The sequence below is a fragment of the Pseudoalteromonas sp. NZS37 genome, assembly GCF_015864265.1.
GTDB lineage: Bacteria > Pseudomonadota > Gammaproteobacteria > Enterobacterales > Alteromonadaceae > Pseudoalteromonas > Pseudoalteromonas arctica.
The window spans coordinates 1-57,671 of record NZ_JADYXL010000015.1; the positions used below are offsets into that span (position 1 = coordinate 1).

Here is a 57,671-nt window from a genome sequence, read left to right on the forward strand (position 1 = left end):
CAATTAAAAAGTTTTATGTCTTTCGACAGCTCAATGAATTCTGAATTTATTTTAATATCTTTCGATATTGAATTGACTGTGCCGAATAATTACCGAAATAACTATTCTGTTGGTCACTCAGCTTTCAATTGAGACTCTAAATTTGTTTGCCTCGCTACCTAAGTAGGTTGGCTGTTAGAACTCAATCTGTACGAGTGCCCACACAGATGATTGCTTTATATTGTTAAAGAACGTTTTGAGTCGCTTTAGCGTCTCAAGGGATGCGAATAATACACCCTTTATTTTTCGAGTCAACACTTAGTTTTAAACTTTCTTTNTAATACACCCTTTATTTTTTGAGTCAACACTTAGTTTTAAACTTTCTTTTGGAAGATTTAAAACCGAAGTTTTACTTAACTCTCCGAGTAGTTCGTGCCTCGCTATGCGTTGGCGTTTCCTGTCTCAGTGGGGTCGCATTATAGGGAGATTCGAGCGGGGGTCAATGTTTTATTTCAGCTTTTTGACAATTAAATGAATTTAGTATGAAAGCTATACAAATAAAGGGCTGCAGGATACTTTTAGTTTAAAAAACACTCATAATTTATGTATCAATTGATGATGTATTAGTAAGGTTTAAACTAAGCTGTATGTTAAACAAACAACACACAGCTTTATTTAAAATTAAAGATTTATTTAGATGCTATTTCCCATACGGCAATAGAGCCTGATATTTCATTTCCAACAATTAAGAGTGGATTTCCTGTTGCACTTTGCTCTGCTGAAACGAATACCATTCCTTCAGGTGCCAAATCGCCTGTAATATTCGCTCCTTTAATTAAGCCTCTATTATAGAAGTAGTCTTCAAATTGCACATTGTATGGATTAGTAATGTCGTAAGCCATAATACCGCCCATACGTTCTAATCCAACAAAAGCAAATGTACGATCGTCAATTTTACCAATAGTCAGCGCTTCAGGCTCTGCGCCTTTATCATCTGAACGTGAGTCACCTTTGTTTTCATCTTCATTATTATTAAATGATTCACCATGCACAGATGCTGTTATACGTGCTATATCGTCACCTGAATCAAAAACCACCAGCCCATTGCTATCCCAAATAGTAAAAGAACGTGCGCCATAGCCGTAAAGCGATTCGTATTGTCCGTCGTTATTGGTATCGCCTTTTATTGTTGTTACTTTTAAGCGACCAATATCATCATCGTCATTATTTAAGTAATCAAAATTAGCAGCAAGCGTTAAGTCTTCAACGCGGCTTTCATCTATATAAGCTAAGCAGCCATCGTCTTTATCGTAATCAAGTCCGCCCTTTGCTGTGCAGTCTGCTTCATCAGCTGTATCAAAAAAGTATTCTCTTGCGTCGCCTTCATTGGCAGTGACTATAAAGTTTGCGCCTTTCCAACTAAAGCTTGAGATAGTATCGGGCTGGTACATACCATAAAGCCCTGAGTATGATTTTAAATTAACACCGCCATCTTTATCTGAGGCGTCTAGTTGTAAGCTTGACCAATCTTTAAAGCCTAAGCCTTTTAACTCAAGGCTGTTGTCTTGTAGGTTAACAATTGCAAGTGCATTGTTTTCTTGAATAGATATATAGGCGTATTTGTTATCTTTAGAAATGCTAACGTACTCGGGCTCTAAATCCATAGCTACTGTGGTATTTATTAGGTTACCGTTAATAGTACGACCATTTGGGTTTGCAAAAACTCCCCCTTGCGCTTCTAGTTCGGTTTGTTTGTTGTTATAGGCTTTAAAATCAATATTTATTGCTGTATCGGCTATTACATTATTTGTTATATCGATAATACTAATAGAACCTTCAGGATCTACGCTGTAGTCGCCACTTGGTTCACCTTCGTTAGCAACCACTGCCTTTGCACCATCATGGGTGAACGTCACCATGTCTGGTAAAAATCCGACTGTAACATTTTTAATAAATACAGGTGAGTCGCCGCTTATATCGTAAAAAGCAATTTGACCTGCATCACCCGTGCTTTCAGCAGCCATTGCCACTGCAAGTAGATTGTTATTTTCATCAATAGCAATGCTGTTTGCATCGCCTTGGGTAAACTCGTTTAAAGGCAACGTAATAACGGATGTTAAATTTGTGCCGTTTATAACCCCTTCGTTATCTTTAACGAGTGCGGCAGTATCAAAGGTGTCGGCGGGTAAAATATTAACAACAGCGTCATCACCTGAACTGTTAATAGCGTAAATCCATTTTTTAGATGCTTGATATGCAACTATTTCAGCTGCACCTTCTGGGCTTTGTGCATTTAATACTCCTCTTCCTACAAGGTTAATATTTAATGCTGAATTGGCATTTATACCATTTAACCCATTAGTCCCACCTGTGCCTTGTTCTCCCTGTAATCCTTGAGAGCCGTTTTGACCATCGTCACCATCAAGTGAGCAACCAGTAAGAACAGATATAAGTGACAGCGCAATAATTGATTTTTTAAACATGTGATTTTCCTTAGTATTGTATTTGCTAAATATCAACACACAGGCATGACAAGATTATGGCAGTTTTAATACAGCCCCTTAGCCTAAGTAATTAGCTTATACGCTAGCGGAGTTATTAAAATTAAAGCGGCCGTATAACCAAGAATTTTTACAGTAGGGGAATAATCTCGTTTAATTGCAACCCCTAGCAAAGGTCTAAGTACATCAATACGTGTAATACCCCATGTAATAACACCGCAAAAAGACCAAGTCCCTGTAATAATGATGAATGGTTCAGCAACAGGCCCTAAACTTAAAGGCTGTAGTAAAAAACACAAAATAATCAAAATGCTTTGATGCAATAAATAAAAGGGAAACACCCATACATTGAGCTGTTTTAAATAGTAAGTATTAAAATTTAAAAATCGGTGAGCGAACGCGAGTACAAAAAATACACCTACAACACGTTGAATATTGTAGCTAGCGCTTAAAATAAAATGAGGAAGAGTAAATACCTTCTGATAACTTAATATTATAAGTACAAACAAAACCGAAAAACTCAAAGCTAGTAATACCAAGTTTTTATTTAAGCAGTTCCAAAAGTAAGTGTTTTTGGCAAGTATGTATCCTGCGAGTAGCAGTATTAAGCCGTTAGTCTCTCTGATTGAATCGCCAGTTAAGTAATGGCTTGTAAATAGTACGGCAATAGTGAGCAAGGTAATTAAAAGCCCAAATGACATACCCCCCTTAACAAATGTTTTTAAAGGCGCAATAAAGGGCAAGCGTGCAAAAAGAGTTAAAACAATAATGATCAGCATAAATTGCCACAACGAACGCAAATACCATAAGTGATTTACATCCACATTCGGCCACACTCCAGACTGATAATTAATAAAAAGCGTATTGTTCGTCTCTATAAAAGCTAAATAAAATTGCCAATAGCTAATATCAATAACACCTTGCTGTGACATTTCTGCAAACAGCTGTAAAGGCACTATTAACCATAACCCCACCAGCAAGGGTAATAGTAAAAAAATAGAGCGGTATAAGGTGAAATGTAACCAAGACTTAAAGCTGCGTACTTTATCAATCATAAAACGCAGTGCTACGCCCGATATAAACCAAATGAGCAACATGCGCCAAGGTGAAAACACCAACATTAAATATTCAACATACTGTGATGTATAATTACTTTTAAAATGAAATCCCCAGTTTTCGCTATACAACATGCCAATGTGATAAAAAATTAGCGACGCAAATGCGATTACCCTAAGCCAATCAAGATAATATTTACGCGAATTAACTAATGAAGGTTGTTGTACTTGAGTGCTCATGCTTTTACTACTTTATGTATGTTATGCGTTATTCATACCTAAAGCTCTCGCTAAAACTATCTATAAGTGCTTATATTACAAGCAATAGTGATAAAAGGTGGTATACAGGGATAAGCGTGCCACGTCAGCAATAAGCATATATTTATGAACCTACAGCACTTTCAACGTTTTCAAAGCATTTACGCATCATTATTACTGTGTGCTTACGTATTAATTAATAATACAGTAAACGCTACAACCCAAATAATGGAAGCCCAAAGAGAAGGGGCTTTAACTTTTTTAATGTGGGAGCCATTTGTTTGGGAGTATTCAAGTGCCTTGAGTACTTTGCTTATATTCCCTATTTTAATTTGGTTTTTAAGACACTTATCTTTTAATTGGCAAAATATTACGGCCTCATTAGGTATGTACTTTGGTGTCTCTATTATATTTAGCGTGTTACACGTTGGTATTATGGTAGGGGTTCGTAAATTCATATATTTGTTGAATGATGGGTCTTACAACTTTGGACTTAGCTGGTTTGAGCTTATTTATGAATACCAGAAAGACGCTATAAGCTTTGTGTTTTTCATCGTACTTATCAAAGTATATCAATATGTGGTGCAGCAGTTACTAGGTGAAGCCTCTTCAATTGAAGAAAGTGAGCAGCAAACAACATCGACCATAAACCGCCTATTAGTTAAAAAGCTCGGAAAAGAATTCATTATAAAAATAGAGGATGTTGATTGGCTTGAATCATCGGGTAATTATGTAAACCTACATATAGGCTCACGTATATATCCGTTAAGGGCAACGCTTACAGCATTAAGTAAACAACTTGAAGTGCAGGGGTTTTGTAGAATTCACCGCAGCCATGGCGTAAAACTCGATAAAGTGGAGTCTATTACACCACTACCCAGTGGCGACAGTGAAATAAAATTAACTACAGGTAAAGTACTTAACTTGTCTAGACGCTATAAAGAGCAATTTAAACTTCAGCTAAAATAAAAAAGGCTACCTAAGTAGCCTCTATTGTTATTTTTTAACTGGGCGTTTCCAACCCGTTAAATTACGCTGTTTAGAGCGTGCTATTGCTAATTGGTCATCTTCAACGGTACTGGTGATCACAGAGCCTGCACCAATTGTTGCAGTTGCACCTATATTTACTGGGGCAACGAGTGATGAATTAGAACCAATAAAGGCATTATCGCCAATAATAGTTTTTGCTTTGTTAACACCATCGTAGTTACAGGTAATAGTGCCAGCGCCAATATTCACTTTTTCGCCAATTTCAGCATCACCTAAATAACTTAAGTGGTTGGCTTTAGAGCCTTTACCTAGTCGGGTTTTTTTCATCTCAACAAAGTTACCAATGTGTGAGTCTTCTTCCATTACAGCGCCTGGGCGAAGGCGAGCATAAGGACCAAGCGTACACTTATCTGCAACTGTGGCATCTTCAATCAGCGTATTAGCTTTAATAATAACGTTATCGCCAATGCTACAATTTTTAAGGACACAGTTAGGACCTATCTGTACATTGTTACCAAGCGTGACTGTGCCTTCAAAAATAACGTTTACGTCGATAAGTACATCTTCACCGGTGGTAACTGTTCCTCGCACATCAATACGCGCAGGATCAGCAAGTGTTGCGCCATTTAACATTAGCTCTTGCGCTTGCCATGCTTGGTAAGCACGCTCTAAGCCTGCAAGTTGTACGCGGTTATTTGCGCCCTCAACTTCCATTGCATGGTCTGGCTGAGCTGAAGTGATTTCTACGCCTTCACTGTGAGCCATTGCAACGATATCTGTTAAGTAGTACTCGCCTTGTGCATTATTGTTAGATAAGTTACCTAACCATGCTTTTAATAGCTTACCGTTAACAGCCATAATGCCTGTATTTACTTCGTTAATAAGTAACTGCTCTGGGCTTGAATCTTTTTGCTCAACAATACCGACTAACTTACCTCCGGCACGAAGCATTCGACCATAGCCATTTGGGTTTACCAAATTTACCGTTAATACAGCTAAACCATTTTTAGGTGTTGCGGCTAATAAACGCTCTAGTGTTGATTGTTTTGTTAGTGGTACATCACCGTATAAAATTAATACCGTGTCTTCATCATTAACATGAGAGTTGGCTTGCGCTACTGCGTGGCCAGTACCAAGTTGTTCAGCTTGAAGTACCCAATTTACATTGTTATCGGCAAGTTGTTGTTGTAATAGTTCGCCGCCGTGTCCGTAAACTAGGTTTGTAGTCGTTGCACCTAATGCCATCGCATTATCAATAACGTGCTGTACCATTGGTTTACCTGCAACTTTGTGCAAAACTTTAGGTAGAGCAGAGCGCATACGAGTACCTTTACCCGCAGCAAGAATAATAGTTGTTAGAGCCATTAAAACAATTTCCTTTTTTCGTTGTTTTAGCTAAATAAGTCTTATGTTCGATCAGAAGATTACGTAAATCACTTCTTGTGCAGATACTCAGTAGGTTAGTTTATTAGTACTGAATCTTGACTGAAAAAACACACTTAATTGAATGGCGTTATTGTAGCGAGGATTCCTGCAGGATATAAGTGTAAAAGTGTAGATAATAATCGGACTAAGGTATTTAGTGTAAATACAAAAGTAACAGGCACAAAAAAGCCCACTTATAGTGGGCTTTTTACAAACCGGATAGGCTTACTTGTGACGTAATTGCTGAATTACGCGTAACTGAGCAACTGCTTCTGCCAGTCGCGTAGCCGCTTGCTGATAATCAAACTCAACAGCTGACGAATTCGCCATATGTTCTTCAGCTTCACGTTTAGCTTTTTGTACAGAATCTTCATCTAAATCTTCACCACGAACCGCAGTATCTGCAAGAATCGTGATGTGATTTGGTTGAACTTCTAATGTACCGCCAGCAACATATATCACATCTTCGTGACCAAATTGCTTAACTAAACGTACCATACCAGGTTTAAGGGCAGTTAGTAGTGGAGCATGGCCTAGGTTTACACCCAGCTCGCCTTCACTACCAGATACTTGAATCGATTCAACAAGACCAGAGAACAAACTCTGCTCAGCGCTTACTACGTCAAGATGTACAGTCATAGCTGTCATACTACCCTCCTAGTTACATGCCTTTGGCTTTTTCTTGAGCTTCTTCGATAGAGCCAACCATGTAGAACGCTTGCTCTGGCATATCATCAAATTCACCGTTTAAGATGCCTTTAAAGCCAGAAATTGTATCTTTTAGTGATACGTACTTACCAGACGCGCCTGTAAACACCTCTGCCACGAAGAATGGCTGAGATAGGAAACGTTGGATTTTACGTGCACGAGATACAAGTTGCTTATCTTCGTCAGAAAGCTCGTCCATACCTAGGATTGCAATGATGTCTTTAAGTTCTTTATAACGCTGAAGAACTGTTTGAACGCCACGTGCTGTATCGTAGTGCTCTTGACCAATTACTTGTGGGTCAAGTTGACGTGAAGATGAATCAAGTGGGTCTACCGCTGGGTAGATACCAAGTGATGCGATATCACGTGAAAGTACTACTGTTGCGTCTAAGTGAGCAAAGGTAGTTGCTGGAGATGGATCCGTTAAATCATCCGCAGGTACGTATACCGCTTGGATTGATGTAATTGAACCCGTCTTAGTAGAAGCGATACGCTCTTGAAGCACACCCATTTCTTCAGCAAGTGTAGGCTGGTAACCTACCGCTGATGGCATACGACCAAGTAGTGCAGATACTTCTGTACCAGCAAGAGTATAACGGTAGATGTTATCTACGAAGAAAAGTACATCGCGACCTTCATCACGGAACTTTTCAGCCATAGTAAGACCTGTTAACGCTACGCGTAAACGGTTACCTGGAGGCTCGTTCATCTGACCGTATACAAGCGATACTTTATCAAGTACGTTTGAATCGTTCATCTCATGGTAGAAATCGTTACCCTCACGTGTACGCTCACCAACACCTGCAAATACTGAGTAGCCGCTGTGCTCGATTGCGATGTTACGGATAAGTTCCATCATGTTTACAGTTTTACCAACACCGGCACCACCGAATAAACCAACTTTACCACCTTTAGCAAACGGACATACAAGATCTATAACCTTGATACCAGTTTCTAAAAGTTCAACTGAACTTGATTGCTCTTCGTATGAAGGTGCTGCACGGTGAATAGACATACGGTCTTCTTCGCCGATTGGACCCGCTTCATCGATTGGCTCACCAAGTACGTTCATGATACGACCAAGTGTTGCTTTACCAACTGGAACTTGAATCGATTCACCTGTATTCATAACTAAAGCACTACGACGTAAACCATCAGTAGTACCCATAGCGATAGTACGCACTACACCGCCACCTAGCTGTTGTTGAACTTCTAGAGTCAAACCAGCTAAATCGCCATCTGTTACTCTTAGTGCGTGGTATACCGCTGGCACGCTATCTTGTGGAAATTCAATATCCACAACGGCGCCGATAATTTGGACGACCTTACCTAAACTCATGTCTATTCCTCTCGTTAATCTTTACCCGAAGCATTAAACTGCTGCTGAGCCAGAACAAATCTCACTAATTTCTTGTGTGATTGCTGCTTGGCGAGCCTTGTTATAAACAAGCTGTAGCTCGTCCATAAGGTCACCTGCGTTATCAGTTGCAGCTTTCATTGCAACCATACGAGCAGCCTGTTCAGAGGCAGCATTTTCTACCACACCTTGGTATGCTTGAGACTCAATAAAGCGTACTAACAAAGACTCTAAAATAGCCTCTGGATTTGGCTCGTATAAGTAATCCCATGTGTGAGCAGATACTTCTTCTTCAGCTTTTGGCAAAGGGAGTAACTGATCTATAATTGGCTCTTGCCTCATGGTATTAACGAATTTGTTATATACCAAGAATAAACGGTCTATTTTGCCTTCAGAAAATGCATCAAGCATAACTTTTACAGGACCAATAACGTCTTGTACTGAAGGTTTATCTCCTAGGCCCGCTTTTTTAGCGAGTAGTTGACCACCAAAACGTTGAAAGAAGCCAGCTGCTTTACTACCTAAAGTAGCAAATTCAGCATCAACACCTTTTTCTTTCCACGCTTTAACATCAAGTGCAACTTTCTTAAACTCGTTTGAGTTTAGACCGCCACACAGACCACGGTCTGTAGAGATAACAATATAACCAACTCGTTTCACTTCACGATCTTTTAAGAACGGGTGAGTAAAATCAAGATTTGCTTGAGCAACACGACCAATTACTTCACGTAATTTGTCAGCGTATGGACGGCTTGAAGCAACGCGTTCTTGCGCCCTTTTCATTTTAGACGCAGCAACCATTTCCATTGCGCTAGTGATCTTTTGAGTATTTTTAATACTCCCGATCTTGCTTTTAATCTCTTTTCCGCTGGCCATGACTCTCTCTCCGAATCAAGGTGTGCTTTAGTTTCCTAAAGCGCACCATTAATAACTAAATTACCAAGTTTGCGTAGACTTGAACTTCGTTAGAAGTTCTTTAAGCTGCGCTTCGATCTCGGCATTCAAGTTACCAGTTTCATTGATTTGAGCCACAAGCTCTGCGTATGTGCTATTTGCATACGAAAGTAAAGCTGCTTCAAAGTCACCGATTTTCGCGATTTCGATGTCTTGAAGGAAGCCTTTTTCAGCAGCAAATAACGACAAAGACATATCAGCAACAGACATTGGCGCGTACTGTTTCTGCTTCATTAGCTCTGTTACACGCTCACCATGCTCAAGTTGAGCACGAGTTGCATCATCAAGGTCAGACGCGAACTGCGAGAACGCAGCTAATTCACGGTACTGAGCTAGGGCTAGACGAATACCGCCACCTAGTTTCTTAACGATTTTAGTTTGTGCAGCACCACCAACACGCGATACCGAGATACCAGCATTTACTGCCGGACGGATACCTGAGTTGAATAAGTCAGTTTCTAAGAAGATCTGACCATCGGTGATAGAGATAACGTTAGTCGGTACGAACGCAGAAACGTCGCCGCCTTGAGTTTCAATGATTGGCAATGCCGTCAATGAACCAGTTTTACCTTTCACTTCACCATTAGTGAACTTTTCAACGTAATCTGCGTTTACACGCGATGCACGCTCTAAAAGACGAGAGTGAAGGTAGAATACGTCACCTGGGTATGCTTCACGGCCTGGTGGACGCTTAAGTAGTAATGAAATTTGACGGTAAGCAACTGCTTGCTTAGACAAATCATCATATACGATTAATGCGTTTTCACCACGGTCACGGAAGTATTCACCCATAGTACAGCCCGCGAACGGTGCTAAGTACTGAAGTGCCGCAGATTCAGAAGCAGATGCAACAACTACGATAGTATTTGCTAGTGCACCATGCTCTTCTAATTTACGAACTACGTTTGCAATAGTAGATGCTTTTTGACCAATCGCAACGTACACACACTTAACGCCTGTGTCTTTTTGATTGATGATTGCATCGATTGCTAGTGCAGTTTTACCTGTTTGGCGGTCACCAATGATAAGTTCACGTTGACCACGACCAACTGGAATCATCGCATCAATAGATTTATAACCAGTTTGAACTGGCTCATCTACAGATTTACGCTCGATTACACCTGGTGCAATTTTTTCTACAGGTTCAAACCCGTCGTTATCTAGAGCGCCTTTACCATCGATTGGAGCACCTAGTGTGTTTACAACACGACCAAGTAAACCAGGACCAACAGGAACTTCTAAAATACGACCAGTTGTATATACTTTTACGCCTTCAGTAAGGTCAGCGTACGGACCCATTACTACTGCACCAATTGAGTCGCGCTCAAGGTTTAGTGCGATAGCATAACGGCTGCCAGGAAGCTCAATCATTTCACCTTGCATACAGTCAGCAAGACCGTGGATGCGGATGATACCGTCAGTAACAGATACAATAGTACCTTCGTTACGAGCTTCACTTACAACTTCGAACTTCTCAATACGTTGTTTGATCAGATCTGAAATTTCAGTGGAATTAAGTTGCATGCTCTTTTTCCCAATTACGATTGTAGTGTTGTAGCTAAGCGGTTTAATTTACCGCGAATAGTACCGTCGATTACAGTGTCGCCAGACCTAATAATAAGTCCACCAACCACTGACGCGTCTTCACTACAATTCAGCTTAACTTTGCGTGCGAAACGTTTTTCAAGTGCCGCTACCAATGACTCTTGTTGCGCAGCAACAAGAGGAGTTGCAGAAATCACATCTACTTCGATTTCTTTATCGTATTCTGCTTTAAATTCAGCAAATAACTGTGCAACTTCAGGTAGAGCTGTCAAACGTCCATTTTCAGCCATCACCTTAACTAGGTTCTGACCTTGTTCGTTGAGCTGCTCAGCACAAAGTTGAATAAATAATTCAGCTTGTGCAGTAGCTGTAGGCATACTCGCTAAAACAGACGATGCTTGCTCATTGCTGGCTACATGGCCTGCAAAGAACAACATATCATTCCAGCTTTCTAGAGTGCCTTTCTCAACGGCAAGTTCAAAAGCCGCTTTAGCGTATGGGCGAGCGATAGTAGTCAAATTAGACATGCTCATACCCTCCTAATTACAGCTCAGCGACAAGTTTTTCAACGATGTCACTATGTGCGGCTTGATTAATTTCACGCTCTAAAATACGTTCTGCGCCAATCACTGCCAGAGTTGCTACTTGCTTACGTAGTTCTTCTGTTATGCGATTACGTTCAGACTCAACTTCAGAGTGCCCTTGAGCAATGATACTTTCACGCTCTTGTTGACCACGAAGTGTTTCTTCGTCAACAATTAGCACTGCACGCTTTTTAGCTTGATCAATGATATCAGCCGCTTGAGCTTTTGCATCTTTAAGCTGTTCAGCAGCTTTCTTTTGCGCAAGTTCTAAGTCTTTTTCGGCTCTATCAGAGGCAGCTAAACCATCTTCGATTTTTTTCTGGCGAGCTTCAATTGCACCGTTTAGTGGTGGCCATACGTATTTCATACAAAATAATACGAACACCGTAAACGCAATCAATTCACCGATAAGAGTGGCGTTTAAATTCACAACCGCTCCTCCTTAAATAGTAAGCTGTTCAAAGAATAAAATTAAAGTACGAACAACAATACCATAGCGATACCAACACCAATCATTGCTACAGCATCGATTAGACCAGCAAGGATAAACATTTTAACTTGTAGCGAAGGTGCAAGCTCAGGTTGACGCGCACATGCTTCAAGGAATTTACCGCCCATGTTACCAAAACCGATTGCTGTGCCGATTGCACCAAAACCGATTAGTAAAGCTACTGCGATGTATTTTAAGCCTGTTAATAATTCTAAAGCTTCCATTTATTTCTCCAAAGTTTCAATTGTAAAGTTAAAAGTAAAAGTAAAATTGTAAATCTAAAAATTAGTGATTATCTGAACTTGCCATGCTTAGGTATACAATCGTAAGCATCATGAATAAGAATGCTTGTAATGTAATAACTAGAATATGGAATACTGCCCAAACAAAGTGCAACGGTAGTTGCATAAAACCGATAGCGCCGATCAAAATGAAAATCAACTCACCAGCATATAAGTTACCAAACAAACGTAGTGCTAATGAAAACGGTTTAGAAACGAGTGCAATCAGTTCAAGTAATAAGTTAAATGGTATCAAAATAATTTGAACGAACACGTTATTTGAGTTGAACGGATGAAGCGTTAACTCTTTAATAAACCCGCCAATACCTTTTATTTTGATTGAAAAGCCAACCATTAGTATAAATACACCCAGCGCTAGCGCTGAAGTCATATTAATGTCAGTCGTTGGTACAATTTTCATGTACACATCGTGTGAATCCATACCAAATGCAGTCTCACCAACGAAACCTGCAAATGCTGGAAGGAAATCAACTGGTATTAAATCCATTAAGTTCATTAAGAACACCCAAACGAAAATCGTTAAGGCTAATGGTGCAATAAGCTTGCTTTTACCATGGAAAGTATCGCGTACGTTGTCACCAACAAATTCTACGATTATTTCAATAAAACACTGAAATTTTCCAGGTACACCTAGTGTTGATTTTTTAGCGGCACTACGAAAGATCCATAAAAATATAAGACCTAAACCGATAGACCATGCAAGGGTATCTATATGCCATGTCCAGAATCCACTGTCCGTACATGCTTTATTGAAGGCGAGACCTGTATCGGTCGAACACATCTTAGCATTGGTCAAATGGTGCTGGATATGGCCAGATAGAGTAACTTCTTCTGCTGCCATGTTATATCCCAAAAGTTAATGTTTAAAAAAAACGGGTGCGAACAATCCAGTAAAGAGCGCCAGTATATAAGTACTAAAAAAGGGTAATAAAATTACCGGAAAATGCTTCAGTACTAGCGCAAACAATACAATTGTTAGCATAAACTTTAATCCGTTGCCGCGTTTCAACGAGGCATACGCTTGATTTGCTCGACTTGCACCCATATATCTGAATGCATAAAGTGCAAATACAAAGTGCGGAAGTACTGCTACAGCTCCACCAGCGAGTGATGAAAGCGAGGCATTGACTCCCGAACTAAAAAAAATAATTACAGCAGCAACTAATGCTACAACACCCTGAAGGCAAATTAACTTTAATACGGCAAGTCGATATGGACTCGCTAACTTATCAGTCACGTTTAGTTAACCTTTATTGCGTTCTAATTGTTAGGGTGTGAAAACTGGCGAAATTATACTTAATCCTGCCAGTTTTGCAACTTGAGTAGATGCTTTGTAACACGAAATAGCTACAAATGTCCCTTTTTAGACATGTAGAAAACTAATGGTGGGTATTGTCGTGATTGATACGATTTAAAATGCCGTCAAGTTCATCTAGGTTAGTATACGAAATAACCAGTTTACCTTTGCCTTTTTTATTGTAGTTAATCTCTACTTTAGCACCTAGATTTTCAGCGAGTTGTTGTTCTAACTGCTTAACATCTGGATCTTTTTCGGTTATTTCTTTAGCAGGTAAAGGTTCTAAAATTGAACGTACGAGCTTTTCAGTTTCTCGAACTGTTAATGCTTTAGCTACAGCTAAACGAGCAGCATCTGACTGCGCTTCACCTTCAAGGGCTAACAGGCAACGAGCATGCCCCATTTCAATATCGCCATGCTCTAACAGAATTTTTACATCACTATTTAAGTTATTTAAACGCAGTAAGTTAGTTACAGTCGTACGTGATTTACCCACCGCATCTGCTACTTGCTGATGTGTTAATTCAAATTCTATTAGCAAACGATTAAGTGCAACCGCTTCTTCCATGGCATTTAAATCTTCACGCTGAATATTTTCTATCAGTGCAATAGCAACAGCTGCTTCATCAGGTACATCTTTAATAATACAAGGTACTGTTTCAAGCTTAGCTATTTGCGCTGCGCGCCAACGACGCTCACCAGCAATAATTTCAAAGCTATTATGTGCAATAGGGCGCACAACAATGGGTTGAATAATACCTTGTGAGCGAATAGAACTAGCAAGCTCTTCTAGCGCCTCTTCAGACATGTCTTTACGAGGTTGGTATTTACCAGAGTGTAAAAACTCTATTGGGAGTTTTTGTAATTCACTATTATTAGCCGCGGCATTTTGCACAGCCTCAGAAACGTTTGATGTGTCTTGTTCCTTGCTTGCGCTCGGTGCAGGCTTTGACGAACTTAAAAGTGCATCGAGTCCTCGGCCTAAACCTCGTTTTTTAGCAGACATGTTATTTTTTTACCTCAAAGTTAGGCGACAACGGACGCTGTTTTTTCTTTTCTGCGTAACATTTCACCAGCGAGTGCTAAATATGCTTTAGCGCCACTTGATGCCCGGTCATAGTACATAGCAGGAGTACCAAAACTAGGTGCTTCAGCTAAACGAACATTACGCGGGATCACCGTACGGTATACTTTATCGCCAAAATGTTGTTTTAATTGTTCTGATACATCATTTGCCAAACGGTTACGCGGGTCGTACATAGTACGAAGTATGCCTTCAATTTGTAAGCTAGGATTCACTAACTTAGCAAGCTGCGTAATCGTATCCATTAATGCGGTTAACCCTTCAAGTGCATAATACTCACACTGCATTGGCACTAAAATAGAATCAGCTGCGGCCATTGCATTAACAGTTAACATATTTAGAGAGGGTGGACAGTCGATAAAAATAAATTCGTACTGGTCCTGAATTTTTTCAAGTGCATTACGTAAACGCACTTCACGGGCAAATAATTCCATCAATTTAACTTCTGCAGCGGTTACATCACCGTTTGCAGCAATCATATGGTATTCACCAGACGTTTCTTTAATGATAACGTCTTCTATAGGTTTATCTTCAATAAGTAGGTCGTAAATAGTTGGCACGTCGCCATATTTATCTACGCCACTACCCATAGTCGCATTACCTTGCGGATCGAGATCAATTAACAGCACTTTACGTTTCGTTGCAGCCATAGACGCAGCGAGGTTAACAGCGGTTGTAGTTTTACCCACTCCACCTTTTTGATTTGCTAATGCGATGACTTTTGCCACGGTGTCTCTGATCCCTAGTCTTTAGAAAGAATAATTAAATGTCGTTGTGCATCTAAATTAGGTACTTCTAATGCAATTTTTTGCTCAAACTTAACGCCTGCAGGTAGTGACTCTAGCTCTTCGCTAGGGAACACGCCTTTAAGTGCTATAAATTTACCCGAATGATCGATTAAGTGCGAACACCAGTCAACCATATCTTGTAATGAAGCAAAAGCACGACTTAGTACGCCGTCTAATTTAACACTTGGTTGATATTCTTCAACTCTTGACTGAACCGGGGTTACATTATCAAGACCAAGCTCATGTTTAACATGCATTAAAAATCGTACACGTTTACCTAAGCTATCTAATAACACAAAATGTGTATTAGGTAATGCAATTGCTAATACGATACCCGGTAATCCAGGACCCGTTCCAACATCAATATAATGATGACCGGGTAAGTGAGGCGCAACAACTAAGCTATCCATTATATGCTTAATCATCATTTCTTCAGGTAAGCGTACTGAGGTTAAGTTATAAGCCTTATTCCACTTATTCAATAACTCGACGTAACGAACTAGCTGTTGCTGTTGTTTTTCTGTTAGCGCAATATCAGTTTGCGCTAACAATGTAGTTAATTGTTGCTGTAACACTATGTACCCTTACCATTACGCGGATTTGCGTAATAAGCCTTGCTTCTTCAGATACACTAATAATAGCGAAATCGCCGCTGGGGTGATACCAGAAATACGCGATGCTTGACCAATAGTGTCAGGACGCGACTCAATAAGCTTGGCAACTACCTCATTTGACAAACCAGATACGGTTTTATAATCAAACTCTTTTGGTAAAATTGTTTGCTCATGACGAAGCTGTTTGTTGATCTCATCCTGTTGACGCGCAATATAACCTGCGTACTTAGTATGGATCTCAACTTGTTCAAGTGCCGCTTTGTTTGTAAATTCAGATCCTAATCCTTCTATAGCCATAAGATCGTTATAACGAATCTCTGGGCGACGAAGTAATTCTTCTAAACTTGCTTCACGTGTAAGCGGTGTTTTCAGTAATGCATTTACTTGATCTACAACGGCGTGATCTTTATGAATCCACGTATCTTTAATGCGTTGCTTCTCTTTTTCGATTACTTCCATTTTTTCGTTAAATGCCTGCCAGCGTTCGTCATTAACTAAACCTAGTTCACGGCCTTTTTCAGTTAAACGAATATCAGCATTATCTTCACGAAGTAATAAACGATATTCGGCACGACTGGTAAACATGCGGTATGGTTCTTTTGTACCCAGTGTTGCTAAGTCGTCGATTAATACACCAACGTAAGCTTCATCACGACGTGGTGTCCAAGAATCTTTGCCTTGCACTTTTAGTGCAGCATTCATACCTGCAATTAAGCCTTGTGCACCCGCTTCTTCATAGCCGGTAGTACCGTTAATTTGACCCGCAAAAAATAAACCTTCAATAAATTTAGTTTCTAAAGATTGTTTTAAATCACGTGGATCAAAGTAATCATATTCAATTGCGTAACCAGGTCGACAAATATGTGCATTTTCAAAACCTGTAATCGATTGTACAATTTCAAGTTGTACATCAAACGGTAAACTAGTCGAAATACCATTTGGATATAATTCGTATGATGTTAAACCTTCAGGCTCAACAAATATTTGATGTTTATCTTTATCCGCAAAACGAACAATTTTATCTTCAATTGAAGGGCAGTATCGTGGACCAATACCTTCAATAACACCTGAGTACATAGGTGAGCGATGTAAGTTTTTACGAATAACATCATGTGTTTTTTCGTTTGTGTAAGTTATGTAACACGGTATCTGTTGTGGGTGATCTGATTGTTTACCCATAAACGAAAACACAGGAGTTGGTGTATCACCAGGCTGTGCTTCCATTTTTGTAAAATCAACAGTACGTGCATCAATACGTGGAGGTGTACCTGTTTTTAAACGATCAACTCTAAATGGATGTTCACGTAAGCGATCAGCTAAAGCGATTGAAGGAGGATCGCCTGCACGACCGCCTTTATAATTTTCTAAACCAATATGAATTAAGCCGCCTAAAAAAGTACCCACGGTTAAAACAACACTTGGTGCACTAAAACGTAAACCCATTTGAGTTACTACGCCAGTAACACGATCGTTTTCAACAATAAGATCATCACATGATTGTTGAAAAATCTTAAGGTTATCTTGGTTTTGTAATGTTGTTTGAATAGCCGCTTTGTACAAAGCGCGATCTGCTTGTGCTCGAGTAGCACGAACAGCAGGTCCTTTTGAAGAATTTAGTGTACGAAATTGGATCCCGCCTTTATCAATGGCCTGTGCCATTGCACCACCAAGCGCGTCGATCTCTTTTACCAAATGACCTTTGCCAATCCCACCAATTGCTGGGTTGCAAGACATTTGACCAAGGGTATCCATATTGTGAGTCAGTAGCAGGGTATTCATCCCCATACGGGCAGCTGCTAATGCGGCTTCAGTGCCAGCATGCCCACCACCTACTACGATAACGTCAAAATTTTCGTGAAAAATCATTAATGGGATCCTACTTAAATCAAACCGGTAAACTTCAAAAGGGAGCGTATTCTACCTAGAAATTGGCAGAAGATAAATGATTAAACAAAGGGCAAGATCTAAGTATGTGATCTCTAATAATATAAAGGATCTTTTAAAGAGATCTTTTATTACTATTACTACTACTGATCGACTTTTCTGTTGATAAGGTTTAGATCTTCATTTAAAACATGAAATTAGATCAGATCTAAAGGTGTTAATATGATCGGATCATCCAGCAAATAAGCTCTGATCAAAAAGGCACTTTATGCACAGGGTTGAATCAGCTGGATCTTATCCAATGGATAAGCATGCTTTAAAACGCAGTTTATTCAATCTTTATCCACAAAACCTATTAAATTATTAGTAAATTGTGGGTAACTTTATATATAACTTTTTACTTGATCTATCTATTTTATGCCTGTTTGAGCTATCCAAGAGTCTAACCATGTTAATGCAGTGTCTTCTGGTAGTGCTTCATCGAGAATATTAAGCTCTAAACGTTCTGCTACTTTTATAGCGCCTTTTTGAGTTAATAAGGCATCTATATTACGTCCTGCTAGGTTATAAGTGTCATAACTAGTATCGCCTAAAGCGATTACTGAATATTTTAATTCAGATAAATCATCTTCTTGAGTTACATCTTCAACAAAACTAATAAGATTTTCAGGGTAATCACCTGCACCATAAGTTGATGTGCAGATTAACCAAATGGTATTTTGCTGATCAATATCGCTAAATTCAGGTTGATCATGTAGTTGCGTAGTAATACCAAGGTTATTAAGCGCGTCGCTTAATTGCTCTGCAACATACTCGGCTGATCCCATTTGGCTGCCGACAATAAGATTTACTGAACTCATGAATATTAGTGATCACATTGGTTTTAATTGCCGCCTATGATAACTGAGTGAGGATAACAGTAAAGTTAAGAGTGCTTTTTTGTATAACTATTTTTGCGGTAATTTTACACTCATTCAAAATTTTGTCTTTAAGTTGTTGATAATATAGTGTTTAACAAATTATCTTTAAATGTAATCTTCTGATCAAGTTGTTGATAACAGTGGGGAAAGCTCTGCTTAAACTGTTTTTTTAGGTTGTTTTATATTCGCTAAGTTATTGATATTACTTGTCAGTAAAGAATTAAATTGTAAATATCTCAATTAAAAATACATGTTGATCATAATGTGGATATAAAGCCTGTTGATAACCTTAAATTTAGATCGAAAATAATTTTTAAAAATGATCTAATAAAGCAGATCTAATGAAATTAATTAAAAATAAGTTCATAAATAGATAAATTACAATTGATCATGAGGTTTTTGCAGCTGATTTACCTAGTTTTGGTATTTATTTGAGCTGAAAATTAGGTATTGTGGATAAGTGATCTCGGTATTTTTAATTTTATGCGAATTTAGAGCTGCTATTTTTATTAATTTTGCTGGTGGAGTAAGCAGATCAAAAGTTTTGAATACTTAGCAGTTGAGTTATTTTATTTAAAAATCACAGTGATCATCAAATTATATGTTGTCAAAAGTAAGCTTTTTAGAGTACTAATCAGTGTTTTTTAGCTCTCTAATTGAGCGAATAGCATCATCTTTTGCGTGTATGAGGTGTGTTTTAGTGCATTTTTGTGAGCTAAAGTAAGTATAAGGAAGCCATTTATAACTACTTTTTGTATGACATATAACGCTATTAAAGCGTGCGGTTGTTTGAAAAGGCATCAGTTTTAGCCTTAATAATAGGTGTAATTTGTGCTATTAATTCCCCCAATAAGCACTCTCAGTATTGCCTACTCTATATAATCTGACCTCTCTTAGCACGTAACAAAGGTAGTTTTGGATATGATTTTATTGGCAGTAATTTGCAGGCATCAGGTGTATAAATACATATTTTACAGCAGAATATTTTACATAAAAAAAGAGCACTTAAGTGCTCTTATAATAAAAATATATCTGTAATAGGGTGTTTATTTACCAATACAAAACGAGCTAAATATTTTGCCAAGTAAGTCGTCTGAGGTAAATTCACCGGTTATTTCATTCAAATACTGCTGTGTTAAACGCAGTTCTTCAGCGAGTATTTCACCAGCAATGTGCATTTCTAACTGTGTTTTACCCGTTTCTAAATGATACGCAGCACTTTCTAGTGCATCCAAATGACGACGGCGCGCCATAAAGCCACCTTCTGTTGCACCTTGAAAGCCTATACAAGCTTTTAAATGCTCGCGAACAAGTTCAATACCGTCAGCATTTTTAGCACTTAAGCTGATAACCGGGTATTGTTGCTCTTGCTCCATTCCGACTATGTCGCCCGATAAATCAGCTTTATTTCTGATGACCGTAACCCCCATACCTTCTGGTAATTTTGCCATAAATTCAGGCCAAATTTTGTGCGGGTCAGTATCTATAGTATCAGTGCCATCAAGCATAAATAAAACGCGGTCGGCTTGGTTTATTTCATCCCATGCACGCTCAATACCTATTTGTTCTACTCTGTCTGGGCTTTCACGAAGGCCTGCGGTATCTATAATATGCAGTGGCATACCATCTATATGTATATGCTCTCGTAGTACGTCGCGAGTGGTACCGGCTATTTCTGTTACGATTGCGGCTTCACGACCGGCTAGAGCGTTAAGCAGGCTTGATTTACCCGCATTAGGGCGACCTGCAATAACAACACGCATACCTTCGCGCATGATACTGCCTTGCTTGGCTTGGTTGGTTACAGTGTTAAGCTGAGTAATAATCGCGTCTAAGTCGCCTGACACTTTACCATCTGATAGAAAATCAATTTCTTCATCAGGAAAATCTATTGCCGCTTCTACATACATGCGTAAGTGAATTACTTTTTCTACGAGTGTTTCTATGTGCTTAGAAAACTCACCTTGGAGAGACTGTAGGGCGCTTTTAGCGGCTTGCTCGCTCGTAGCATTAATTAAGTCGGCGATGGCTTCTGCTTGTGTTAAATCAAGCTTGTCATTCATAAATGCGCGCTCAGAAAACTCGCCAGGCTTTGCTAAACGAACGCCCTCTATTTTACTAATTTCTTTAAGTAACATATCCAGTACTACAGGACCGCCGTGGCCTTGTAATTCAAGTACGTCTTCACCAGTAAATGAGTTAGGACCTGCAAAGTAAATGGCAATACCTTGATCAAGTTGCTCGCCAGCAAGGCTTTTAAATGGCACATAATCGGCGTAGCGAACTTTAGGTATTTTACCTACTACTTTTTCGGCGACACTTTTAGCAAGGCTACCTGAAACGCGAATAATACCAACACCACCACGCCCTGGTGCTGTTGCTTGTGCTGCAATTGTATCTTGATTGATCATGCTATTAATTTGCCAACGATGAGTAACTTTATGCCCGTATTGTAACCTATCGATTTATTTGTAGCGAATAGCTGTGGTGAAAAACAGGCAATAAAAAAGGCGACCGAAGTCGCCTTTATATAAGTAGGAGCTTAGTTAGCCTCTTACTTTAATTCCTTTCTTTTCCATGCCACGGTAGATGATTAACATCTGGACAATAGAAATAAGGTTAGACACTAACCAGTAAAGAACTAAACCAGATGGGAACCATAAGAAGAATACAGAGAAGATAACCGGCATAAAGGTCATCATTTTTTGCTGCATTGGATCAGTAACCGTCATAGGTTGTAGCTTTTGCGTCACAAACATACTCGCACCAAATAATATTGGCAATACGTAGTACGGGTCTTTCGCAGAAAGGTCAGTTAACCAAAAAATGAATTCAGCATGGCGAAGTTCAGTAGACTCTAAGAATACGTAGAACAAGGCTAAGAAAATTGGCATTTGTAGCAAAATAGGGAAACAGCCACCCATTGGGTTAACTTTTTCTTTTTTGTACATTTCCATAGTTGCTTGGCCGAACTTTTGACGGTCATCACCAAACTTTTCTTTAAGGGCTGCCATTTTAGGCTGTAGGGCACGCATTTTTGCCATTGAAGTGTATTGCGCTTTAGTAAGTGGATACATTAACGATTTAACGATAATAGTGATGGCAATAATTGCTACACCCCAGTTACCTAAAATGCTGTGTAGCCATTTTAGCAATACAAATAAAGGTTGCGAGATAAAAAATAACCAACCGTAATCTACGGTTAGGTCTAGGTCTGGGTGAATCGCTTCAAGAATATCTGACTCTTTCGGGCCCATATAATAAGTAGCAGTTAGTATTTGCTCACTACCAGCTTGAATATTTACAGCGGGATCTTTAGCACCAATAATAGCGGCATTACTTTTTGTAATTAAGCTATAAAGTGTATTTGATTGATCTTGCATTGGAACCCAAGCACTTACAAAGTAATGTTGAATAAAGGCAACGTAACCACCTTGTGTGCTTTTATTTAGGTTTTTATCAGCCATATCTGAAAAACTATACTTTTCGTATTTTTCTTCATCAGTACCGTATGCTGCACCTAAATAGTTTTGATCAACCATGCTACCTTTTTCTTGTACGGTACGCTTAATTTGCGTGTATAGCTGTACTTGAAGAGGTGCGCTGGTAGTGTTGTTAATTTTGTATTCTAGGCCTACGTCATACTGACCTTTTTTGAATACATACGTTTTAGTAAAACTAACACCATTACTATCGGTAAACTGAAGTGGAACGCGAAGCTCATCACCCGTTAAGGTATATGACTTTTGTTCGGTATTGTAAGTAGGGCGACCGTTAGCTGATGCGTCAGGGCCATTTAAGCCAATTAAGCCACTTTGTGAAAAGTATTGTTTGCCACCATCAAGCTGACCAAGAAGCATATAAGGCGTGTCACTGCCTTTTGTCTCTTCGTATTGAAGAAGGTCTGTTTCAACAATGTCACCGCCTTTGGTGTCAATTTTAACTTTAAAAACGTCAGTTGTAATTTCAATAACTGAACGCTTAGCTAAAGTTGCTGAAGCAGGTAACTCTGAATCTGACGATGAAGGAATATAATCATCCGACTCTGGTGAATTTGCTTGTAGTGTTTGTGTTGTGGCACTTGGATCGACTTTAGGCTTGTTGTAATCATTATCCCATTCTTGGAACAATAAAAACGACACTAGCATTAGGCCAATTAATAAAAACGTGCGTTGCGATTCCATAACAGCTCTTATTTCTCGTGTTGGTGGTTAATATGGGTTAATTTTTCAGGAACGGGGTCGTCTCCGCCTGAATGTAAAGGATGGCATTTTAATATGCGTTTTAAAGCTAACCAACTACCTTTTACCGATCCATGCAATTTAATTGCTTGAATAGCATAACTAGAACAGGTTGGATTAAAACGACAATGCGGACCTAACAGCGGGCTAATCCACTTTTGATAACCGCGGATAAATAACACTAAACAAAAAGTTGGTAAAGCAACAAGTGGTTTAAGTAACCTCATGATGTTTATGCCCCTACTTAAGTTTAGTGAGATAGATATCATGTATTTAAAGACTCAATTAGAAAATTTAAATGCATGATTAAAAGGTGAGCTAAAGATACATTAATTAACCCTGCAATTCTATTGCAATTAGGTTTGTTTGTTAGATTTAGCTGATTTGTTTGGGCGTTTCTTAAAAGGTGGTGGTTTAGGTGCACCTGGTTTACAGCGTTCGTTAATTTTTCGCCATAATTTAGTAAGTTGTTTGGTTATTTCTTCATTAGACTGCTCATCAATACCATTTTTAACCATAAGCACAATATCAATATTATCGATGCTGTGTTGATTTAAACGAAAACTTTCGCGAGCGAGACGTTTAATACGGTTTCGTTGGCATGCCTTTTTTACACGTTTTTTAGCAACAGTAAGACCTAACCTAGGTTTATCTTGGTCATTTGGTTTAGCTAATAGAGTAAAGAAAGGAGTTGCAGCCCGAGCGGGTTCATTAAATATGCGAGAGTAATGCGAGGGAGTTAACAGACGTAACTCCCTGCCAAAGCTAAAGTCTTCCACTTATAAATTAAGCAGAAAGAACTTTGCGGCCTTTAGCGCGGCGACGTGCTAATACTTTACGGCCATTTACAGTTGCCATGCGAGCACGGAAGCCGTGTGCACGTTTGCGTTTTAAAACGCTAGGTTGAAAAGTTCTTTTCATAACAATCTCATCCGATCGGTTAAAGTTAAAACATCCTATACAGGTCGCGATCCTGGCATAGGTGCCATTGCGAGCGCGAGATATTATAGAGTAAGTAATGTAAAGTCAATCATAATTACGTTAAGGGTATATAACCCACCTACTACTATATAAGAGATCATATAAGGCGATCTGTTAGGATCATCATAAATAAGAAGTTTTCCACAGCCCCTGTATAAAAAGTGAATAAAAGCGGGGGAAAAGTAAATTGGATCGTAAATTTGGTTCGCGATCTTGGTGTTATTTTGTTATGATCTCCTCTCAGGATCTAAAATAAAAACTGTTTTAAATCAGCTTGTTAATGATTTTATACATCGATATCAACAATTTTATAAAAATCAATCTTTTACTTGTGGATAAAGTGTCTTCATAATACGCGGTCTTGGGTCGCTTATTGGACCATTTGAACGCAATAAATGTATGATTTATAATCATTAATGATGTGCGGGAATAAAAATTATATCTCTGGGAGTTTAACTGTGTATCTGTCGGTTTGGCAAAGTTGTTTATATGTATTGCAAGATGAGCTGCCTTCGCAGCAATTCAGTATGTGGGTAAGACCGCTACAAGCAGAAAGTACCGAAGATACCTTGACGATTTATGCACCTAATCGCTTTGTGCTTGATTGGGTGAGAGAAAAGTACCTAAATAGAATTAACGAATTACTAGTAGAGATTTGTGGTGTTGAAGCACCAAAACTACGTTTTGATGTAGGTAGTAAACCTTTATTAAATGCACAAGCTGCACCGGTTATAGAAACTCAATCGGCACCAAGTGCACATGCTTCAGCAAAACAACAGCCTCGCGAGCAAAAGCCAGTTGTTGAACCTGCACCTAAGTCAGGTTACAAATCTAACATTAAAGAAAACTATACTTTTGATAGCTTTGTTGAAGGTAAATCAAACCAATTAGCAAAAGCTGCGGCCACACAGGTTGCCGACAATCCTGGCTCTGCTTTTAACCCTGTATTTATATACGGTGGTACTGGTTTAGGTAAAACTCACTTATTACATGCAGTAGGTAATGGCATTATGGCAAATAAGCCAGATGCTAAAATTGTTTACATGCATTCAGAACGCTTTGTTCAAGACATGGTAAAGGCACTTCAAAATAATGCGATAGAAGAATTTAAGCGTTATTACCGCAGTGTTGATGCATTAATGATTGATGATATTCAATTTTTTGCTAACAAAGAGCGTTCACAAGAAGAATTTTTTCATACCTTTAATGCATTGCTTGAAGGCAACCAACAAATTATTTTAACCTCTGATCGTTACCCTAAAGAGATTGAAGGGGTCGAAGACAGGCTAAAATCGCGTTTTGGTTGGGGATTAACAATTGCGATTGAGCCACCAGAGCTTGAAACACGCGTTGCTATTTTAATGAAAAAAGCCCAGCAAAGTAAGATTAACTTACCACACGAAGTTGCTTTTTTTATTGCCAAAAAATTACGTTCAAATGTTCGTGAGCTAGAGGGTGCACTTAACCGTGTAATCGCTAATGCGAACTTTACCGGTCGTCCTATTTCAATCGATTTTGTAAAAGAAGCGCTACGCGATTTACTTGCCTTGCAAGATAAACTGGTTACCATAGACAATATTCAGCGCACTGTTGCTGAGTACTATCGAATTCGTATATCAGACCTGTTATCTAAGCGCCGCAGCCGCTCTATAGCGAGGCCGCGCCAAGTAGCTATGGCGTTATCTAAAGAATTAACTAATCACAGCTTACCTGAGATTGGTGACGCATTTGGTGGACGCGATCATACGACCGTATTACATGCATGTCGTAAGATAAAATCACTACGTGATGAAAGCCACGAAATTAAAGAAGATTACCAAAACTTAATAAGAACATTGTCATCTTAGGGCTGACTTTATTATGCAAATAACAATATCAAGACAACAATTTTTAAAGCCATTGGTGCAAGTGTCGGGCGCAATAGAGCGCAAACACACGTTGCCAATTTTATCTAACGTTTTGTTAGTGGTAGAAAACGGACAACTTTCAATGACGGGTACTGACCTTGAAATTGAACTAGTTTCTGGCGTATTTGTAGGTGATGATATTGCCGATACAAAACTAACGTTACCCGCTAAAAAGTTACTCGATATTTGTAAAAGTCTACCAGATGGTTCAGACATTACTTTAAGCTTGCAAGAGCATCAATTACTTTTGACCAGTGGTAAAAGCCGTTTTTCATTAACGACTTTATCGGCTGATGATTTTCCTAACTTAGAAGAGTGGGACGGAGAGGTTGAATTTCAACTAACTCGTTTAGAGCTTCGTAAGTTACTCGAAAGCACGCATTTTTCGATGGCAAATCAAGACGTACGTTATTACTTAAATGGTATGTCGTTTGAAGTAGATAATACCGACATAAAAACAGTAGCAACAGATGGTCACCGTTTAGCTATAGCGCAAAAGCAATTAACGCAATCGCTTAATACGCAGCGCCAGCTAATTATACCTCGCAAAGGTGTGCAAGAAATTATGCGCCTTATGGTAGCTGACGATGAATTGGTAACAATTCAGTTTGGTGCTAACCATATCCGTATTATTGATATTGAGTTTACATTCACAAGTAAACTGGTTGATGGGCGTTTTCCAGATTACCGTCGTGTATTACCACGTGGTGGCGACAAAGTAATTACAGCTAACCGAGAATGGTTACGTAATGCGTTCCAACGAGTGTCCATTTTATCTAATGAAAAGTTTCGTGGTGTACGCTTAAACTTATCAAATGGTTTATTAAAAATTACGGCCAACAATCCAGAGCAAGAACAAGCTGAAGAAGTTGTTGAAGTAAGTTACGAAGGTGCCGACCTAGAAATAGGGTTTAACGTGTCTTACGTATTAGACGTACTAAACACATTAAAAACAGAAGACGTACTATTTACATTAGCCGACTCAAACAGCAGTGCATTAATTGAAGGTGCAGGCGATGAAGAAGCAATGTACGTTGTTATGCCTATGCGTTTATAAGACTATAAATACATAATGAGCTTAAGTCATTTGAGCCTCAAATATTTTCGTAATATTGAGGCGCTGACGCTAGAACCAGTTAACGGCGTTAATATAATATATGGTGAAAATGGCAGCGGAAAAACCAGCCTTTTAGAGGCTATCTATTACCTTTCTCACGGCAAATCTTTTCGTACTCCAAAACACAAAAGTATTATCGCGCATCAGCAAGAGCAGTTTGTAATTCACGGGCGCAAAACAATACACGACTTATCTATTCCAATTGGTATTAGTAAAACCCAAACGGGTGAAACTAATTTAAAAATTCAAGGTAAGGCGAGCCGTAAAATATCCGAACTAGCTCAACTCATGCCAGTGCAAATTATTACACCAGAGAGTTATTCTTTATTTTTTGGTGGGCCTAAAGAGCGCAGAAAGTTTTTAGATTTAGGTTTGTTCCACGTGGAACATGAGTTCTTTTTTTTATGGCAATCGTTCAATAAAGTACTTAAACAACGTAATGCATTGTTAAAAACTAAGCCCAAGAATTATTTTGACCAAATTAAGTTTTGGGACAAAGAATTTGTTAGACTGGCTGAAGAAATAAATAAATTAAGATTGGCGTATATAAGTAGGTTTAAGCAGCAGTTTTTTGATAAAATGTGTGCAGAATTAACGCTTGTACGTGATTTAGAAATGACCTTTAACGCAGGCTGGAAAGAGACCGAATCTCTTGCAGATGCGTTAGAGCAAAACTTTGAGCGAGATGCTCGCCAAGGATTTACAAGTAAAGGCCCTCATAAGGCCGATTTTAGTTTTAGTGTCGCTGGCAACAGTGTGGAGAATACATTCTCACGCGGTCAATTAAAGTTACTATTGTATGCGTTAAAAGTTACGCAAAATAGCTTAATTGAGTCAGAGACAGATAAGCAATCTATATTGCTAATAGATGATCTACCTTCAGAGTTAGGCGAAGATACAAAAGAGAAAGTGGGACAATTACTTGCTCACTGCAGTTCTCAAATTTTTATCTCTTCAATTTTGTCTGAAAGTATTTCTGCTGTGGTGGAACCCATGCAACGAGAACTACAAATGTTCCACGTGAAACATGGCAACCTAATAACAAGATAAGTGGGATTAACCATGTCTGAGAATTATGACTCGTCGAGTATTAAAGTACTTAAAGGATTAGACGCAGTAAGAAAGCGTCCTGGAATGTATATTGGGGACACCGATGATGGCACAGGCTTACACCACATGGTGTTTGAGGTCGTTGATAACTCGATCGATGAAGCCTTAGCAGGTCATTGTGATGATATTTATGTAACGATTCACTTAGACGGTTCTGTCTCAGTACGAGATAACGGTCGTGGTATTCCAACTTCTATCCATGAAGAAGAAGGCGTATCAGCAGCCGAAGTTATTATGACGGTACTTCATGCCGGTGGTAAGTTTGATGATAACTCTTATAAAGTATCTGGTGGCTTACACGGTGTTGGTGTTTCTGTTGTAAATGCACTTTCAGAAAAGCTAAAACTTACAGTTCGCCGTGAAGGTAAACTTCATGAGCAGTTTTACACTATGGGTGTTCCAGATGCTCCTTTAGCTGTTATTGGTGAATCAGACACGACTGGTACAGAACTGCGTTTTTGGCCAAGTGGTGAAACATTCACAAACTTAGATTTTCATTACGAAATTTTAGCTAAGCGTTTACGCGAGCTTTCATTCCTAAATTCAGGTGTGAGCATCATTTTAAATGATGAACGTGAAGAAAATAAATCTGACCACTTTAAATACGAAGGCGGTATTCAAGCTTTCGTTGAATACTTAAACCGTAATAAAACACCTATACATAAAGGTGTATTCCATTTTACTCACGAACGTGAAGAAGATGGTATTAGCGTTGAAGTATCAATGCAGTGGAATGATGCATACCAAGAAAATATTTACTGTTTCACAAATAATATTCCACAACGTGATGGTGGTACTCACTTAGCCGGTTTTAGATCAGCGCTAACACGTACACTTAATAACTACATGGAAAAAGAAGGCTTTAACAAAAAAGCTAAAACAACCAGCAATGCTACCGGTGATGATGCCCGTGAAGGCTTAACGGCTGTTGTTAGTGTTAAAGTTCCTGATCCTAAGTTCTCATCGCAAACTAAAGACAAGCTCGTTTCAAGTGAAGTTAAGTCTGCAGTTGAACAAGCAATGGCTGAAAAATTTACTGAGTTTTTATTAGAAAACCCAACTGATGCCAAAATTGTTGTAGGTAAGATTATTGATGCCTCACGTGCTCGTGAAGCGGCGCGTAAAGCCCGTGAAATGACACGTCGTAAAGGTGCAATGGACTTAGCAGGCTTACCTGGTAAGCTAGCTGATTGCCAAGAAAAAGATCCTGCCCAATCTGAACTATATATAGTGGAAGGGGACTCTGCTGGCGGATCAGCCAAGCAGGGACGTAACCGTAAAAACCAAGCTATTCTTCCGCTTAAAGGTAAAATCTTAAACGTAGAAAAAGCACGTTTTGATAAAATGTTATCTTCGCAAGAAGTAGCAACACTAATTACTGCATTAGGATGTGGTATTGGTCGTGACGAATATAACCCTGAGAAATTACGTTACCATCGCATTATAATCATGACCGATGCGGACGTGGATGGTTCTCACATTCGTACGTTACTATTAACATTCTTCTATCGCCAAATGCCTGAAATTGTAGAACGCGGCTATATTTACATTGCTCAACCACCACTTTATAAAGTGAAAAAAGGTAAGCAAGAGCGTTATATTAAAGATGACCCTGCATTAGTTGAATACCTAACATCGCTTGCTCTTAATGGTGCAGCGTTGTATGCAAGTACAGATGCACCTGCTCTTGAAGGTGAAGCACTAGAAGAAATCGTTCACGATTATCAAAACACAGTTAAAGTAATTGAGCGTTTAAAGCGTAAATACCCTAACACGGTAATGGAACGCTTAATTTATCAGACAGAATTGAAAACTGATGACCTTTCAGATGAAGCTAAAGTAATTGCTTGGACTAAAGTGTTGGTTGACGACCTAATTGCACGTGATGAAGATGCGACTATTTTCCATGCTGGTACAGAGCATGATGCTGAGCGTAATATGTATTACCCGGTTGTGAATATTCGTCAGCACGGTGTAGATAAAGCACACGTACTTCATTATGACTTTATTGCGTCACGTGACTACCAACGCATTGCTGTGACTGGTACTAACATCGCAAACATCCTTAGCGAAGGTGCATATATTCAACGTGGTGAGAAAACAAAACCTGTTGATAACTTTGTGGATGCTTTGGAATGGTTGATCACAGAATCGAAGCGAGGGATCTATATTCAACGCTATAAAGGACTGGGCGAAATGAACCCAAGCCAGCTTTGGGAGACCACAATGGATCCTAGTGCTCGTCGTATGTTACAAGTAACGATCGAAGATGCTGTTGGCGCGGATCAATTATTTGCGACCTTAATGGGTGACCAAGTAGAGCCTCGTCGTGAGTTTATTGAAAAGAACGCACTACGTGTAGTTAACTTAGACGTGTAAAAAATATTGCTTACATAGAAAAAGGAGCCTAATGGCTCCTTTTTTATTTTCTTCAATTACACAAACTGCTTAAAACCTGAGTGTACACACGGTATACTAAGGGTAATTTTCACGCTACTTCTTAGATAGTAAAAAGCCAAATATGCAAAAATATGACGTAAAAACCTTTCAAGGTTTGATCCTGGCTTTACAGGATTATTGGGCGCAGCAAGGCTGTGTCATTATTCAACCACTTGATATGGAAGTGGGCGCAGGGACATTTCACCCGCAAACTTTTTTAAAGTCTATTGGTCCAGAGCCAATGGCGAGTGCATACGTGCAACCGTGTCGTCGTCCTACCGATGGTCGCTACGGTGAAAATCCAAATCGCTTACAACACTACTACCAATTTCAGGTAGTTTTAAAGCCATCGCCAGATAACATCCAAGAGCTTTATTTAGGCTCTTTAGCGGCTATGGGTATCGATACACTAACTCACGAAGTTCGCTTTGTAGAAGACAACTGGGAATCACCTACGTTAGGTGCGTGGGGCCTAGGTTGGGAAATTTGGTTAAACGGCATGGAAGTAACGCAGTTTACCTACTTCCAACAAGTTGGTGGTATTGAGTGTTCACCAGTAACGGGTGAGATCACTTACGGCCTAGAGCGTTTAGCAATGTACATTCAAGGCGTAGATAGTATTTACGACTTAGTATGGGCAGACGGTCCACTAGGGCGCGTAACCTACGGCGACGTGTTCCATCAAAATGAAGTAGAGCAGTCTACTTACAATTTTGAACACGCAAACGTAGAAGACTTATTTGCTCAGTTTGATAAATGTGAAGCAGAGAGCCAAAAGTTAATTGAAGCAAACTTACCACTACCGGCTTACGAGCAAGTAATGAAAGCATCGCACGCATTTAACTTACTAGACGCACGCCACGCAATTTCGGTAACTGAACGTCAACGTTATATTTTACGCGTTCGTGCATTATCAAAAGCGTGTGCACAAAGTTACTATGACAAACGCGAAGCGCTTGGTTTCCCGCTGTGTAAGGATAAGTAAGTATGTCAGCACAAAATTTATTAGTAGAAATTGGCACAGAAGAGTTGCCACCAAAAGCACTGCGTAAATTAGCAGAAGCTTTTGCTGCAAACTTAACTGCAGAGCTAGAAACACTAGAGTTAGCACATCAAGGTGTAAGCTGGTATGCATCGCCTCGTCGTTTAGGTTTACAAGTAAAAGCGCTTGAAGCTAAGCAACAAGACAAAGAAGTTGAAAAACGCGGCCCAGCAACTAAAGCCGCATTTGACGGTGACGGTAACCCAACAAAAGCAGCAATGGGTTGGGCACGTGGTTGTGGTATTGAAGTAAAAGACGCACAAACACTCGAAACAGACAAAGGCGCATGGTTATTGCACATTGCTAAAGTTGCAGGGCAAGAAACTAAAACGCTAATGACAGGTGCAATTACTAAAGCGTTGGCTAAATTACCAATTCCTAAACCAATGCGTTGGGGCGCGAATAAAACACAATTTATTCGTCCTGTGCATACGGTAACTATTTTGTTTGGTGATGAGTTACTTGAAGGTGAGATCCTTGGTAAGAAAATAACTAACCAGCTTCAGGGTCATCGCTTTCACCACCCAGAAAAAATTAGCATAAACCATGCGGACGACGTTTTTGACGTACTTAAATCTGCTTACGTTATTGCCGATTACGAACAACGTAAAGCACAAATTCGTACGCAAATAGAAGAGGCTGCAAAAGCAGTTAATGCTGTTGTTGCAATGGATGAAGATTTACTAGAAGAAGTAACATCACTTGTAGAGTGGCCAGTTACTTTAACGGCAACATTTGAAGAAGTATTTTTAGATGTACCAGCCGAAGCGTTAATCTATACCATGAAAGACGATCAAAAATACTTCCCGTTATTAGATCAAAACGGCAAACTTTTAAATAAATTTTTGTTTGTATCTAACATAGAAAGTAAAGATCCAAGTGTGGTTATTTCTGGTAACGAAAAAGTAGTGCGCCCGCGTTTAGCCGATGCACAGTTCTTCTTTGAAACAGATAAAAAGAAAACTCTAGAAAGCCGATTAGAATCGCTTGATAGCGTATTGTTCCAAAAGCAACTTGGTACGCTTAAAGATAAGTCTCAGCGTATTAGTGAACTTGCGGGTTACATTGCTGAGCAATTAGGTGCTGATAAAGACCTAGCACAGCGTGCAGGCTTATTAAGTAAAACTGACCTAATGACTGAAATGGTAATGGAATTTACCGACGTGCAAGGTGTAATGGGAATGCATTACGCTCGCCACGATGGTGAAGCCGAAGATGTAGCCGTAGCGCAAAACGAGCAGTACATGCCACGCTTTGCAGGCGACAACTTACCTACAAACTTAATTAGCTGTGCAGTAGCTATTGCTGATAAGTTTGATACGCTGGTGGGTATTTTTGGTATAGGCCAGGCACCTAAAGGTGACAAAGACCCATTTGCTCTTCGTCGTGCTGCTATTGGTGCACTTCGCATTATGGTAGAAAAAGAGCTACCACTTGATATTTTAGACCTAGTAGCTAAATCGCAAACATTGTTTGGCGACAAGTTAACTAACTTAAATGTATCAACTGACGTATTTGAATTTATGCTAGGACGCTTCCGTGCTTGGTATCAAGACGAAGGTATTGAAGTAGACGTAATTCAAGCAGTGCTTGCACGTCGTCCGACTAAACCTGTTGATTTTGATCGCCGTGTTAAAGCCGTAAGCCACTTCCGTACATTAGACGCAGCAGAAGCGCTTGCAGCAGCTAATAAGCGTGTAGGTAATATTCTGGCTAAAAACGACATTACCAGCCAAGGTAGTGTTGATGAGAGCTTATTAAGCGACGACGCTGAAAAAGTATTAGCATCACAAGTAGCAAAATTTGCCACTGACCTTGCACCACTTTACGCAGATGGAAACTACCAAGAAGCATTAAGCCAATTGGCAGGTATTCGCGAAAGTGTTGATAACTTTTTTGACAACGTAATGGTTATGGCCGACGATGAAGCTGTTAAGCAAAATCGTCTTGCGCTGCTAAGCCAGTTAAGCGGATTGTTTTTAGGTATTGCAGATATTTCTGTTTTACAAAAATAACACCGATTAGCAATTTTAAAAGCCAGCGTTTTGCTGGCTTTTTAGTTTTCACTGTATGCAAAGGAAACCCCATTGATGATTTCTATGAAACGAATTTTAACCTTAGCAATTGCTGGTTTACTTACTGCCTGTACAAGCCAAATTTCGATTAACGATGTATTACCACAGCAAGAGCTTGACCGCACAATTTACTTACGTGGCGACTTTACACTGTGGGATGCAGAACCCCAGTATCAGTTTGCACCAGTTGGACCCGCGCTTTATCAAGCGCAAGTTAAATTTAGTACGTCTGGTAAAGTGTACGAATTTAAAATAGCCGATGCCGATTTTAGTGAAGGCTACAACTGTGGTTACAGCGATGCACAACCAGCAGGACAAAGCCTAACACTCGGCCAGCCAGCTATCGCAGACTGTAATACTATTTATAACTACTTTAGTTTCACACCAGCAATCAAAGGCACATACATAGTAAGTATTGATTACAGTGACTACGACAAGCCACAAGTGACGATAACGAAGAAGTGATAGCTGTATTTTTAAAGCAGCCCGAGTGAATTAATGGATTTGTGACAAGGACGTTGTAGTGTTTATTCAACATTAACACCAAGGGGGGTTCGTAGGTTGGGTAGAGTGAAACGAAACCCAACATGTGTGGCGCATAAAACTATTTTGGTGGTTATTAAATACGTTGGGTTTCGTAAAACTCAACCCAACCTACGCCAGAAACTAGTTTTATAAGTATGCAACAATATCATGGATAAGTTTGACTTAAACTTGCCTTGATTACAATTAACAAAACTAATCTATACTCTTATTTATCTGTTTATTTTATAGGTAAAAATATGCGTTATAAACGTATGTTAGAGGCGGGCGCATGTTATTTTTTTACGGTAAATTTAGAAGATAGATCTCAGCATTTACTCGTGGAAAATATAGAGTTATTACGTCGTGTGTATTCAAAGGTGGCAAAAAGGCATCCAATAAAGACGATTGCAATCGTTATCATGCCCGATCACCTTCATGTTATTTGGCAATTACCAAAAGGCGATAATAATTATGCAATGCGTTGGCGGCTTATAAAATCAGGCTTTTCTCGAAAGCTTCCAGCAACAGAATTTTGTAATAAAAGTCGAATAGCGAAGGGAGAGCGTGGAATTTGGCAGCGCCGTTATTGGGAGCATAAAATTAGAGATGAAGAAGACTTAAATAACCATATTAATTATATCCACTACAACCCTGTGAAACATAAATATGTTTCTAAAGTCAGTAATTGGTCTTTTTCGAGTTTTCATCGATATGTCAAAGATTCAAAATTACCGAGTAACTGGGGGAGTGATAATAAGTTAAACGATATATACGATGAGTGAAATTATTTCGATTATTATAAGATACGTTGGGTTTCGTAAAACTCAACCCAACCTACGTTATTTTAAAGCCCTTTCTTCACCACATACCTATACGGTGCTGCTTCTGCATCTTTAGCCACCAGCGTGTGATCCATAAACGTACAAAAACTCGGAATGTCGCGAGTGGTTGATGGGTCATCAGCGGTTATTAATAACGTTTCACCATCATTCATTTTACGAATAGCAGCACGTACCATCATTACTGGCTCTGGACAGCGAAGGCCTATGGCATCTAATTGGTGATCGGGATTATCAAAGCTCATAATAAATTGACCTGTTTAATTAAAGTGATTGCTGCGTACGCGAGTGCTTAGGTATAGCAATTAATAAGTTTGGCAGTTTAACGCAATTTTAAGTGTAATTTAACTATTTTACTTATCTTAATATGCCCATTTTATTTGAAACTTTATTGCTGCAAAACACGTTATTTAATAATACGCCCGATCACATAATTCCGTAGTACTACATACTGGTGTTATAGCTGATAATTTTTACTAAATTAAAGCTAATAAAAAAGGCGAACTGAATAAAATCAGTTCGCCTTTTTAATCACCAAGATGGTTTTACATGTTTAAACTAATTAGTCTTGAACACGTTCAAATACAGTGGCAATGCCTTGGCCTAAACCAATACACATAGTTGCTAAACCGTATCGTACATTTTTGTCTTCCATTAAGTGAATAAGCGATGTGCTAATACGCGAACCCGAACAACCCAGTGGGTGACCAAGTGCGATTGCGCCGCCATTTAAATTCACTTTTTCGTCAACAACATCCATTAACCCTAAATCTTTCATTACAGGTAATGATTGTGCTGCAAAGGCTTCGTTAAGTTCTACTACGCCTAGGTCATCAATTGTAATACCGGCTTGAGCAAGTGCTTTTTTACTTGCTGGTACTGGGCCGTAACCCATAATTGATGGATCGCAACCAGCGACTGCCATTGCTTTAATGCGCGCACGAATTGGTAAGCCAAGTTCTTTTGCTTTTTCTTCGCTCATTACTAACATTGCAGATGCGCCGTCAGAAAGTGCAGAAGACGTACCGGCTGTTACCGTGCCCGATGCAGGATTAAATACAGGGCGAAGCTTTGATAGGCCTTCTACTGTTGTTTCTGGGCGAATTACTTCGTCGTCTTCAACTAATATAAGAGAACCATCTGCTGCGTGACCTTCCATTGCTAAAATTTCGCGACGAAAACGGCCTTCAACAGTTGCAGCTTGTGCACGTTGATGTGAGCGATAAGCAAATTCATCTTGTTGCTCACGGCTAATGCCATGAAGTGTTGCAAGGTATTCTGCTGTTAAACCCATTGAGCCCGATGCTTGTGCAATCGTTGTTGCAAGGCCAGGGTGAAAGTCGTTGCCGTGAGTCATAGGTACGTGACCCATGTGCTCAACACCACCAATTAGGTAAGTGTCGCCAGCGCCTGTCATTATTGCGCGTGCAGCGTCATGCAATGCTTGCATTGACGATCCACATAAACGGTTAACCGTTACAGCAGGTACGCTGTGTGGGATACCGGCAAGTAATGCTGCGTTACGTGCTACGTTAAAGCCTTGCTCTAATGTTTGCTGTACACAACCCCAATAAATATCGTCAATTGATGCTGGATCAACTGCTGGGTTGCGATCAAGTAAGCCTTTCATTAAATGTGCGCTTAAGTCTTCAGCACGTTTATGTTTGAATACACCACTTTTAGAGCGACCCATTGGTGTGCGGATACAATCTACAATTACTGGATTATTCATGATATTAACCTTCCACCTTATAGAAAACACGACCTTCTTCGGCCCACTTGCGAGTTTGCTCAGATACTTGGTAAATCGCACCTAGGTGAGCGTATTTGTCTGCTGCTGCAACAAAGTTAGCTAAACCAGTTTGATCTAAGTAACGGAACGCGCCGCCTCTAAATGGAGGGAAACCAACACCGTAAACTAATGCCATATCTGCTTCTTGCGGAGAGGCAACAATGCCTTCTTGCAAACACAGTAGCACTTCGTTAATCATTGGAATCATACAACGGTCGATGATTTCTTGTTTATCAAATTCTTTTGGTGCGTCTGTAATTGGGCTTAGTAGCTCAACTGCTGTCTCGTCATGAGACTTTTTAAGACGACCGCGACGATCTGTTTCGTATTTGTAAAAACCGGCTTTGTTCTTTTGACCAAAACGTTTTTCGTTGGCAAAAATAGTCACAGGGTCTTTATCAGCACGCGCCATACGCTCAGGGAAACCGTCAGCCATTACGCCAGTACAATGGAATGCTGTATCAATACCTACAACATCAAGTAAGTAAGCCGGACCCATAGGCCAGCCAAATACGTTTTCCATTACTTTATCTACTTTTGCAAAGTTAGCGCCTTCAACCACTAATTTGCTAAAACCTGCAAAGTAAGGGAATAAAACACGGTTTACAAAAAAGCCTGGGCAATCGTTAACAACAATTGGCGATTTACCTAATTTAAGTGCGTAATCAACTACTGCATTAATTGTTTTATCTGAGGTTTTTGCGCCACGGATAATTTCTACTAATGGCATTTTTGGCACAGGGTTGAAAAAGTGCATACCACAGAAGTTTTCTGGCTTATCTAGCGCTTGTGCTAGTAAATCAATACAAATAGTTGATGTGTTTGAAGTAAGTACCGTACCTTCTGGCATGGTTTTTTCAAGATCAGCGAGTACTGCTTGCTTAACTTTAGGGTTTTCTACAACGGCTTCAACAATAATGTTGGCACTTTGTAGGTCTGACGCGTTAAGTGTTGGCTTAATTTTGCTAAGTGTTGCCAACATTTTTTCCATTGGCATGTGGCCACGCTTAACTTTTGCGCCTAATAACTTAGACGCTTCACCCATACCTAAATCAAGCGCATCTTGTTGGATGTCTTTCATTATAATAGGTGTGCCTTTATAAGCAGACTGGTATGCAATACCGCCACCCATAATACCAGCCCCTAATACAGCGGCTTGTTTAATTTCTACATCGCTTTGTTTAGCAAATTTACGTGCTTTACCTTTAATGTATTGGTCAGCTAGGAATATACCTGTCTGTGCAGCTGCTTCTGGTGTACGTGCTAATTTAGCAAAGTTAGCGTTTTCGATTGCCATTGCTTCATCGCGAGTACAGTTTGCCGCTGCTTTAATAGTACGTACAGCCATAACCGGTGCAGGATAGTGGCCTTTGGTTTTACCCATTACCATACCTTCTGCCATAGCAAAGCTCATGCCTTGCTCAACACGGTTTAATTTAAGTGGCTGTAGTTTTACGTTACGTTTTGCTTGCCAATCTAGCTTGCCAGCAATCGCCAGTTCAAGTGTTGATACACTTGACTCTAAAAGTTTGTCAGCACTAACTACCGCGTCAAACGCACCTACTTTAAGGGCATCTGCTGCGCGGTTTTCTGCGCCTGAGGTAATCCACATCATCGCGTTATCGGCGCCAATGATACGCGGTAAGCGCACTGTGCCACCAAAACCAGGCATTATGCCAAGTTTAACTTCTGGTAAGCCCATTTTAGCTGTTTCGCTTGCCACGCGATAATCGGTAGCAAGTGCCCACTCACAACCACCTCCAAGTGCCATACCGTTTATAGCGCTTAGAGTTGGGAATGGTAAATCTTCGATTGCATCAAAAACGTCGGTTGCGTTTTTGATCCACACTACTAATTCTTCTTCAGGTTTAGTAAATGTAGGTAAAAATTCGAAGATATCGGCACCAATAATAAAGTGGTCTTTATCACTGGTAAAAATCATGCCTTTGATATCAGTATTGGCAGCTAATTCTTTTAATGCTGCTGCGCAATCTGAAAGAGTTTTTTGAGATAATGTGTTTACAGAACCTGCAACACAAAACTTAAACTCGGCGATGTTTTCCTTTAGGAAGCTAACTTCAAAGGAATCGCTTTTATATAACATTATTATTCTCCCTAGTTGACGAACTAAGACTGGTACGATGAGTTTGCATTTCAATCAGTGTGCTTGCTTTAAATTAAAAATGCAACGAAAAATTTAACTCGGTTACAATCGACTGGTTAAAATATAGCTGGTTTGGTGCTAAGGTGGTTGAAAAGTTTTTATTCACTACTTTAATTTTTATTAAAGGACATTATGAAAAAATATTTACTAAGTGTTGCGGCAGCTGCATTCATTTTCCCTCTTCACTCTGCCGAGGCAAGTATCGATAACGATGCCTTTTTAGATGCCGAAAAAAAAGTAAGGTACGGAAGTTACCAAGACTTTAAACAAGCGGTTAGTAACCTAAATCATCCGTTAAAACCGTATGTTGAAAAAACATATTGGCAACGTCACCCGAGTATTAAGCATCAGGCAGAGATAGAAGACTATTTAAATATATATCAGCATACACCGCTTGAGTGGCCTGTGCGCAAAGCGTGGTTGGAGTATTTAAAAGAGAACAATGAAAAAGCGGCGTACATACGCAACTACCGTGAAACTTCTAATACTGGGCTTACCTGTACTTATTTAGATTTTCAGCTCGACTTGGGCGCGCCTGAAAAGGCGATTCTAAATCAGGTGACCGACTTATGGGCCGTTGGTAAATCGCAACCTAATGGCTGTGATAGTTTGTTTTCTACGTGGCGTAAAAAAGGCTACATGAAAGAAGAAACGGTTTGGAAGCGTGTAACACTTGCTGCACAAGGCGGGACGCAAAGCTTATTACCTTACTTAAAAACTTTATTGCCAAGTAAGGATCGTTACTTAGCTGACTTATATTTAAAAGTGCGAAAAGATCCAAGCACGGCAGCTGGATTATATCGATATAAAAATAAGTCGGCTAAAGAAGGCCAAATAGCAATTTATGGTGTTAAGCGTTTGGTTTGGCGCGATAAAGAGCTTGCTTTAAAAGCATGGGAAAAACTAGAAAAAATATTTAAGTATAGTGATGAAGATAAAGCTGACGTGTATTACACCTTTGCGTTGTCACTTGCTTCAAGCGGGCATAAGCAAGCGAGCTTTTGGCTAAATAAAGTGCCGAAAGAGCGATTAGACAGCAAGCTTATTCAATGGCAACTGGGCAATATGCTCAAAACCCAAGATTGGGAAGGGATTGCTGCGTTTTTTACAGGTAAAGAGGATTTAAGCCTTGGCCAGCAATATTGGTTAGCTTATAGCTATGCTAAACGTGGCGAGCAGCAAAAAGCAGACGATATTTGGAAAAAAGTAGCGGCTAATCGTGATTATTACGGCTTTTTAGCAGCAGCACGTTTAGGTTTGCCCGTTGATTTAAATAATCAACCTTTAGCAGTCGATAAGGTACTTGTAGATAAAGTAAGTAATGCACCTGGCTTTAAGCGTGCAAAAGCACTTTATGATATTGAGCGCTTTACGTCGGCGCGCCGTGAGTGGAATTATTTAACGGATACGTCTAGCGATGAAGAAAAGCTAGCAGCATCACAACTATCTACCGATTTAGGTTGGCACGACAGTACTATTTTTACTTTAGCAAAAATTAAAGCATGGGATAACGTAGAGCAACGTTTTCCGTTTGCGTTTCAAGATGTTTTTGAGCGCTACAGTAAACGTAGCAAGATAGATGTTGCCTGGAGTATTGCTATTGCGAGGCGCGAAAGCTCTTTTGCGCCAGATGCACGCTCGCATGCTAATGCACGTGGTTTAATGCAGTTATTACCTAGTACTGCTGAGTATGTAAATAAAGGCAGTGTGACAAGTAGTCGTTTATATCAACCTAAAACAAATATTAGGTTAGGTACTAGTTACTTACAGTACTTAAAAAAGAAAAACCATGGCAATGAGGTGCTGGCAACAGCTTCTTATAATGCGGGTTATCACCGTATAAAGCGTTGGTTACCTGATGACGCTATTCCGGCTGAGTTATGGGTAGAGCTTATTCCGTATCGCGAAACCCGCGATTACGTAAAAAATGTATTTGCGTACAGACAGGTTTACCATACAAGAATGGGCCGAGAAGGTAATGTATTAGCGCCGCTACTCGAAATGAAAATGGGCGGTTGAATATATGATACCAATCGACCAATAACTTAACACGATAGGTATAGCTATTAATAAGGGGGATGTTTACATGTTAAATATCCCCCTTTTTTGAGCGCTTAGTGTTTAAGTGGTAGACTCAGAGCAAGTTAAATTTAACAGATGGATTAACAATGGATAAATTAGCCGTTTTATACGCCGAACATATTGCAACACTGCAACAGCGTACTCGTACAATTTGTAATAGCGAAGGGTTAGAAGGATTAGTAATTCATTCAGGCCAAGCTAAGCGCCAGTTTTTAGATGATATGTATTATCCATTTAAAGTTAATCCACAGTTTAAAGCATGGTTACCGGTTATTGATAATCCTCATTGCTGGATTGTGGTAAATGGCAGCGACAAGCCAAAACTCATATTTTATCGTCCAGTAGATTTTTGGCATAAAGTACCAGACGAGCCTCGTGACTTTTGGGCTGAGTACTTTGATATAGAGCTATTACTTCAGCCTGATCAAGTTGAAAAGTTATTACCATACGACAAAGCTAAATACGCTTACATGGGCGAATATATTGAAGTAGCGCAAGCACTTGGTTTTAGTATTATGAACCCTGAGCCTGTACTTAACTATTTTCATTACCACCGCGCTTATAAAACGCAGTACGAACTTGAATGTTTACGCAACGCTAACCGCATTGCAGTAGATGGGCATAAAGCTGCTCGCGACACATTCTTCAATGGTGGTAGCGAGTTCGACATTCAGCAAGCGTACTTAATGGCAACACGTCAAAGCGAAAATGAAATGCCATATGGCAATATTGTTGCGCTTAACGAAAACTGCGCTATTTTGCACTACACGCACTTTGATCCACAAGCGCCACACACTCATAACTCATTTTTAATTGATGCTGGTGCAAACTTTAATGGTTATGCTGCTGATATTACTCGTACGTATGATTTTAAAAAGCAGGGTGAGTTTGCTGAGCTTGTACAAGCGATGACAGTTCAACAAATCGAGTTAGGTAAAGGTTTAAAGCCGGGTATGCTTTATGGTGATTTACATGTTGAGTGCCATAACCGTATTGCACAAATACTCAGTGACTTTAAAATTGTTAACCTACCCGCTGAGGAAATTGTTGAGCGTAAAATTACCTCTACTTTCTTCCCACATGGGCTAGGGCATCATCTTGGTTTACAAGTGCATGATATGGGCGGTTTTATGAGTGACGAAAAGGGCACACATCAACCATCGCCTGAAGGGCATCCGTTCTTGCGTTGTACTCGCCTGATCGAAAAAAACCAAGTGTTTACCATTGAGCCAGGCTTATATTTTATTGATTCACTGCTTGGTGATTTAGCGCAAACCGATAATAAGCAGTTTATTAATTGGGAAAAGGTTGAGTCATTTAAACCATTTGGCGGTATTCGTATTGAAGATAACATTATTGTTCACGAAGATAGCTTAGAGAATATGACACGAGATTTAGCGCTCGATTAATTCTAGTTAACACTAATTAGTTTATACACGTTAAAATACGTACATTATTTAAAGGGGCCTTTTGGCCCCCTTTTTACAAGTTTAAAATATGCCTGAATATAAATATCCCGCTGCTGACGTTTTTCATCAAGAAGAAATTAAAAAAAGTACGTTTATAGTTCACATTGCACATACCCCCGATTTAAATTCAGCTAAAGCATTTATTAAAAGCATTGAAGAAAAGTATAGCGATGCGCGTCATAACTGCTGGGCACATGTGGCAGGCAACCCCGGTGGCAGCCATGTTTATGGTTTTTCGGACGATGGTGAACCAAATGGCACTGCAGGAAAACCTATGTTAAATGTGCTGGTGGGTTCAGGCCTTGGCGAAATCACAGCTGTAGTCACACGTTACTTTGGCGGAATAAAATTAGGCACGGGCGGATTAGTACGTGCTTATGGTGGCTCATTAAATAATGCATTAGTAAAATTGCAAACGGTACTTAAAGTTCCCAGTGTTGAAATTACAGGGAGTAGCGAGTACAGCATGCAAGGTGCGATTGAGCAGTTATTAAAAACAAAGTATCAAGTGCTTAATATTGATAAGCAATTTACTGCTAATATTGAATGGGTGATTACAATAGATAGCCGCGAAGCTCAGCAAGCAATCAAAGATATTTTTGATTTAAGTCACGGCGCAGTTGAGTTAACTATTAAAGAGTAATAACCTACACAAATTGCATGTAATGCATACTGACCCTATTTAATTTGGTTGATACTACTCAGCCTGAATTTACTAATAATAAAAGCGACAAGCTAAATGCAATTTCGTACCATCATAAAAATTCTTGGCCAACTTGTTGCGCTGTTTAGTATTACCATGGTGCCTCCGGCACTGGTGTCTTTAATATATAAAGACGGTGGTGGTGTTCCTTTTGTTTTAGCATTTATCTTTAGTGTTGTTATTGGCATGATGGCTTATTACCCAAACCGCCATGAAAACGGTGACTTAAAAGCACGTGAAGGCTTTTTAATTGTTGTTTTGTTTTGGCTGGTACTTGGGGCGTTTGCGTCCTTGCCGCTTATATTTTTACAAGAACCTAATTTGTCGCTCGCCGATGCGGTGTTTGAAGCATTCTCTGGCTTAACAACCACCGGCGCTACAGTACTTACCGGTATTGAGTACTTACCTAAGTCGGTATTGTTTTATCGCCAGCAACTCCAGTGGTTTGGCGGTATGGGTATAATCGTACTCGCTGTCGCTATACTCCCCATGCTAGGTGTTGGTGGTATGCAGTTATATCGCGCTGAAATACCTGGGCCTGTAAAAGATTCCAAAATGACCCCGCGAATTGCCGATACAGCAAAGCACCTTTGGTATATTTATGTGTCGCTGACTATTGCTTGTATGCTGGCTTATTGGGCAGCAGGGATGGAGTGGTTTGATGCGATATGTCATGCATTCTCAACGGTCGCGATAGGTGGTTTTTCTACTTACGATGCTTCCATGGGGCACTTTGACAGCCCTGTAATTAACTTTATTTGTGTGTTCTTTTTAATTATTGCCGCTGTTAACTTCTCCCTGCACTACGCTGCAGTGGCGAGTCGAAACGTACAAGTTTATATTCGAGACCCTGAGTTTAAGGTGTTTTTGTGTATTCAATTAGCGCTGGTGGTTATTTGCTTTACCGTACTTTCCTCTAATGAAATATTTGCTAATGGCGATGAAACCCTCGATCAGGCATTATTTCAAGCTGTTTCTATGAGTACAACAGCAGGCTTTGCTACTGATAACTTTTCAACATGGCCTTTGTTTTTACCTATTTTACTTATATTTTCGAGCTTTATTGGTGGTTGTGCAGGCTCTACCGGTGGTGGTATGAAAGTAGTGCGCGTGTTCTTACTTTACTTGCAGGGTGTGCGTGAGCTTAATCGTTTGGTGCACCCTCGGGCTATATATTCAATCAAGCTGGGTCGAAAGGCGTTGCCAGACAAAGTAGTAGAAGCCGTGTGGGGATTTTTCTCTGCGTATGCATTGGTGTTTATTATTATTATGTTAGCGCTTATGGGCACGGGTATGGATAACATAACTGCGTTCTCAGCCACTGCGGCTTGTTTAAATAACTTAGGTCCAGGTCTGGGTGATGTAGCATCGCATTATGGCGCTATAACCGATGGTGCTAAATGGTTGCTTACCATTGCAATGGTGTTTGGTCGTTTAGAAATATTTACTTTATTAGTGCTATTTACGCCTACTTTTTGGCGTGGATAAACGAGCGGCTTAAGTTTTAAATTACGAACTATTGGGAAAGGGATATGCCAACAAATTTAGAAAAGCTAAAGCATATAAGTGTAGGCAGCTTAGTCGACCTAGAAATATTAACACCTACAAGCAGTAAGCGTGTTAAAACTGAATTAGTTGGTTTACTCGATAAACAGTTTATTATTTTAAATTATCCCAATGCAAAGCGTTTACCTGCGGCGAGTGACTATTTACGTGATGGCGTAATGGTTGTTGTAAGAGCGCTTATTGAAGGTAGTGGTGGGCAAGTTATTGCGTTTCGCCAGCAAATTATGTCGGTAGCCTCTCATCCCGCTAAACTCGTGTTTATAAACTTTCCAAAGCAAGTGCAGTTATTTGCGCTACGCTCACAAACACGCATACCTACCTTATTACCTGCAAAGCTAAAGCTAAGTGACGATAGGGTACTTGAAGGCCTTATTAAAGACATTTCACTCACTGGTGTAATGTTTGATATTAGAGGCGATCAGCAAGTTGAAAGTATTAAAGATATGCAATGCACTGTCGTACTTAATAGCAGTGATAAAGATTTTGAAGGTGAAATTTGCAGTGTTAAAGAGCATGCCGCCGGTGTGCACTGTGGAATTAAGCTACTAGCAAGCGAGGATGAAATGAAAGCCTTTATGAAAGAGCATTTTATAGACCCTTCTGCGCTTGAGCCTACCGTTGAATAAATAGGTTTTCGCTTATTTGCAACAAAAAGGCATTTTATGTCAGTATTTATAAAATGTTTTTTCTCTCTTTCATAATTAAAATTATTATTTAAATAAAACAATTGATTACGTTTTGTTTTTTACAGCTTGTTTTTGTTATTAAAGCTTCCTCGTTAAAATTTATCTCAATTATTCTTTTAAATCCCTCCTTTTAAAACCATACATTTAAAAATGTATCTTTTTATATAAACATAACTATATGTTTTTAATGGTTTTAATGTAGGCCCTTTAAAACGTGTTGCTAAAGGGCAACAATAATTATTCTAAAAACGCCTTCTTGTTGTACGTTTTATATTTAACTTATTGAAAATTAATAGCTTTTAAATGTTGGCATCTAAGTTGTAATAGTCTAAGTGTACTGAACGAAATCGTGATTCAAAGTGAAATACTTAATCGCACACACATAAATTTGAAGGATACATATTATGAAAAGTATTAATAAAACTTTAGCACTTATCGCTATTGCATCTTCTTCAGCCGCTTTTGCTGCAACAGATTTTGACACACTGGATGTAGACGGCAGTGGCACAATTAGCCAAGCAGAAGCATCAGTAGATGCAAAGCTAATGAGCATGTTTTCTGAGCTTGATACTGACCAAAATGGTGAGTTATCAAAAGAAGAATTTTCAGAAGCTTAATTAAAAAGTATTTATCCTGAGTTGCCAAAGACACCTAAGTAGGCAAGGGAGCTTACGAAAGAGGATAACAAGGAAGTGGAAAATTACGTTTTAAGTTAAACGAAGCAATTTTTTTGATAGAACATTGAAGGATTAAGTTATGAAACATTTAAATAAAGCATTAGCACTTATAGTACTAGCATCTTCTTCCGCTGCATTTGCAGCATCAGATTTTGACAGCCTTGATATCGATGGTAGCGGCACAATTAGCCCAAGCGAAGCGGCAGTCGATACAGATTTAATGGCTGAATTTATTGAGCTAGATACCGACGGTAGCGGCGAGCTTTCTAAAGAAGAATTCGCTAATTACTAATTAATCTTTTCAGATTAAACATTTTTCACAGTCAGGGATCTTTGAAAAGGACTTCCCATATTACTAGGAATATTATTATGAAAACATTAAATACAACACTTGCAGTTATCGTTTTAGCATCTTCATCAGCAGCATATGCCGCAGTAGATTTTGCCTCTTTTGATGCAGATGGTAACGGTGCTATTACAATGGAAGAAGCAAAGGTTAACCCTCAGCTTGTAAAGATTTTTGATGATTTGGATACTGATGGTAATGGTGAAATCTCTAAAGAAGAGTTTTCAAAAGTACAGTAATCAATATTTAAGCATACTCCATTAAAGCCGCCTTAGTCAGCGGCTTTTTTGTGTATTAAATTAACTAATTAGAGTAACTAGTTAAAGGAATATAGCACTTACTTGGAATAGTTTTTCTACAACGGTAATGTGTTTTTTGTCGATTAAAAACATGATGACATGATCGCCCGACATAATAATTGTATCATCGTGAGCTATCAACACATCGTCATTACGTACTATTGCCCCAATGGTTGTACCTGCAGGAAGTTTTATGTCGGCAATCGCACGCCCAACCACTTTAGATGTGTTTTCATCACCATGAGCAACCGCTTCAATGGCTTCTGCTGCGCCTTTACGCAGTGAATACACGTTAACAATATCACCACGGCGTACGTGCGTTAATAACGCTGATATAGTTGCTTGTTGTGGCGATATGGCAATATCTATTTCGCCGCCTTGTACCAAATCAACGTAAGCTCCACGTTGAATAAGTACCATGGTTTTTTGTGCGCCCATACGTTTTGCAAGCATGGCCGACATAATGTTTGCTTCATCGTCGTTGGTTACGGCAATAAATACATCGACTTGTTCAATATGCTCTTCTGAGAGCAGTTCTTGATCAGATGCGTCACCACAAAAAACGACCGTGTTATCGAGCATTTCTGAGAGTTGCTCGGCACGTTCTTTACTGCGTTCAATTAGTTTAACGGTGTGGTTTTTTTCAAGTGAGCGGGCAAGGCCTGCCCCAATGTTACCGCCACCAGCTATCATAATTTTTTTATACGAACGTTCAAGTTTTTGTAGCTCGTTCATTACTGCGCGTATATGTTTTGTAGCGGCAATAAAGAATACTTCGTCATCGGCTTCAATAACGGTGGTACCCAATGGTTTTATTGCTTTACCTTGACGATAAATAGCAGCAACACGAGTCTCTACATTAGGGATGTGTTCTTTAAGTGCAGATAACGCATAACCTACAAGCAAACCGCCATAGTAAGCTTTTACGGCTACTAACGAGAGCATGCCATCAGCAAACTGCAATACTTGCAGAGCACCAGGGTAGTCAATTAAACGGCGAATATACTTAGTGACCAGTGCTTCGGGAGCAATGTAATGATCGATTGGTAAATCATCGTTTTGAAATAGTTTTTCGCGGTATTTTAAATATTGCTCTGAGCGAATGCGGGCAATTTTAGTGGGCGTTTTAAAAATACTGTACGCCACTTGGCATGCAACCATGTTCACTTCATCTGAACTGGTTACCGCTATAATCATATCGGCATCTTCAGCACCTGCACGGCGTAATACATCAGGATGCGCACTGTGGCCCATAACCCCTTGTAAGTCGTACTTATCTTGAAGTTCACGTAATCGGTTACCGTCTATATCAACAACGGTAATTTCGTTTTGTTCGCCAACTAAGTTTTCAGCAAGCGTAGCACCAACTTGCCCGGCACCGAGTATAATTATTTTCATTATTTACCCGTGGTATTGATCATAATTTAATTAAAAAAATAGCCATTTAATGTTTCATAAATGGCTAACTATTTAGTGTACGGCTATTAGGCTTTTTTAACTAGCTTAGCGTAATAAAATCCATCACTTTCACCGGGCAGTAACTGCAAACCTGGAGTTGTTACGGTATCATTTTCGTGTAGAGGTATATGTTCTACATCATCGTTATTAGCTAAAAACTTAGCAACTTGCAGTTGGTTTTCTTGTGGAAGAACCGAACACGTAGCATATACCAATGTGCCACCTGGTTTTAACAGTGGCCAAATGCTATCGAGAATATCGTTTTGTAACTTAGATAAGTCTTCGATATCTGATGCGCGACGTAACCATTTTATATCAGGGTGACGGCGAATTACGCCAGTGGCTGAACAAGGCACATCAAGCAAAATACGATCAAATAATTTTTCGTCCCACCAAGTATGTGGTTGTGAGGCATCGCCACATTGTAGGTCTGCACCTAAGCCAATACGAGTTAAGTTTTGCTTAACGCGTTCAAGGCGAGTTGAGTCGCTATCAAGTGCAAGTACATCAGCATCAGCAAGCTCTAATATATGACACGTTTTTCCGCCAGGTGCTGCACAGGCATCTAAAATATAGTCATCTGCTTTAGGTTCTAAAAAGCGGGCTGCCAACTGTGCTGCAGCATCTTGTACTGAACATGCACCTGTATCAAACTCAGGCAACGAAAATACATCACGTGGTTTGGCAAGCTTAATCCCATCAATAAAATCAGGGTTTAAGGTGTGTTCAATATCGTTAGCGCTAAGCATGTCGCTGTATTCTTGCGTGCTAAATTGAGCTTGATTTACACGAAGCCACATTGGCGCTTGTTGCTGGTTTTCTTCAAGTAGTGCTTCCCAGCTATCTGGGTAGGCTGTTTGCACCTGTTTAATAAACCAATTTGGATGGTTGTATAAACATACCGGAATAAGCTTCGCTTTTTCTTCAAGCTCTGCTTGTTGGCGCTGAAAACTACGTAAAATGGCGTTTATCAGCCCTTTTAATCCTAAAGCGCGCAGTTGAGCCAGTGCGTTTACAGTTTCTGAAATTGCAGCATGTGGTGGTACGCGCATATGCTGCAGTTGATAAATACCTACGTATAATAAAAACTGAAATATTCTACGTTTACCTTTTAATGGCTGCTCTACTAAGTGTTGGCAGTAATTTTCAAGGCTCGGTAAGTAGCGTAAAACGCCATAACAAATTTGCTGTAGCAACGCTTTATCTTTAGGCGGCAAGCCTTGGCTTGCAAATGGAAGTTCTTGATTAAGCGATGCGCCTTTATCAACTACGTTATATAAAGTTTCAGCGGCCAGCGCTCGTACGTTTGGAACATTACTCATTGTTTTCGCCTAATATTGTGCCAGGGGTAACCCAGTCACTACGACCATTTAAAAAGTCGTTAATTGCCATTGGTTTTTTACCTTGCGGCTGTAATTGCGTAATACATAAAGCGTGTTCGCCACACGCCACTACTACGCCATTTTTATCGCTTGATAAAATTTGCCCAGGATCACCTGATTGCAGCACAACCTGCGCTTGATAAATCTTTACTGTTTGCCCACCCATTTGGGTAAAGCACACTGGCCATGGATTAAAAGAGCGAATGTTTCGCTCAATTTGCAGTGCACTCATTGACCAATCGATATTAGCTTCCTCTTTAGAAAGCTTTTTAGCGTAGTTAGCAAGTTCATCATTTTGAGGTTCAGGGGTGATCTCGCCATTCGCTAATTTATTAATGGTTTCAATTAACGCGTCTGGACCTAGCTCAGCAAGCTTTGTATATAAACTAGCGCTAGTTTCTGTCGTGCTAATAGGACAGCGACTTATATGTAGCATATCGCCGGTATCTAGCCCTTCATCCATTTGCATTATTGTTACGCCGGTTTGTTCATCACCTGCCCAAATTGCGCGTTGAATAGGTGCAGCGCCGCGCCAGCGCGGTAATATAGAGCCATGCACATTTAAGCAACCTAACCGTGGGGCTTCTAATATAGCTTTAGGTAAGATTAAGCCATACGCTACAACAATCATAATGTCGGCATTTAAGCTTGTTAGTTCTGCTAGTGCTTCATCATTTTTTAATGACTGTGGCTGAAAAACCGGTAAGTTGTGCTCAAGCGCTAGCTCTTTCACTTCACTGGCTTTTAATTTTTTACCACGACCTGCAGGGCGATCTGGCTGGCTATATACACCCACTATTTGGTGTTCGCTTTGTATCAGCGCTTGTAAATGACGTGCTGCAAAGTCCGGCGTACCGGCAAATATAATGCGTAATGGTTGAGTCACTGAGTTTTCCTAAGGTACTTATTACTAATCTGCAAATTTAGCTTCTTTTTCAAGCTTTTTACGAATACGTTGGCGCTTTAATGGAGATAAGTAATCAATGAACAATTTACCTTGAAGGTGATCAAGTTCGTGTTGAATACAAATAGCTAATAATTCGTCTGCGTCTAAAACAAACTCTTCGCCGTTTTCGTTAAGTGCAGCAACGGTTACTGTTTCTGCTCGGTCTACTTTTGCATACGAGTTAGGTACTGATAAACAGCCTTCTTCGCTAATAGTAGAGCCATCTTTTTTAATAATTTGTGGATTAATTAATACCAGTGGCTCATCGCGCTCTTCTGATACATCAATAACAACGATTCGTTGATGAATATCTACTTGCGTGGCCGCAAGTCCAATGCCATTTTCATCGTACATTGTCTCTAGCATGTCTTTTACAATTTGGCGTACTGTGTCGTCAACTTGTGCAACATCTTTTGCTATAGTACGTAAACGTTCATCTGGAAATCTTAAAACTTCTAACCTAGCCATAGTTACCTTTTTCACTTGTGCTTAATTTAGGGTATTGTATGCTCTTATTTTAGCCATTCGCGTTCACCTTTAACAGGTTTTGGGCAATAATAATGAAAAAACAATACAAGGAAGCTCAATGAAATCTCCATTACTTGCAATCATGCTTACGTTAAGTGCTGCGTTTCCCGCAATTGCTGACGTGCTTAAAATAAAAAAAGATGCACCAAAACAGTATGTTGTAAAAAAAGGCGATACACTTTGGGATATTTCTGGTATCTATTTAGATGAGCCTTGGCTATGGCCTGAACTTTGGCAAATGAATCCACAAATTGACAACCCGCACCTAATTTACCCCGGTGACGCATTAGCGCTGATATACGATGCAGATGGAAACCCACGTTTAGTGATTAATAAAGGATATAGAAAGCTATCTCCTCAGGGTCGTATTACACCAAAAGGGCGTAATGCTATTACTACTTTGCCGCTTGAAATGATTAAACCTTATATCAGTTACGAGCAAGCAATGAACAGTGACGATATTAAAGGCAAACCTTATATTTTAGGTGCTAACGAAAATACTAAAACACAAACGTTAGGCCATATTTTATATGTTAAAGGCGACTTACAAGTACATAAAGCATATGCCATTTACCATAAAGGTGACCCTTACACCGATTTAACCGGTGAAGTGTTAGCAACGCGTGCATCTTACGTGGGTATCGCACGTGCGTTTAGAGCGGGTGATGAACACAATGGCGTGCCTTCGTCATTACGTGTTGAATCTGTTAAACGAGAAATTCAGCAAGGCGATTTTTTAATGCCGGCAATGGAAGGTCAAATGCTTCCTGCGTACTTTAATATACACCGTCCTTCTGAGCCTGTAACAGGGAATATTATTGCTTCCCCACGACAAGTTAGAGAATTCAGCACAATGGATGTTGTAGTGCTAAACTTAGGCAGTGAACAAAACATAGAAGCGGGTCATGTATTAGATCTAGAACGTCAATCGCCAACGGTTATTGATGGTCCTCGTGGCCCTCGTTACCCAGAAGATTCTAGTAAATACGAGAAGCTTTTATCTGATGTGAGCCAATTATTTGGTGGTGAGTCTGACGAAGAGAGCACAACGTGGACTATGCCTAAAGAAAAAGTTGGCGAGCTAATTGTCTTTAAAGTGTATGACAAAATAAGTTATGCATTAATAACTAAAAACCAGCACCCAATTCGCATTGGAGATATTGCAGTTATTCATTAAGAAGTAGCGAGTCGGTGCTCTAGGAGAGAGCATGGATCAGTCATCTGGCAAGCTAGCCCACTGGCTTGCCTTTTATATGTGTAAAGGGTTGGGTATCAAAACCCTTTTAGCACTATCTACAAATTATTCCCTTGGGTCGTTATTCGACTTATCTCATGACAAGCTTTTACAGCTTGGATTAACCGCTAATCAGGCGAGTAATTTACTCAACACCAATTGGCAACAAGTCAGTCATTATGAGCAATTAATAGCGCTGCACAACATTACAGTTGTCTGTATTTTTGATGCGCTTTATCCAGAAGATCTCCGACAGATTGCCAGTGCGCCTTTATTACTATTTTGTAGGGGAGATGTCTCGTTATTATCTACTCCACAAATTGCAATTGTAGGGAGTCGTAATGCCACACCTACCGGGCTTGAAATAGCATCAGAATTTGCATACGAGTTAACTTTAGCGGGTATTACAGTTACCTCAGGTATGGCACGGGGAATAGATGGAGCAGCACATAAGGGCTCTCTTGCTGGTACGGGTAAAACCATAGCGGTGCTTGGTACTGGGGTTGATATTTACTATCCTAAACGCCATAAACTATTAACAGATCAAGTTTTAGAAAGCGGCCTGTTGGTGAGTGAGTTTTTACCAGGGGCAGCTGCTCATGCGCATAACTTTCCGCGCCGAAATCGTATTATTTCTGGGTTATCGTTGGGAGTGCTTATTGTTGAGGCTGAAATTAAAAGTGGTTCGTTAATTACAGTACGCTATGCGCTTGAACAAAATAAAGAGGTATTTGCAGTACCGGGTTCTATTAAAAATCCGTTAGCGCAGGCAAGTCACTTTTTAATAAAGCAAGGTGCTAAGCTGGTAGAAAACGTGGCTGACATTCTTGATGAGGTGAGTTTTACTTACGACAATAATGTATGTAACAAAGAGCAGCCTATTCAGGCAAATTCTCAATGCGAGGTGTTAAATAGTATTGGCTTTGAAGTCACCAGCGTAGACGACATTGTACGTCGTGCGCAGTGGCCAATAGATAAAGTACTCAGTAGGTTGCTCGATTTAGAATTAGACGATCAGATTGAGCGAGTGTTAGATGGTTACATCAAGTTAAGCGCAGGAAGGTAATATGTTTGATATTCTTTTGTATCTTTTTGAAAATTACATTCATAGCGAAGCGGATATATTTGCAGAGCAAAATGAGTTAACCGATGAGCTACTGCGTGCGGGCTTTAATAAGCCTGAGATATTTAAAGCTCTTGATTGGTTAGAGCAACTCGCCGATTTACAACACAGCGATGAGTCTCCTTATCTTATTGCTAACCCTAAAGATGCTGTGCGTATATTTACCGATAGTGAATGCCAAAGGCTCAGTGCTGAGTGTCGTGGCTTTTTAATGTTTATTGAGCAAATAGGCGTAATTAACAATGTAACACGTGAAATGGTAATAGACTGTTTAGCCTCACTAGATAAACCAACCATAAGCCTAGAAGATTTAAAATGGATTGTACTTATGATCTTGTTTAATGTTCCTGGCTCTGAAGAGGCATATGAGCAGATGGAAGATTTGATTTTTGATGAACCCAGCGAACTTCTTCATTAGAGATAATTATCTTAATTGTACTCAAATTACTTAAAAGGATAAGCACGGCATTGCTTGTATCTTTAAGTGGTTTGGGTATATTAGGCGAAAATTCACCAACCTATTAGGATCACCATGAGTAAAATCGACCATTCGCTTTTCTCGGCGAACAAGCACGCCCTCGAAAAAGAATACGAGATATGCCCACAGTGTGGTTCAGAGTTAGTGATCCGCAATAGTAAATCAGGCCCTTTTTTAGGATGCGCAAGTTATCCCAAATGCGATTTTATTAGGCCGTTGGCACATCACGATAGTAACGAAATTAAAGTTCTTGAAGATTCAGCATGCCCGCAGTGCAGCAAACCGCTGGTGGTTAAAAATGGGCGCTACGGTATGTTTATTGGGTGTACGGGATATCCGCAGTGCCATTACATTGCTAACGAAAATGAAGAAAAACAAAGCGAAGACACTTTGCCAAGTTGCCCTAAATGCAAAAAAGGTCATTTAGTCGCGCGCAGTAATAAATTTGGTAAAGTATTTTATTCTTGTGATTGCTATCCAAGTTGTAAATACACACTTAATAATAAACCGGTTGAACACCCGTGTCCTGAATGTAACTGGCCCATAGTCATAGAGAGAAATATGGCAAACGGCACATTATTGCAATGCCCACAAAAAAGCTGCATGCATAAGCTCACCCCAACTGAATAACGTTTAATTATATCTGGAGACTACTTTGTCAGACCTTTCAAATACGCCCACTGCAATAACATGCTTAACGCAAGGCGAAGTTATTTTATACCCAACAGAAGCTGTATATGGTTTAGGTTGTGATCCAGATAATCAACAAGCCGTTGAGGCACTATTAGCTATTAAGCAGCGCCCGGTTGAAAAAGGACTTATTTTAATTGCTGATAACTACGGACAATTATTAAAATACGTAGATGATGCAAAAATACCAATGGATAAACGCGCTGATATTTTTTCGAGTTGGCCAGCAGCAATTACATGGGTTATGCCTGCATCTAAAGACACGCCAAAATGGCTAACAGGGCAGTTTGATACTATAGCCGTAAGAGTAACAAACCATCCAACAGTAAAGCGTTTGTGCCAAGAGTTTGGTAAGCCACTAGTATCAACCAGTGCAAACTTAACAGGACAAGAAACTGTTATTAGTATTGAGCAAGCTAAAGAGCAATTTGCAGAACAAGTTGGCTTTTACGTTGATGAGGCGTTAGGTGGTAATACTCAACCAAGCACAATAAAAGATGCCATGACTGGAAAAATATTTAGAGGTTAATATGCAAAGCGAATTATTAGATCAAGTAAAAGCATACTTTATGGCTTTGCAAGACACTATTTGCAAAGGTTTGGAGGCTGCAGATGGCAGTGCTAAATTTATAGAGGATAACTGGCAGCGAGCAGAAGGCGGTGGTGGTCGTACACGTGTAACCACAAATGGCGCTGTAATAGAGCAAGGCGGAGTTAATTACTCTCATGTATTTGGCGCTTCAATGCCAGGCTCGGCAACGGCACATAGACCAGAGCTTGCAGGGCGCAGCTTTCATGCGTGTGGTGTGTCGTTAGTTATTCACCCTAAAAACCCTCATGTACCAACAAGTCATGCCAATGTGCGCTTTTTTATAGCCGAAAAAGAAGGCGAAGAGCCAATATGGTGGTTTGGTGGCGGATTTGATCTCACTCCTTTTTATCCAGTATTAGAAGACGTACAGCATTGGCATCAAGTTGCTCACGACATTTGTGCGCCATTTGGTAGTGAAGTTTATCCAAAATATAAAACATGGTGCGACGAGTACTTTTATTTAAAGCACAGAGACGAGACGCGCGGAGTAGGCGGTTTGTTTTTTGACGATTTAAACGAACTTGGTTTTGAGCAAAGCTTTGCGTTTATGCAATCGGTGGGTAATGGCTTTTTAGATGCTTATTTACCTATTATTGAACGTCGTAAAAATGACGAATACACAGAGCAACAACGTGATTTTCAGCTTTATCGTCGCGGACGTTATGTCGAGTTTAATTTAGTATGGGATAGAGGCACGTTGTTTGGACTGCAAAGTGGCGGGCGCACTGAGTCTATATTAATGTCTATGCCACCACTTGCACGCTGGGAATATAACTATAAACCAGAGCCAAGTAGCCCAGAAGCTAACCTATATCAGTATTACTTACGCCCGCAAGAGTGGCTAACTAGTCAACCAAGTGAGTTGATAGCCAGAGAATGGCAATTATAACAATTACACAGTAATCAAAAAGGCGCTAATTAGCGCCTTTTTACATTGTAGCTAAATACAAATTTAATGCTGATTGATCATATGCGTTGCTAGTTGAGAGAATGATTGCTTTAAGCCTTCACGTAACAACGGATTGTCTATTTCTATATCCAGCGTTTTATTCATGCAGTGCATCCACTGATCGCGTAATGCTTTATCTACAGTAAAAGGCATATGCCTTTTACGTAGCATTGGCTGGCCATGTTTTTCAGTAAATAGGTTTGGCCCGCCTAACCAACCAGATAAAAATTCAAAAAATACTTGGCGAATTCGATCTAATGGCAGAGGATGCATATCATATAACGGTTTAGCGTATTCATCTGACTCCATTATGTCGTAGAATCGATTGGAGATAGCACGCGCCCCTTTCTCTCCACCTATTATTTCATACGGTGTTTTTTCAGGAGTAGGAGCCTGTTGCTCGGGAGCCGGCTTAGATTTAGAAAAAAGTCGTTTAATCATATTACTTATCATCGTTAATAGGCAGTATATAGCTGCAAAGAGGTTGCTTTAAAATGGACAAATATGCGGTTTTTGGAAATCCAATTAAACATTCAAAATCCCCCGCGATACATAAACAATTTGCTGTATCACTGGGTGAGCAAATCGACTATCGCGCAATATTAGCACCTATCGATAACTTTGAAAAAACAGTATTGTCTTTTTTTGAGCAAGGTGGTGTTGGTGCTAACGTTACAATGCCATTTAAAGAGCAAGCCTATGCAATGGCTGATGAGCTTACGCCATTAGCTAAAATTGTAGGGGCTGTTAATACATTAAAAAAACGAGATGATGGCACATTACTCGGTGATAACACCGATGGTGTGGGCTTTGTAAATGATTTACTCGCTAATGAAGTAGCCATAACTAATAAACGCATTTTAATCATAGGTGCGGGCGGTGCTGCTCGAGGGGTTATTTTACCTTTGTTAGAGCATAACCCTCAGGAAATAATAATAGTTAATCGCACAGCACAAAAAGCCAAAGAACTCGCAGAGCTGTTTACTCAATATGGACCAGTATCTGGCTTTGGCTTTAGTGATTTACCAGTAAGCGATTACTCACTAATTATAAACTCTACCTCTAGCAGTATGAATAATGAGCTTCCTGCTCTTGATGAAAAACACATAACTAACTGTGAAGTCGCTTATGACATGTTTTATTCACTGCAAAATACCATTTTTATGAATTGGGTTGCACAGCATAATATTAACGCTAAGCTTTTAGATGGTAGCGGAATGTTAGTTGGTCAAGCTGCTCAAGCATATTATGTATGGCGTAACAAAATGCCAAAAATACTTCCCGTCGTTGATGCGCTCAAACAAGGAATGCTTAAATGAATCAAGCAATACAGTTTATAGATAGGCTAGAGTTTAGAGAGCCCGATCATCAGTTAGTTTTTTTTGCACAAGTTAGTGGCATGCTGGTGGAATGTATAATAGAAGTAAATACACTTAAATTAACAGACGAAAGTCACGCAACAGAATATTTTGAAAAGTATCGTTTTGATTACGAAG

At 39.7% G+C, this 57,671-nt stretch carries 56 protein-coding genes (1 of these 56 running past the window's edge); 25 read left to right on the forward strand and 31 right to left on the reverse strand.

Translation table 11 applies throughout. The features are described 5' to 3' along the window. Nucleotides 1-668: 668 nt before the first annotated feature. Complete coding sequence (locus tag I6F47_RS19065) at nt 669-2,462, reverse strand: choice-of-anchor I family protein (RefSeq protein WP_197184373.1); 1,794 nt, start codon at nt 2,460-2,462, stop codon at nt 669-671. Nucleotides 2,463-2,545: 83 nt separating this feature from the next. Further along, nucleotides 2,546-3,775 carry an acyltransferase family protein gene (locus tag I6F47_RS19070; protein WP_197184374.1) on the reverse strand — a complete coding sequence of 410 codons (1,230 nt, stop codon included), beginning with the start codon at nt 3,773-3,775 and terminating at the stop codon, nt 2,546-2,548. A gap of 144 nt (nt 3,776-3,919) precedes the next feature. Between I6F47_RS19070 and I6F47_RS19075 the strand changes: the two genes are divergently transcribed. Further along, entirely contained in the window at nt 3,920-4,762 is an 843-nt protein-coding gene (locus tag I6F47_RS19075; RefSeq protein ID WP_165740119.1) for a LytR/AlgR family response regulator transcription factor, read from the forward strand. A gap of 27 nt (nt 4,763-4,789) precedes the next feature. On the opposite strand, the gene glmU is transcribed toward I6F47_RS19075, so the two are convergent. The 21 genes from glmU to rpmH form a co-directional block, all read right to left on the reverse strand. Further along, nucleotides 4,790-6,148, reverse strand: coding sequence for a bifunctional UDP-N-acetylglucosamine diphosphorylase/glucosamine-1-phosphate N-acetyltransferase GlmU (glmU, locus tag I6F47_RS19080; RefSeq protein ID WP_197184375.1), 1,359 nt, complete (start codon nt 6,146-6,148; stop codon nt 4,790-4,792). A 285-nt stretch (nt 6,149-6,433) separates the two neighbouring features. After that, nucleotides 6,434-6,856 (reverse strand): F0F1 ATP synthase subunit epsilon, encoded by a 423-nt coding sequence (locus I6F47_RS19085; RefSeq protein WP_007377666.1) that lies wholly within the window; start codon nt 6,854-6,856, stop codon nt 6,434-6,436. Nucleotides 6,857-6,869: 13 nt separating this feature from the next. Next, nucleotides 6,870-8,255 (reverse strand): F0F1 ATP synthase subunit beta, encoded by a 1,386-nt coding sequence (gene atpD / locus I6F47_RS19090; RefSeq protein WP_007585971.1) that lies wholly within the window; start codon nt 8,253-8,255, stop codon nt 6,870-6,872. Nucleotides 8,256-8,288: 33 nt separating this feature from the next. Then, the gene (gene atpG / locus I6F47_RS19095; RefSeq protein ID WP_007585974.1) at nt 8,289-9,149 is read right to left on the reverse strand and encodes a F0F1 ATP synthase subunit gamma; all 861 of its coding nucleotides are present in this window, start codon (nt 9,147-9,149) and stop codon (nt 8,289-8,291) included. A 60-nt stretch (nt 9,150-9,209) separates the two neighbouring features. Then, nucleotides 9,210-10,751 (reverse strand): F0F1 ATP synthase subunit alpha, encoded by a 1,542-nt coding sequence (atpA, locus tag I6F47_RS19100; protein ID WP_007585976.1) that lies wholly within the window; start codon nt 10,749-10,751, stop codon nt 9,210-9,212. A gap of 14 nt (nt 10,752-10,765) precedes the next feature. Continuing rightward, nucleotides 10,766-11,299: a F0F1 ATP synthase subunit delta gene (gene atpH / locus I6F47_RS19105; RefSeq protein ID WP_007585978.1), complete on the reverse strand. Its 534-nt coding sequence runs from the start codon at nt 11,297-11,299 to the stop codon at nt 10,766-10,768. A gap of 16 nt (nt 11,300-11,315) precedes the next feature. Continuing rightward, nucleotides 11,316-11,786 carry a F0F1 ATP synthase subunit B gene (gene atpF, locus I6F47_RS19110; RefSeq protein WP_004335264.1) on the reverse strand — a complete coding sequence of 157 codons (471 nt, stop codon included), beginning with the start codon at nt 11,784-11,786 and terminating at the stop codon, nt 11,316-11,318. A gap of 41 nt (nt 11,787-11,827) precedes the next feature. Beyond that, nucleotides 11,828-12,070 carry a F0F1 ATP synthase subunit C gene (gene atpE, locus I6F47_RS19115; protein WP_007585980.1) on the reverse strand — a complete coding sequence of 81 codons (243 nt, stop codon included), beginning with the start codon at nt 12,068-12,070 and terminating at the stop codon, nt 11,828-11,830. Between the two features lie 61 nt (nt 12,071-12,131). Then, nucleotides 12,132-12,989 (reverse strand): F0F1 ATP synthase subunit A, encoded by an 858-nt coding sequence (gene atpB, locus I6F47_RS19120; RefSeq protein WP_024592268.1) that lies wholly within the window; start codon nt 12,987-12,989, stop codon nt 12,132-12,134. A gap of 15 nt (nt 12,990-13,004) precedes the next feature. Beyond that, nucleotides 13,005-13,385: an ATP synthase subunit I gene (locus tag I6F47_RS19125; protein WP_007585983.1), complete on the reverse strand. Its 381-nt coding sequence runs from the start codon at nt 13,383-13,385 to the stop codon at nt 13,005-13,007. A 142-nt stretch (nt 13,386-13,527) separates the two neighbouring features. Next, nucleotides 13,528-14,451 carry a ParB/RepB/Spo0J family partition protein gene (locus I6F47_RS19130; RefSeq protein WP_197176781.1) on the reverse strand — a complete coding sequence of 308 codons (924 nt, stop codon included), beginning with the start codon at nt 14,449-14,451 and terminating at the stop codon, nt 13,528-13,530. A 20-nt stretch (nt 14,452-14,471) separates the two neighbouring features. Continuing rightward, on the reverse strand, nt 14,472-15,257 hold the full coding sequence (locus I6F47_RS19135; RefSeq protein ID WP_004335235.1) for a ParA family protein: 786 nt from the start codon (nt 15,255-15,257) through the stop codon (nt 14,472-14,474). A gap of 14 nt (nt 15,258-15,271) precedes the next feature. Next, nucleotides 15,272-15,892 (reverse strand): 16S rRNA (guanine(527)-N(7))-methyltransferase RsmG, encoded by a 621-nt coding sequence (gene rsmG / locus I6F47_RS19140; RefSeq protein WP_007585988.1) that lies wholly within the window; start codon nt 15,890-15,892, stop codon nt 15,272-15,274. Between the two features lie 15 nt (nt 15,893-15,907). Then, a complete protein-coding gene (gene mnmG / locus I6F47_RS19145; protein ID WP_007585991.1) occupies nt 15,908-17,797 on the reverse strand; it encodes a tRNA uridine-5-carboxymethylaminomethyl(34) synthesis enzyme MnmG in 1,890 nt (629 codons plus the stop codon). 428 nt (nt 17,798-18,225) lie between these two features. Further along, nucleotides 18,226-18,675 carry an FMN-binding protein MioC gene (gene mioC, locus I6F47_RS19150; protein ID WP_197184376.1) on the reverse strand — a complete coding sequence of 150 codons (450 nt, stop codon included), beginning with the start codon at nt 18,673-18,675 and terminating at the stop codon, nt 18,226-18,228. Between the two features lie 690 nt (nt 18,676-19,365). Beyond that, complete coding sequence (locus I6F47_RS20625; protein WP_231609261.1) at nt 19,366-19,536, reverse strand: hypothetical protein; 171 nt, start codon at nt 19,534-19,536, stop codon at nt 19,366-19,368. A 245-nt stretch (nt 19,537-19,781) separates the two neighbouring features. Further along, nucleotides 19,782-21,146, reverse strand: a complete 1,365-nt coding sequence (gene mnmE, locus I6F47_RS19155; RefSeq protein ID WP_007584209.1) for a tRNA uridine-5-carboxymethylaminomethyl(34) synthesis GTPase MnmE — start codon at nt 21,144-21,146, stop codon at nt 19,782-19,784. A gap of 135 nt (nt 21,147-21,281) precedes the next feature. Further along, complete coding sequence (gene yidC / locus I6F47_RS19160) at nt 21,282-22,919, reverse strand: membrane protein insertase YidC (protein WP_197184377.1); 1,638 nt, start codon at nt 22,917-22,919, stop codon at nt 21,282-21,284. Nucleotides 22,920-22,927: 8 nt separating this feature from the next. After that, on the reverse strand, nt 22,928-23,203 hold the full coding sequence (gene yidD / locus I6F47_RS19165; protein ID WP_008138026.1) for a membrane protein insertion efficiency factor YidD: 276 nt from the start codon (nt 23,201-23,203) through the stop codon (nt 22,928-22,930). A 129-nt stretch (nt 23,204-23,332) separates the two neighbouring features. After that, the gene (gene rnpA / locus I6F47_RS19170; protein ID WP_007377653.1) at nt 23,333-23,755 is read right to left on the reverse strand and encodes a ribonuclease P protein component; all 423 of its coding nucleotides are present in this window, start codon (nt 23,753-23,755) and stop codon (nt 23,333-23,335) included. Nucleotides 23,756-23,762: 7 nt separating this feature from the next. Then, nucleotides 23,763-23,897: a 50S ribosomal protein L34 gene (rpmH, locus tag I6F47_RS19175; RefSeq protein ID WP_004335215.1), complete on the reverse strand. Its 135-nt coding sequence runs from the start codon at nt 23,895-23,897 to the stop codon at nt 23,763-23,765. A 518-nt stretch (nt 23,898-24,415) separates the two neighbouring features. Between rpmH and dnaA the strand changes: the two genes are divergently transcribed. From dnaA to I6F47_RS19215, 8 genes are all read left to right on the forward strand, one after another. Beyond that, nucleotides 24,416-25,804: a chromosomal replication initiator protein DnaA gene (dnaA, locus tag I6F47_RS19180; protein WP_010555148.1), complete on the forward strand. Its 1,389-nt coding sequence runs from the start codon at nt 24,416-24,418 to the stop codon at nt 25,802-25,804. A 13-nt stretch (nt 25,805-25,817) separates the two neighbouring features. Further along, a complete protein-coding gene (gene dnaN, locus I6F47_RS19185) occupies nt 25,818-26,921 on the forward strand; it encodes a DNA polymerase III subunit beta (RefSeq protein WP_010555149.1) in 1,104 nt (367 codons plus the stop codon). A gap of 15 nt (nt 26,922-26,936) precedes the next feature. After that, nucleotides 26,937-28,031 carry a DNA replication/repair protein RecF gene (gene recF, locus I6F47_RS19190; protein ID WP_008138030.1) on the forward strand — a complete coding sequence of 365 codons (1,095 nt, stop codon included), beginning with the start codon at nt 26,937-26,939 and terminating at the stop codon, nt 28,029-28,031. A 12-nt stretch (nt 28,032-28,043) separates the two neighbouring features. Beyond that, nucleotides 28,044-30,470, forward strand: coding sequence for a DNA topoisomerase (ATP-hydrolyzing) subunit B (gyrB, locus tag I6F47_RS19195; protein WP_008172005.1), 2,427 nt, complete (start codon nt 28,044-28,046; stop codon nt 30,468-30,470). A gap of 142 nt (nt 30,471-30,612) precedes the next feature. Next, nucleotides 30,613-31,515, forward strand: coding sequence for a glycine--tRNA ligase subunit alpha (gene glyQ / locus I6F47_RS19200; protein ID WP_007584197.1), 903 nt, complete (start codon nt 30,613-30,615; stop codon nt 31,513-31,515). A gap of 2 nt (nt 31,516-31,517) precedes the next feature. Further along, nucleotides 31,518-33,587 carry a glycine--tRNA ligase subunit beta gene (gene glyS, locus I6F47_RS19205; protein ID WP_197184378.1) on the forward strand — a complete coding sequence of 690 codons (2,070 nt, stop codon included), beginning with the start codon at nt 31,518-31,520 and terminating at the stop codon, nt 33,585-33,587. A gap of 75 nt (nt 33,588-33,662) precedes the next feature. Then, complete coding sequence (locus tag I6F47_RS19210; protein WP_197184387.1) at nt 33,663-34,112, forward strand: hypothetical protein; 450 nt, start codon at nt 33,663-33,665, stop codon at nt 34,110-34,112. A 317-nt stretch (nt 34,113-34,429) separates the two neighbouring features. Beyond that, a complete protein-coding gene (locus I6F47_RS19215; protein WP_197184379.1) occupies nt 34,430-34,954 on the forward strand; it encodes an REP-associated tyrosine transposase in 525 nt (174 codons plus the stop codon). A gap of 62 nt (nt 34,955-35,016) precedes the next feature. Here the strand turns inward: I6F47_RS19215 and tusA are convergent, their stop codons facing one another. From tusA to fadB, 3 genes are all read right to left on the reverse strand, one after another. After that, nucleotides 35,017-35,256, reverse strand: coding sequence for a sulfurtransferase TusA (tusA, locus tag I6F47_RS19220; protein ID WP_182696209.1), 240 nt, complete (start codon nt 35,254-35,256; stop codon nt 35,017-35,019). 317 nt (nt 35,257-35,573) lie between these two features. Further along, nucleotides 35,574-36,743: an acetyl-CoA C-acyltransferase FadA gene (gene fadA, locus I6F47_RS19225; RefSeq protein WP_007584192.1), complete on the reverse strand. Its 1,170-nt coding sequence runs from the start codon at nt 36,741-36,743 to the stop codon at nt 35,574-35,576. A 4-nt stretch (nt 36,744-36,747) separates the two neighbouring features. Beyond that, nucleotides 36,748-38,907: a fatty acid oxidation complex subunit alpha FadB gene (gene fadB, locus I6F47_RS19230; RefSeq protein WP_007584190.1), complete on the reverse strand. Its 2,160-nt coding sequence runs from the start codon at nt 38,905-38,907 to the stop codon at nt 36,748-36,750. A gap of 192 nt (nt 38,908-39,099) precedes the next feature. Between fadB and I6F47_RS19235 the strand changes: the two genes are divergently transcribed. The 8 genes from I6F47_RS19235 (at nt 39,100) to I6F47_RS19270 (ending at nt 46,735) form a co-directional block, all read left to right on the forward strand. Then, the gene (locus tag I6F47_RS19235; protein WP_007584188.1) at nt 39,100-40,986 is read left to right on the forward strand and encodes a transglycosylase SLT domain-containing protein; all 1,887 of its coding nucleotides are present in this window, start codon (nt 39,100-39,102) and stop codon (nt 40,984-40,986) included. 149 nt (nt 40,987-41,135) lie between these two features. Continuing rightward, on the forward strand, nt 41,136-42,458 hold the full coding sequence (gene pepQ / locus I6F47_RS19240; protein ID WP_197103594.1) for a Xaa-Pro dipeptidase: 1,323 nt from the start codon (nt 41,136-41,138) through the stop codon (nt 42,456-42,458). 88 nt (nt 42,459-42,546) lie between these two features. Next, on the forward strand, nt 42,547-43,161 hold the full coding sequence (locus I6F47_RS19245) for a YigZ family protein (RefSeq protein ID WP_101216558.1): 615 nt from the start codon (nt 42,547-42,549) through the stop codon (nt 43,159-43,161). A gap of 96 nt (nt 43,162-43,257) precedes the next feature. Further along, a complete protein-coding gene (locus I6F47_RS19250; RefSeq protein WP_121953916.1) occupies nt 43,258-44,709 on the forward strand; it encodes a TrkH family potassium uptake protein in 1,452 nt (483 codons plus the stop codon). A gap of 44 nt (nt 44,710-44,753) precedes the next feature. Next, on the forward strand, nt 44,754-45,413 hold the full coding sequence (locus tag I6F47_RS19255; RefSeq protein ID WP_007584185.1) for a flagellar brake domain-containing protein: 660 nt from the start codon (nt 44,754-44,756) through the stop codon (nt 45,411-45,413). Between the two features lie 464 nt (nt 45,414-45,877). Beyond that, complete coding sequence (locus I6F47_RS19260) at nt 45,878-46,090, forward strand: EF-hand domain-containing protein (RefSeq protein ID WP_004335175.1); 213 nt, start codon at nt 45,878-45,880, stop codon at nt 46,088-46,090. Nucleotides 46,091-46,229: 139 nt separating this feature from the next. Then, nucleotides 46,230-46,442, forward strand: a complete 213-nt coding sequence (locus I6F47_RS19265) for a calmodulin (protein WP_004335174.1) — start codon at nt 46,230-46,232, stop codon at nt 46,440-46,442. A 77-nt stretch (nt 46,443-46,519) separates the two neighbouring features. Beyond that, on the forward strand, nt 46,520-46,735 hold the full coding sequence (locus I6F47_RS19270; protein ID WP_007584177.1) for an EF-hand domain-containing protein: 216 nt from the start codon (nt 46,520-46,522) through the stop codon (nt 46,733-46,735). Between the two features lie 81 nt (nt 46,736-46,816). On the opposite strand, the gene trkA is transcribed toward I6F47_RS19270, so the two are convergent. From trkA to def, 4 genes are all read right to left on the reverse strand, one after another. Next, nucleotides 46,817-48,193, reverse strand: a complete 1,377-nt coding sequence (trkA, locus tag I6F47_RS19275) for a Trk system potassium transporter TrkA (protein ID WP_004335170.1) — start codon at nt 48,191-48,193, stop codon at nt 46,817-46,819. Between the two features lie 86 nt (nt 48,194-48,279). Next, nucleotides 48,280-49,575: a 16S rRNA (cytosine(967)-C(5))-methyltransferase RsmB gene (gene rsmB, locus I6F47_RS19280; RefSeq protein WP_197184380.1), complete on the reverse strand. Its 1,296-nt coding sequence runs from the start codon at nt 49,573-49,575 to the stop codon at nt 48,280-48,282. Beyond that, nucleotides 49,568-50,521, reverse strand: a complete 954-nt coding sequence (gene fmt / locus I6F47_RS19285; protein ID WP_007584170.1) for a methionyl-tRNA formyltransferase — start codon at nt 50,519-50,521, stop codon at nt 49,568-49,570. The genes rsmB and fmt overlap by 8 nt, the downstream gene beginning before the upstream one ends. Before the next feature lie 24 nt (nt 50,522-50,545). Beyond that, the gene (gene def / locus I6F47_RS19290) at nt 50,546-51,049 is read right to left on the reverse strand and encodes a peptide deformylase (protein WP_197184381.1); all 504 of its coding nucleotides are present in this window, start codon (nt 51,047-51,049) and stop codon (nt 50,546-50,548) included. 118 nt (nt 51,050-51,167) lie between these two features. Here def and I6F47_RS19295 point away from each other — a divergent pair, with 118 nt between their 5' ends. From I6F47_RS19295 to hemF, 6 genes are all read left to right on the forward strand, one after another. Then, nucleotides 51,168-52,286 (forward strand): LysM peptidoglycan-binding domain-containing protein, encoded by a 1,119-nt coding sequence (locus I6F47_RS19295; RefSeq protein ID WP_007584165.1) that lies wholly within the window; start codon nt 51,168-51,170, stop codon nt 52,284-52,286. A 31-nt stretch (nt 52,287-52,317) separates the two neighbouring features. Further along, nucleotides 52,318-53,409, forward strand: coding sequence for a DNA-processing protein DprA (gene dprA / locus I6F47_RS19300; RefSeq protein WP_197184382.1), 1,092 nt, complete (start codon nt 52,318-52,320; stop codon nt 53,407-53,409). A 1-nt stretch (nt 53,410) separates the two neighbouring features. Then, a complete protein-coding gene (locus tag I6F47_RS19305; protein WP_197184383.1) occupies nt 53,411-53,884 on the forward strand; it encodes a DUF494 family protein in 474 nt (157 codons plus the stop codon). 114 nt (nt 53,885-53,998) lie between these two features. After that, entirely contained in the window at nt 53,999-54,574 is a 576-nt protein-coding gene (locus tag I6F47_RS19310; RefSeq protein WP_101216780.1) for a DNA topoisomerase family protein, read from the forward strand. A gap of 25 nt (nt 54,575-54,599) precedes the next feature. Continuing rightward, nucleotides 54,600-55,163 carry an L-threonylcarbamoyladenylate synthase gene (locus I6F47_RS19315; protein WP_197184384.1) on the forward strand — a complete coding sequence of 188 codons (564 nt, stop codon included), beginning with the start codon at nt 54,600-54,602 and terminating at the stop codon, nt 55,161-55,163. A gap of 1 nt (nt 55,164) precedes the next feature. Beyond that, a complete protein-coding gene (hemF, locus tag I6F47_RS19320; RefSeq protein WP_197184385.1) occupies nt 55,165-56,115 on the forward strand; it encodes an oxygen-dependent coproporphyrinogen oxidase in 951 nt (316 codons plus the stop codon). Nucleotides 56,116-56,178: 63 nt separating this feature from the next. On the opposite strand, the gene I6F47_RS19325 is transcribed toward hemF, so the two are convergent. Beyond that, nucleotides 56,179-56,616, reverse strand: coding sequence for a group II truncated hemoglobin (locus I6F47_RS19325; RefSeq protein WP_024609094.1), 438 nt, complete (start codon nt 56,614-56,616; stop codon nt 56,179-56,181). 53 nt (nt 56,617-56,669) lie between these two features. Between I6F47_RS19325 and aroE the strand changes: the two genes are divergently transcribed. Together aroE and I6F47_RS19335 are read left to right on the forward strand one after the other, a co-directional pair. Then, the gene (aroE, locus tag I6F47_RS19330) at nt 56,670-57,494 is read left to right on the forward strand and encodes a shikimate dehydrogenase (RefSeq protein ID WP_165723095.1); all 825 of its coding nucleotides are present in this window, start codon (nt 56,670-56,672) and stop codon (nt 57,492-57,494) included. After that, nucleotides 57,491-57,671 carry the 5' portion of a DUF1488 family protein gene (locus I6F47_RS19335; RefSeq protein ID WP_007584142.1) on the forward strand. The gene runs 74 nt beyond the window's last position, so only the first 181 of its 255 coding nucleotides appear in the window; the start codon lies at nt 57,491-57,493; its stop codon lies off the right edge, out of view. The genes aroE and I6F47_RS19335 overlap by 4 nt, the downstream gene beginning before the upstream one ends.

Bases quoted from the DNA above. Each gene is read 5' to 3' on its own strand.
- I6F47_RS19065 (WP_197184373.1), bottom strand. From the start codon at position 2,462: ATGTTTAAAAAATCAATTATTGCGCTGTCACTTATATCTGTTCTTACT.
- I6F47_RS19070 (WP_197184374.1), bottom strand. From the start codon at position 3,775: ATGAGCACTCAAGTACAACAACCTTCATTAGTTAATTCGCGTAAATAT.
- I6F47_RS19075 (WP_165740119.1), top strand. From the start codon at position 3,920: ATGAACCTACAGCACTTTCAACGTTTTCAAAGCATTTACGCATCATTA.
- glmU (WP_197184375.1), bottom strand. From the start codon at position 6,148: ATGGCTCTAACAACTATTATTCTTGCTGCGGGTAAAGGTACTCGTATG.
- I6F47_RS19085 (WP_007377666.1), bottom strand. From the start codon at position 6,856: ATGACAGCTATGACTGTACATCTTGACGTAGTAAGCGCTGAGCAGAGT.
- atpD (WP_007585971.1), bottom strand. From the start codon at position 8,255: ATGAGTTTAGGTAAGGTCGTCCAAATTATCGGCGCCGTTGTGGATATT.
- atpG (WP_007585974.1), bottom strand. From the start codon at position 9,149: ATGGCCAGCGGAAAAGAGATTAAAAGCAAGATCGGGAGTATTAAAAAT.
- atpA (WP_007585976.1), bottom strand. From the start codon at position 10,751: ATGCAACTTAATTCCACTGAAATTTCAGATCTGATCAAACAACGTATT.
- atpH (WP_007585978.1), bottom strand. From the start codon at position 11,299: ATGTCTAATTTGACTACTATCGCTCGCCCATACGCTAAAGCGGCTTTT.
- atpE (WP_007585980.1), bottom strand. From the start codon at position 12,070: ATGGAAGCTTTAGAATTATTAACAGGCTTAAAATACATCGCAGTAGCT.
- atpB (WP_024592268.1), bottom strand. From the start codon at position 12,989: ATGGCAGCAGAAGAAGTTACTCTATCTGGCCATATCCAGCACCATTTG.
- I6F47_RS19130 (WP_197176781.1), bottom strand. From the start codon at position 14,451: ATGTCTGCTAAAAAACGAGGTTTAGGCCGAGGACTCGATGCACTTTTA.
- mnmG (WP_007585991.1), bottom strand. From the start codon at position 17,797: ATGATTTTTCACGAAAATTTTGACGTTATCGTAGTAGGTGGTGGGCAT.
- mioC (WP_197184376.1), bottom strand. From the start codon at position 18,675: ATGAGTTCAGTAAATCTTATTGTCGGCAGCCAAATGGGATCAGCCGAG.
- I6F47_RS20625 (WP_231609261.1), bottom strand. From the start codon at position 19,536: ATGCCTTTTCAAACAACCGCACGCTTTAATAGCGTTATATGTCATACA.
- mnmE (WP_007584209.1), bottom strand. From the start codon at position 21,146: ATGATCAATCAAGATACAATTGCAGCACAAGCAACAGCACCAGGGCGT.
- yidC (WP_197184377.1), bottom strand. From the start codon at position 22,919: ATGGAATCGCAACGCACGTTTTTATTAATTGGCCTAATGCTAGTGTCG.
- yidD (WP_008138026.1), bottom strand. From the start codon at position 23,203: ATGAGGTTACTTAAACCACTTGTTGCTTTACCAACTTTTTGTTTAGTG.
- rpmH (WP_004335215.1), bottom strand. From the start codon at position 23,897: ATGAAAAGAACTTTTCAACCTAGCGTTTTAAAACGCAAACGTGCACAC.
- dnaN (WP_010555149.1), top strand. From the start codon at position 25,818: ATGCAAATAACAATATCAAGACAACAATTTTTAAAGCCATTGGTGCAA.
- recF (WP_008138030.1), top strand. From the start codon at position 26,937: ATGAGCTTAAGTCATTTGAGCCTCAAATATTTTCGTAATATTGAGGCG.
- gyrB (WP_008172005.1), top strand. From the start codon at position 28,044: ATGTCTGAGAATTATGACTCGTCGAGTATTAAAGTACTTAAAGGATTA.
- glyQ (WP_007584197.1), top strand. From the start codon at position 30,613: ATGCAAAAATATGACGTAAAAACCTTTCAAGGTTTGATCCTGGCTTTA.
- glyS (WP_197184378.1), top strand. From the start codon at position 31,518: ATGTCAGCACAAAATTTATTAGTAGAAATTGGCACAGAAGAGTTGCCA.
- I6F47_RS19210 (WP_197184387.1), top strand. From the start codon at position 33,663: ATGATTTCTATGAAACGAATTTTAACCTTAGCAATTGCTGGTTTACTT.
- I6F47_RS19215 (WP_197184379.1), top strand. From the start codon at position 34,430: ATGCGTTATAAACGTATGTTAGAGGCGGGCGCATGTTATTTTTTTACG.
- tusA (WP_182696209.1), bottom strand. From the start codon at position 35,256: ATGAGCTTTGATAATCCCGATCACCAATTAGATGCCATAGGCCTTCGC.
- fadA (WP_007584192.1), bottom strand. From the start codon at position 36,743: ATGAATAATCCAGTAATTGTAGATTGTATCCGCACACCAATGGGTCGC.
- fadB (WP_007584190.1), bottom strand. From the start codon at position 38,907: ATGTTATATAAAAGCGATTCCTTTGAAGTTAGCTTCCTAAAGGAAAAC.
- I6F47_RS19235 (WP_007584188.1), top strand. From the start codon at position 39,100: ATGAAAAAATATTTACTAAGTGTTGCGGCAGCTGCATTCATTTTCCCT.
- pepQ (WP_197103594.1), top strand. From the start codon at position 41,136: ATGGATAAATTAGCCGTTTTATACGCCGAACATATTGCAACACTGCAA.
- I6F47_RS19245 (WP_101216558.1), top strand. From the start codon at position 42,547: ATGCCTGAATATAAATATCCCGCTGCTGACGTTTTTCATCAAGAAGAA.
- I6F47_RS19250 (WP_121953916.1), top strand. From the start codon at position 43,258: ATGCAATTTCGTACCATCATAAAAATTCTTGGCCAACTTGTTGCGCTG.
- I6F47_RS19255 (WP_007584185.1), top strand. From the start codon at position 44,754: ATGCCAACAAATTTAGAAAAGCTAAAGCATATAAGTGTAGGCAGCTTA.
- I6F47_RS19260 (WP_004335175.1), top strand. From the start codon at position 45,878: ATGAAAAGTATTAATAAAACTTTAGCACTTATCGCTATTGCATCTTCT.
- I6F47_RS19265 (WP_004335174.1), top strand. From the start codon at position 46,230: ATGAAACATTTAAATAAAGCATTAGCACTTATAGTACTAGCATCTTCT.
- I6F47_RS19270 (WP_007584177.1), top strand. From the start codon at position 46,520: ATGAAAACATTAAATACAACACTTGCAGTTATCGTTTTAGCATCTTCA.
- trkA (WP_004335170.1), bottom strand. From the start codon at position 48,193: ATGAAAATAATTATACTCGGTGCCGGGCAAGTTGGTGCTACGCTTGCT.
- rsmB (WP_197184380.1), bottom strand. From the start codon at position 49,575: ATGAGTAATGTTCCAAACGTACGAGCGCTGGCCGCTGAAACTTTATAT.
- def (WP_197184381.1), bottom strand. From the start codon at position 51,049: ATGGCTAGGTTAGAAGTTTTAAGATTTCCAGATGAACGTTTACGTACT.
- I6F47_RS19295 (WP_007584165.1), top strand. From the start codon at position 51,168: ATGAAATCTCCATTACTTGCAATCATGCTTACGTTAAGTGCTGCGTTT.
- dprA (WP_197184382.1), top strand. From the start codon at position 52,318: ATGGATCAGTCATCTGGCAAGCTAGCCCACTGGCTTGCCTTTTATATG.
- I6F47_RS19305 (WP_197184383.1), top strand. From the start codon at position 53,411: ATGTTTGATATTCTTTTGTATCTTTTTGAAAATTACATTCATAGCGAA.
- I6F47_RS19310 (WP_101216780.1), top strand. From the start codon at position 53,999: ATGAGTAAAATCGACCATTCGCTTTTCTCGGCGAACAAGCACGCCCTC.
- hemF (WP_197184385.1), top strand. From the start codon at position 55,165: ATGCAAAGCGAATTATTAGATCAAGTAAAAGCATACTTTATGGCTTTG.
- I6F47_RS19325 (WP_024609094.1), bottom strand. From the start codon at position 56,616: ATGATTAAACGACTTTTTTCTAAATCTAAGCCGGCTCCCGAGCAACAG.
- aroE (WP_165723095.1), top strand. From the start codon at position 56,670: ATGGACAAATATGCGGTTTTTGGAAATCCAATTAAACATTCAAAATCC.